The sequence below is a fragment of the Actinomadura sp. 9N407 genome (assembly GCF_044326315.1).
Lineage (GTDB): Bacteria > Actinomycetota > Actinomycetes > Streptosporangiales > Streptosporangiaceae > Spirillospora.
The window spans coordinates 287,128-342,569 of sequence record NZ_JBIRAW010000007.1 but is presented as its reverse complement, the minus strand read 5'-3'; the positions used below and the strand labels follow the sequence as shown (position 1 = coordinate 342,569).

Sequence of the window (55,442 nt, the reverse complement as noted above, 5' to 3'; positions counted from 1 at the left end):
CCGCCGGCCCCCCCCCCCCACGAGTCAACGTGCGGGGGGATCGCCCATGATGGTCTTCAGGGCTTCTACTCCCGCGGGGAGGCTGCCGCCCAGGGCCGCCTCGACGAGGTAGGTCTCCAGGGTCTCCTGGAAGGCGCGGGCGGCGTGGGTGAGGTCGACGTCCTTGCGGTGGGCCAGCGCGATCGTCCGCTGCAGGCCGGGGCCCGGCTGGCCGCGCCGTACCGGCTTCGGAGGGCCGCCCGGCCGGGTCGGACGGGCCGTGCGGACGCCGGTCGCGGGATCGTGCTCCTCGGCCAGGACCAGCGGCGTTCCGCGCAGGCCGGGCCGTCCCGCGAGCACCATGCTCGGCACGACCGCGATCCCCAGGCCCGCCTCGACGAACCGCAGCACCGCGTCCATCTCGCCGCCCTCGACCGCGAACCTCGGCTCGAACCCGGCCGCGCGGCACGCCCCGATCGTCGCCTCGCGCAGGTCGTACCCGGACCGGAACATCACCAGCGGGCGGTTGCGCAGGTCCTCGATCCGCAGGTACGGGCGGCGCGAGATCTGCGCGTGCTCGACGGGCGAGGCGACGACGAGGTTCTCGCGCAGGATCGAGGTCGTCTCCAGCGGCGGGTCGCCCGCCAGCGGCAGGATCACCAGCGCCAGGTCCAGCAGGCCCCGGGTCAGATCGCGGACGAGATCCCGCGAGCCGCCCTCCTCCACGATCAGCCGGATGCCGGGATAGGTGTCGTGGAAGCGGCGCAGCACATCGGCCAGCAGGCCCGCGCACAGCGACGGCGTGGCCCCGAGCCGGACCCGGCCGCGGCGCAGCCCGGCCAGCTCCTGGACCTCGAGCCGGGCCGTGTCGACGTCGGCCAGTATGCGCTTGGCCAGCGGCAGCAGGGCCTCGCCGGCCGGGGTCAGCGTGATGTTGCCGCGCGCCCGGCTGAACAGCGACGCGCCCAGCTCCGCCTCCAGCGCGCGGATCTGCTTGGACAGCGAAGGCTGCGCCACACGCAGGATCTCGGCCGCCTGGGTGAAGTGCCGGACCTCCGCGACCGCGACGAAGTAGGCGAGCTGCTGCAACTGCATCCTGCACAGGGTACGACCCTCCAGGTCAGCGACCTGTGCCCGCCCCGTACCGGAAGGGGCGCGTGGGGCGGAAGGGGCTCGATGTACGGAACGCGGCGGAACGCGGTGGAACGGATCGGTCAGCGGGCGTGCCGGCGGAGGGCCTGGAGATCATGGACGATGACGCGGCGGCGGCCGGTCTCGATCCAGCCGTGCCGGCGCAGCGTCCCCAGAGCCTTGCTGACGGCCTCGCGGGACGCGCCGACCCAGCTCGCCAGCTCCTCCTGCGACAGGTGCAGGTTGATCTGCACGCTCGCACCGGTGGCCTCGCCGTCGATGCCCGCGCTCCGAGCGCGGCCGGGGAGGCCGGGCGCTCCCGGTGGTCTCGGGGGTCCTGGGGGTGCCTGAGCTCCTGGAACGCCGGGACGGGGCGACCGGCCCGGGCGGGCGAGCGGCTTGGCCCGGCCGGTCGGCTCGTACGGCTCGTACGGCTCGCCGAACCGTTCGGCCAGCTCGACCAGCCGCTGCGCGACCCGTCCGGTCGCGTCGAACATGCCGAACTCGGCCCGCTTGCGGTCGGCGTCCCGCCAGCGCTGGCAGAGCATCTTCATGATGATCACCGAGACCCGGCCATGCCGGCTGAGGAAGGCCATGAACGCCTCCTCGGTGAGCGTCAGCACCCGGGCCGGCTCCAGCGTGGCGACCGTGGCCGAACGCGGCCGCCCGTCGATCGCCGCCACCTCGCCGAGCAGCGCGCCGGGGCCGCGCACGTCCAGCAGCGCCTCACCGCCGTGCTCGCGGTTGGAGTACGCCTTGACCCGGCCGCTCAACAGGATCGCGACCGATGTGGTCAGCTCACCCTCGCGGAACAGCACGTCACCCTGCCCCAGCTCCCGGAAGCGGCCGTGCCGCTCCAGATCGGCGCGCTCCGGGGAAGTGAGCTCGGCGAAGAACGAGCCAGGCTCGAGGGCGGTCATGCCACCACGCTAAACGAGAGGCGCAGTCCAGGGGACTGGCAGCGAAATCACGAAACCATCACGCGTTGTGTGAACTTCTCCCTATTCGCCCCGGTTCAACTGGGTGAGAGTAAGTCCCGGCGTGTGCGGCCGCGGGTTCGCCCGTGGTCGCCCCCTGGGGTTACGGCGTTCATGGGGAACGGCGGTACGGCGGGCGGCGGCGACGGGGGCACGCCGCCCGCCGTTGCCTCGTCACCGCCCGCCGCCGCCTTGTCACGTCGAGGGAGTGTCCTGTCCCTTCTTGACGATGCCGAGCTTGCTGCCGAGCCAGACCACCGGGTCGTACCTGCGGCCCACGACCCGTTCCTTCATCGGGATCAGGGCATTGTCGGTGATCTTGATGTGCTCGGGGCACACCTCGGTGCAGCACTTGGTGATGTTGCACAGGCCGAGCCCGTGGTCGTCCTGCGCGATGTTGCGCCGGTCGGCCACGTCCGCCGGGTGCATCTCCAGCTCCGCGATCCGCATCAGGAAGCGCGGGCCGGCGAAGTCGGGCTTGTTCTCCTCGTGGTCACGGATGACGTGGCACACGTTGTTACACAGGAAGCACTCGATGCACTTGCGGAACTCCTGCGAGCGCTCGACGTCCACCTGCTGCATCCGGAACTCGCCCGGCTTGGTGTCCCCCGGGTCGAACGAGGGGATCTCCCGCGCCTTCTCGTAGTTGAACGACACGTCCGTGACCAGGTCGCGGATCACCGGGAACGTGCGGATCGGGGTGACCGTGATGGTCTCCTCCGGCGTGAACGTCGACATCCGCGTCATGCACAGCAGCCGCGGCATGCCGTTGATCTCGGCGGAGCACGACCCGCACTTGCCGGCCTTGCAGTTCCAGCGGACGGCCAGGTCGGGGACCTGGGTGGCCTGCAGCCGGTGGATGATGTCGAGGACGACCTCGCCCTCGTTCACCTCCACCGTGTAGTCGACCAGCTCGCCCTCGCCGTCGTCGCCGCGCCAGACCTTGAACTTGGCGTCGTAGCTCATCAGTCGGTCTCCTCGGTCTCGTCGGCGGCGTCCTTGGCGTCCCCGGCCTTGGCGGCCTTGCCCGTCTTGGCGGCCTTGCCGGTCTTGGCGTCGGCGGCGGTCGCGCCGGCCGGCTCGGCGGCGCCGGCCGCTTCGGCCGCGCCCGGGAGCTCGTCGCCGGTGAGGTACTTCTTCAGCTCGTCGGTCTCGAACAGCTCGAGCAGGTCGGTGCGCATCGGATCCACCGGCTGGCGCTTCAGCTCCACCCGCGGGGCGTCCGGGTCGCCGGCCAGCCGGCAGATCAGGTTGATCTTCCGCCACTCCGCCGACATCTGCGGATGGTCGTCGCGGGTGTGCCCGCCGCGGCTCTCCTGCCGTTCCAGCGCCGCCCGCGCGATCGCCTCCGAGACGATCAGCATGTTGCGCAGGTCCAGGGCCAGGTGCCAGCCGGGGTGGTAGCCGCGGCCGTCGTGCACCGCGACCGGCGCGACGCTGACGTTGTCCACCCGCTCGCGCAGCTTCTCCAGCGCCGCCAGCGCCTGCTTGAGCTCCTCTTCCTTGCGGATGATGCCGACCAGGTCGTTCATCGTCTGCTGGAGCTCGGCGTGCACCGCGTACGGGTTCTCGCCGTCCTCGCGCTCGAACGGGGCCAGCGCCTCGGTGACGGCCGACTCGATCTCCGCCTCCGGCAGCGCGGGCCGCGCCTCCAGCGCGTCGATGTAGTCGGACGCGCCCATCCCGGCGCGCCGGCCGAACACCAGCAGGTCGGTCAGCGAGTTGCCGCCCAGCCGGTTGGACCCGTGCATGCCGCCCGAGCACTCACCGGCCGCGAACAGCCCCGGCACCAGCGCCGCACCCGTGTCGGGGTCGACCTCGACGCCGCCCATCACGTAGTGGCAGGTGGGGCCGACCTCCATCGCCTCCTTGGTGATGTCGACGTCGGCCAGCTCCTTGAACTGGTGGTGCATCGCCGGCAGCCGCCGCTTGATCTCCTCGGCGCCGCCCGGCATCCGGTCGACGACCGTCAGGTAGACCCCGCCGGCCGGCGAGCCGCGGCCCGCCTTCACCTCGGAGTTGATCGCCCGCGCCACCTCGTCGCGCGGCAGCAGCTCGGGCGGGCGCCGGTTGTTCTCCGGGTCGTCGTACCAGCGGTCGCCCTCCTCCTCGGTGGTCGCGTACTGCGTCTTGAACACCTCGGGGACGTACTCGAACATGAACCGCTTGCCGTCGGAGTTCTTCAGGACCCCGCGGTCGCCGCGTACCGACTCGGTGACCAGGATGCCCTTCACCGACGGCGGCCAGACCATCCCGGTCGGGTGGAACTGCACGAACTCCATGTTGAGCAGCGTGCCGCCGGCCAGCATCGCCAGCGCGTGCCCGTCCCCGGTGTACTCCCAGGAGTTGGACGTGACCTTGAAGGCCTTGCCGATGCCGCCGGTCGCCAGCACCACGGCGGGCGCCTCGAACACGACGAACTTGCCGGTCTCCCGCACGTACGCGAACGCCCCGGCGATCTTGCCCGACTCGTCCAGCAGCAGCCGGGTCACGGTGGTCTCGGACCACACCTTGATCCGGGACTCGTAGTCGCCGGTCTCGGCGTGGTCCTCCTGCTGCAGCGCGACGATCTTCTGCTGAGTGGTACGGATCAGCTCCAGGCCGGTGCGGTCACCGACATGCGCCAGCCGCGGGTACTCGTGCCCGCCGAAGTTGCGCTGGCTGATCTTGCCGTCCTTGGTCCGGTCGAACAGCGCGCCCCAGTGCTCCAGCTCCCAGACGCGGTCGGGGGCCTCCTTGGCGTGCAGCTCGGCCATCCGCCAGCTGTTGAGGAACTTGCCCCCGCGCATGGTGTCGCGGAAGTGCACCTTCCAATTGTCCTTGGAGTTGACGTTGCCCATCGCCGCGGCGGCGCCGCCCTCGGCCATCACCGTGTGCGCCTTGCCGAACAGCGACTTGGAGATGATCGCCGTCCGCTTGCCCTGGAGCCGCGCCTCGATCGCGGCGCGCAGTCCGGCCCCGCCCGCGCCGATCACCACGACGTCGTACGAGTGCCTCTCGATCTCAGTCATGATCTACAGGCCCCCTCAGTTGAAGAAACGCAGGTCGGAGATCGTCTCGCTGGCCACGAGCATCACGTAGAAGTCGGCCACCACCAGGGAGACGAGCGTGATCAGCGCGTACTGCCCGTGCCGCGCGTTGAGCTTGGAGATCTGGCCCCACATCCAGTACCTGACCGGGTGCTTGGAGAAGTTCTTCAGCCGCCCGCCCACGACGTGCCGGCAGGAGTGGCACGACAGCGTGTAGAGCCACAGCAGGATCACGTTGGCGGTCAGGATCAGGCTGCCCAGCCCGATGCCGAACCCGCCGTCCTTGCCGTGGAACGCCAGGATCGCGTCATAGGTGTTGACGATCGAGATGAGCGCCGCGGCCAGCCAGAAGTAGCGGTGCAGGTTCTGCCCGATCAGCGGGAAGCGCCGCTCGCCGCTGTACTTCTTGTGCGGCTCGGCCACCGCGCACGCGGGCGGCGACAGCCAGAACGAGCGGTAGTAGGCCTTGCGGTAGTAGTAGCAGGTCAACCGGAACAGCAGGAGGAACGGCAGCGAGATCGCCGCGAACGGGATCCATCCCCTGGTCCCGGCCGGCAGGAACGTACCGAACTCCGCCGCCGGACCGCACAGCTCGTTGAAGCACGGCGAGTAGAACGGGGTCAGGTAGTGGTACTCCTCGACGAAGAAGGCCGATCCCCAGAACGCGCGCACCGTCGCGTACACCACCCACGCCGTGAAGAACACGAATGTGAGGATGGGATAGAGCCGCCAGTCGTCCTTGCGGAGCGTACGTTCCTTGATCTGGGCGCGCGCCTTGGCCGGCGCCTCCACAGTGCTCATCGATCGCTCTCCTGAGCTCGGGTCATTGGGGTCCCCGTACCACGGTTGAACGCACATATGCCGCCGTCGCGCCGCGGCCGCACGCGGTCGCACGCGGGCGCGTGACGCCGCGTGTGCGTCTCCAGCGAGGCGACCCTACGCCCTTTGAGCAGGGCTGTGACATACATAACAGGCAGGCCCCCATGTGAGCCTGACCACAGGCTATGTCGCCCCGGAGCGGCTACCGCACCGTCCGTACCCCATAACCAGTCGCTATGGCTGGAAGGAATCGACACAAGTAGCGGAATGCATGATCGCGTCAGCTGCCGAGGGTGCGGGACAGGTGGGCCTCGGCCTCGCTCGTGCGGCCGTTGCCGTACACGCGCAGAACCTCGGCGAGCTCGGGGTAGCCGACGTCGATCAGGGTGGCCGCCTGCTCGATCTCGTTCGCGGACGCGACCGTCCGCAGCAGCGACTGCAGCGCGCGCACCGGGGACTGGGCCGGAACGCGCTCGGTCGTCACCCGTATCCCCGAGGTCGTGGTCGCGGTCTCGCCCCGGATCCGGTGCAGGCGCTCCTTGAGATCGGCGGGCGAGAGCTCGTCGAAGCCGGGCTCGGCGGCCAGTTCCTCGGCCGCCGCCAGCCGGTGCAGCACCGCAGGATTGCTGATCTTGGCGCGCTGGCCGGACATGAGCTGGGAGAGCATCGGCGGCGACAGCCCCAGCACGCCCGCCAGGCCCGACTGGGAGAGCCCCAGCCGGTCCAGCAGCCTGCGGAAACGGTCACCGAGCGGCTCGCCGTACCACTCGGTCTGCAGCGCCCGGTTGCGGACGACGGTTTCGCTCACGTCGGAGACCCCTTGACGATTCGCATCTGCAAATACTATCTTCTCGGGTGCACAGGCACTTCACCATCGTGCCATGTCTTCGATGATTTGCATATGTGACCGACAGGAACGGACCGAGATGAAGATCCTGCATCGCACGGCGGTGATCGTGGCGCTGACCGGGCTGCTGGCCGGCTGCTCGGGGCTCCCGGGCGGTGGAGACGGGGCCGAGAGCGACGGGAGCGGATCCGGGAGCGGATCCGCCGTCAAGGCCGGCGAGCCCGGCGTCGACTCCGCCGGCAAGCCCGTGGTCGGCGGCACCTTCGACACCTCGGTCGCCGAGGGCGCGAAGATCGAGATCGCCGTGATGGGGCTGAAGGCCAGGGGCAGGCTCGCCACGCTCACCATGCGGCTGACGCCGCGGCTGCCCGCCGCCGCCCCCGACCAGACGCCCAACCCGTACGAGCTCAACGGCCGCCACGGCCTCGGCACCTCGCTGATCGACCCGGTCAACCTCAAGCGCTACGTGGTCGTCAAGGACTCCTCCGGCAAGGAGCTGGAGAGCGACGACATCTTCGTCCACACCCGCAACAACCAGCCGAGCAACTACACCTACACCTTCGCCGCACCGCCGGAGAACGTGAAGGCGGTCGACGTGCAGTACGGCTCGTGGCCGATGTTCCGCAACATCCCGGTCGAGCGGTGACCATGCGACGCCCCGCCGTCATCGCGGCCGTCCTCGCCCTCGCCCTGGCCGTGCCGGCCATCGCGGCGGCCGAGCCCGTCGTCCACGACGACGCGCTCGCCGAGTCCATCCAGACGATCGACCCCGGCCGCCACGTCCACGACATCGACCTGTCCACGTACGTGCTGCCCCTGGAGTCGGAGGAGACCGCCGACGGCCAGGTGACCGTGCGCCTGTCCGCCGACGTACTGTTCGACTTCAACAAGGCCACCCTCACCGACGCCGCCCGCCGCCGCATCGAGCGGCTCGCCTCGCGGCTGCGGCAGGCGACGGGCACGATCCAGGTCTCCGGCCACTCCGACGGCATCGGCGACCCCGCCTACAACCAGACCCTTTCCACCCAGCGCGCCGAGGCGGTCAAAGCAGAGCTGAGCCGCGTCCTGAACGGCACGACGGCCCGGATCGAGGCCAGGGGCCACGGCGAGACCAAACCCGTCGCCCCCAACGAGAGCGGCGGCAAGGACGACCCCGCCGGCCGCGCCAAGAACCGCCGCGTCGACATCACCTTCCAGAAGAGCTGACACGATGAAGACCCTGATCACCATCGCGAGCGTCATCACACTCGCCACCGCCTGCACGGGCGGCTCCCCCGAAACCCCCGGCCGGTCCACCGCCGCCCGGCCGGCCACCTCGGCCCCGGCCCCGGCCACCACCGGCCCCGAGCCCACCAGCTGCCCCAACGGCGGGCAGCTCATCAAGGCCGTCGAGGTCCCCGCCGTCCACGCCGATCCGGTGCACGTCCCCGAGGCGACCATCGGCGGCCAGAAGGTGCCGGCCGTCACCATCCCGGGCGTCGACATCACCGCCCGGCACATCCCCGCCCAATGCGTCAGCATCAAGCCCGCGCCCGGCGGCTGCCTGAGCGCCATCGACATCCCGGGCAACCAGATCCCCGCCGTGACCATCCCGGCGGTGACGGTCCCCGGCGTCAACGCGGGTGGCGCCAAGGCCGAGCCGGTCACAGCCGACGCGGCCACCGCCGACGGCGCCGTGGTCGACGGCGTCCATGTCGACGAGGTCTGCCAGCTCAAGCCGTCCAAGGAGGGCGAGTACGTCTCCTCGGCGTACCGGCGCTCCGCCTACCGCGCCTCGGTCTACCGCCGCTCGGCCCATCGTCGCTCCGTCTACCGGCCGCGCACCTGCAACGCCGCCAACGAATGCGTTCCGGCCGTCACCGTTCCCTCCGTCACCGCCCCGTCGGTGAGCATCCCCTCCGTGAGCGTCCGCTCCGCATCCATCAAGTCCTACACGGCGGGCCGGAGCCAGGTCTTCAAGGGCGACGACTCGATCGCCTACAACATCGAGGCCGACGTCCTCTTCGACTTCGGCCGCGCCGACATCAAGCCCGCGGCCGCCGCCGGCCTGAAGAAGATCGCCGACTCCATCAAGAAGGAGACGCCCGCCGGCGCCACCATCCAGGTCGACGGCCACACCGACGCCAAGGGCGACCCCGCCACCAACCAGCGCCTGTCCGAGCAGCGCGCCAAGGCCATCCTCGTGTGGCTGTCCCGCAACGGTGGTATCTCCCCTTCCCGCCTCAAGGCCACCGGCTACGGCGAGACCAAACCCGTCGCCGCCAACACCACCGCCACCGGCGCAGACGACCCCGGCGGCCGAGCCAAGAACCGCCGCGTCGTCATCTCCGCCAAGCAGAACTGACCCGTCAGCGCCCGGCCCGATGGCCTCGATGCCTGCACATCGGTGCCTGCACATGCGTGCTTGAACGGGCTCCCCGTCCGGACTCGGGCAGCCACGGAACACTCCGGCCCCACGGCCGGAGTGTTCCGTTAGTGGCGGGAGGTGTCGAGGGCCGGGGGCGGGCCGAGGTGGTCGAAGATCTGCAGCAACTCGCCGTCCCGGGTACGGGCCGGCAGATCCAGTGCGAGCCCGCAGCCGGCCAGCATCCGCCGGGCGGCCTCGGCCGAGGCCGGACGCTCCTCGGGGTCCGGGGCGCACAACCGTCCGACGACGTCCCACAGGGATCCAGGGACACCGGAAGGAGGCGAGCCGAGCCGCTGCCGTGACTCGGGGTCCCCCGCGCCCGTCAGAATCCGCCAGCAGACCATCCCGGCGGCGTACAGGTCCTGGGCCGGGCCGGGGCGGTTCCAGTCGAGGACCTCCGGTGCCAGGTAGCCCGGCGTTCCCACGGTGAATCCGGTCGTCGTGAAGCGCAGGCCGTCCTCGCCCAGCGCGATCCCGAAGTCGGCCACCCGGATGTGCGGGGCCCCGACCGGGCTGGGTTCCAGCAGCAGGTTCGCCGGCTTCAGGTCCCGATGGACGATGCCCGCGGCATGGATGTGGCTGAGCGCGGCCAGTAGCTGGTCCAGTAGTTCGGCGGCGTACGCGGGCGGCAGGCCACCGTAGTCACCGAGCAGCGTCTCCAGCGTCCCGCCCCCGACCAGGTTCATCGCCAGCAGCACGTCCTCGTCCGCCGGATACCAGGCGTAGGGCGTCACCACATGCGGGTGGGCCAGCCGGAGTGCGCGTTCGCGCACCACACGCAGCCGTACGGTAGGCCCGCTCTGACGGACGAGCTTCGCGGCACAGTAGTCGTCCCGGTGGCTGTCGTAGGCACGCCACACACGCCCGGCTCCACCCGCGCCGATCCGGTCGAGCATGGTGAACCGCCCGCCGATCACCCACCCCGTACTCACGGGACCGATCGTACGGAAACCGGCGGCTTCCAGGCATCGGTAGCCGCCATCAGGACGTACGGCGCCGCCACCCTCGACGGCCGGCGTCCGTTGGAACCATCGCGCACATCACACGTTCGATGGCAACGGTTCGGCACGATCGGGCATCCAACAAGTGAAGGTCAGGAAACCGACATCACAACCGCCCCCGATTAAACTGACGAACCACGCAAAGCACGCGCCCTGGACAGGGCTTGCCCGAGACGGGACCGGATGAGCGAGAACGAGCCCCGCCGCGACGGCGTGGAGGACGACGCCGGCACTCCTGCCGATGGCAGGGTGGCCCCCGCCCCGGCCACCGAACGCGCGACGGGCGAGTCCGCCCCCGAGGACGGCTCCGCGGCACCCGCTGAAGACGGCGCGGGGGCCGGACGGAGCAAGCGCAAGGTCCGTACCAGGAAGCAGAAGATCCTCCGCCGTACGGCCCTCGGCGCCGCGGTGCTCCTGCTGGCCACCGGGGCCGGGGCGGCCGGGCTCTACTACGACATCATGGGCGGCATCGACCAGAAGGACGCCAAGGCCCAGCTGGGCACGGACCGTCCGAAGAAACTGAACAAGTCGCTCAACATCCTGCTGCTCGGCTCCGACTCCCGCGCGGGCGACAACGCCCGCTACGCCGTCCCCGGAATGAGCGGAGCCCGTTCGGACACCGCGATCCTGCTGCACCTGTCCCCCAACCGCGACCAGGCGGTCGGTGTCAGCTTCCCCCGCGACTCGATGGTGCAGATCCCCAGCTGCAGGAAGGAGAAGGGCGGGACCGTCCCGGCGCAGTTCGGAATGCTGAACGCCGCCTTCGCGTACGCGGGCCCCACCTGTACGTGGAAGACCCTGGAGTCGCTCACCGGCATCCACATCGACCACTTCGTCCAGATCGACTTCGCCGGATTCAAGCGCATGGTCGACGCCCTGGACGGCGTCGAGGTCTGCGTCGAGAAGCCGGTGAACGATCCCCGCGCCGAGCTCTACCTGAAGGCCGGCAAGCAGACCGTCAAGGGCGATGACGCCCTCGGCTACGTGCGCGCCCGGTACTCCCTCGGCAACGGTTCGGACCTGGAACGGATCGAACGGCAGCAGAAGTTCATGGCCTCGGTCGTCGACAAGGCCACCAGCAGCGAGATCCTCACCGACCCCGGCAAGACGTACAAGTTCCTCAAGGCCGCCACCAAATCGATGACGACCGACGACGAACTCGATCTGGCCGCCATGCGGCGGCTGGCCGAGGGCCTGCGGGGCATGAGCGCAGGTCAGGTGCGGTTCGTCACCGTACCGGTCGAGCGGTACGCCCCCGACCCCAACCGCGTCCAATGGAACAAGGCCGCCGCCCGGCCGCTCTTCGAGGCCATCAAGCACGACAACGACCTCCCCGCGCCGGCCCGGCCCACCAAGCCGCAACCGGCCCTCCCCTCCCCCGCCAAGGTGAGGGTCACCGTCGTCGACGCGGGCGCCGACGACAAGCTCGTCAAGCGCATCACCGACCAGCTCAAGCGCCGCGGCTTCAAGGTGGCCAAGAAGGCCGAGAAGGCGCCTGCCGGCACCGAAAGCCGCATCACCTACGCCCCGGCCACCGAGGCCCAAGCGTCCGCACTGGCCAGGATCGTCCCGAACGCGCAGCTCACCGCCGACGCCAACGCCCCGAAGGACGGCGTCCGGCTCATCATCGGCAAGCCCGGCGTCCGGCTCGCCCCGGCGACCATCAAGAACATCAACGGCGGCGTCAAACCGGGCCAGAATCTCTGCAAGTAGGCTCCGCCGATCGCCTCAGGCGTACGCCACCACACCCACGAGAGCCCCCAGGAGCATGAACGGCCCGAACGGGATCGTCTCCTTACGCCCTGCCCGGCGCAGCACGAGCAACCCGATCGAATACAGCCCGCCGAGCAAGAACATGGAGAACACGCCCAGCACCCAAGCATCGGTCCCGAACCAGCCGAGGTAGAGGCCCAGCACCCCGGACAATTTCACGTCCCCAAACCCGAGCGCGTTGGGAAAGCAGAACCACTGGACGGCGAAAAGGGCCCACAACGCCGCCAGCCCCACCAGGGCCGCCACGAACCGTCCGCCGCCATCCTCCACGAACGGCGCCGCCGCTCCCAGCAGTGCGACACCGATGGGGTACGACGACAGCGTCAACGGGTCAGGCAACCGCTTCAAAGCCACGTCGACGAACCCCAGCGCCGTACCGACGACGCCCAGGTAGAGGAACGCGACCAGCTCGGGCCGCAGCCCGACCCGCCACGCGATCAGACCTCCGACCACCACGGCGACGATCCCCACCGCGACCCGCCGCGCCCTGAGCGGCTCCGTCCAGTCCGCCCGAAACGACCACGCCGATGGCTCGACAACCGATTCCGCACTCACCGAAAGATCGCCTCCGTAGGATCCTCAAGCCCCATAAGACCACCCGGCACACGGCCAAGGTAAAGCAGATCCATCACCAGAACCGCCCGCCCAACGCCCCCGAGAACGTTCCTGGACGACACCAGCACGGCACTGTGCTGTGCTGTGCTGTGCCGGCTTACCTGAGGCTCCAGCGATACAGTTCCTGCCGGCCACCCATCAACCACGTTCCGTCACCCAACGGGTACGAGTCATACAGCTGGGAGTCCCGTAGAGGTATCGGATACTTGATGTGATGGCAGCCCGCACCACGTGTCACCGACCAGTGACTCATTCCCCGCCAGTCGTCCCCTCCCTCCTCATAGGGATCCTCGTCCTCCAGCATTACGAGCAGCGACTCGTCGTCCATCAGTCCGCCACCGTCCCAGGAGATGTACGGATCGACATGGGAGGGCCCATCATCGGGCTCGGAGCTCAAGATTTCGGCCAAGGACAGCTCCGAAACGGTCGTACCGTTCCGCGCATCATGCCAGCGCACATCGGTCCTCCGGCCGGAATCGTCCAGGCCGACAGTGACCAGCAGGGACCGCGCAGCGCTGTACGAGAGGAGCTTGCGCTCGGACAGCAGCGACACGGTGCGGCCGTCGTGGCCGAGCGTGAACGTCACGGGCCGCACGGACCCGCAATTCGAGATCGCCACAACTTTCCCATCCGACCCCAGAATGGGCAGAACACCCTGGTTCTCGCCCACGAGGGGGACCACCATCCGCTCGATCTCCGCGCCCCTGGTGTCGAGGAGCGCAAGGCTGACGGCGCGCGACGGATCGACCTGGCCGTCCCTCTCGGGATCGACGGCGACGACCAGCCACACCTGCGGCTCTCCCCGCGGTGAGCGGCACCAGGTAGCCGACATCACCGGCCGCGAATCGACTCGCGGCATCGGCAGCTCCCACAGCCGGACTCCCTCTCGGGTGACCATCTGGTAGCGGCCTTCATCGGTGAGCACGGCATGCGAAAGGTCGTACGCAACCGGACGGTACCCGACCACCGGCCCGGTCGTGGGCCCGGGAAAGACCGCCACCGGGTCGGCGACGTCTCCGCCCCCGCCGGGCAACTCATGGACGACAAGGGCCTCGCCGGTACGCACCAGCAGCCGCGGAACGGGCCCCGAGGGATCGACGATCACCTGTCCGCTGCCGAAGTAAGGGACGTCGCGCGTACGGTACTCGGCCACGAGCCGCGGAATGACCAGCACAGTGCGTTCCACTCATCCCGTCGGGCACTGACGCGGGTCGTCACAGATCTTCAACGCCGCCGACCGCCTGAACAACTCGCGGATCTGCCGCGGATCCTGGATCTGGTACGCGGCGCCCCCGGTCACCGTGGCGATCCGCTGCAGCGCCGGCAGATCGACGTCCGGTCCGAACGCCAGGCCGATGACCTGCACAGGCTTCGCCGGGTCGTACTCCTTCTTCAACTCGGCCATCAACTTCTGCTCGGAGATGCCACCCGCGTGGTCATGGCGCCCATCGGTGAGAACCAGGACGAAGTTCAGCATGTCCGGCCGGTAACCGGCCTTCACCGAACGGAACGCCGCCAGCACCGAATCGTGCAGCCCGGTGTCGCCATCGGGCTTGGCGCGCACCTGTCCCAGCGTCCGTTGAAGGTCCGCCCGATGGGTGCCGCCATCCTCCAGGGCATCCAGCCTGCCCATCGGGCTCAACTCCCGGTACGGGAGCGCGCCGTTCATTCGGGTGGCGAATGTCCAGACACCCACCTCGGCGGTGTCCGGCAGCAGCGCCATTCCGCCGTTGACCTCGCCGGCCGTGACCGCCATCCGGGTCCGGCCGGTCCCCGGCACGACCTCGTTCATCGAGCCGGACACGTCGATCAGCGCCAGCATCCGCGTGCCGAGCCGCATCCGCCGCCACATCTCCAGGACTTCGAGCACCGACCGCTGCGCGCCCGGCCCGGCATCGACGGCCGCTCCCGCGAGCCCCGTGACGTCGGAGATGGCCTTCACCGGCGCTCCCCCAGGAGCCCGCAGGCCGACCTTCGCCAACTCCGCCCGCCCTGCCGCCGAGCGCATGGCGGCCGCGAACCCGCGTGCCGCCTGTGCCTTCTCCTTCGAGGCCGCCACCATCGGGAAGTCCAGGCTCAGCGTACGGTCCGTCGGCATCAGGGTCTCCAAATGAGAGGCCCTGGCCGCCCAGACCGCCTGCTCGGGAACGGCCACCACCGGGGTCCGCCCGCCGCCGCCCGCGCCGAGCCCCTGCAATGCGGCGAGGGCATGCGGCGCCACGCTCCCCTGCCCGCCTTGCAGGATCCTGGTGAATCCGGCCAGCGCTTTCTCCCCGTCGCCGGCCGCTTGCCGCGCCATCAGCAACGCGACCATGCCGCTGGCGTTGTGCTGGGGCTCAGCGATGCGCAACATGTGCCCACCCGTCCCCTGCGCCAGCCCCTGCCACGACAGCGGGCCCCGCATCGCTCCCTTCGGCCGTACGAAGACCACGGGTGACTCAGCGACCTGCGCCACCTTCACTGGTGCCGCGGCTCCGGTCCGTCGGGCGGCCTGCCCGACGACGGTGAGCCACATCGACGAATCGAGCACGTACGCGTCGGCTTTCACGCCACCTTGGTCACCACCTAGCGACGTCACCATCCCAGGCGACGGAACGCTGCCGGCGACGACCTGGAGACAACCGCCGTCGACCTCGTGCTTCTCAGCGTTGAACCGCCGCGCCACCGCGTTCACCGCAGGTGCCACCGCCGGATCCACCGCCACGTTCAGCCGGACCGTACCGCCGCATCCCGCGGTCACCTGCGCGACCACCGCCACGGCCGTCGCCGCCACCAGCACTCCCGCCACCACGATCAGGGCCCAGACCGGCGGCCGCTTCCTCTGCCTGTGCGCGGTCGGCGGCAGCGACGGCCCGGGCGGCGCCAGCGCGATCATTCCCTGCAGCACCGGTGCCGCGGATACCGGCTGGGGAACGGCGACCGTCATCGGAACGGGCGGGGCCGCCGGCGGAATCGGCTGCTCGACCGGTGGGGGCGGCGTAGCGAACGCATCAGGGACAGCGGGCGCGGCGGGGCCGGCGAGCGCGGCAGGGCCAGTGCTCGCGGCAGGGTCAGTGGGCGCGGCAGGGATGTAGGGCCCCGGCTGTGCGGCGGGAGGGATCTGCGGGAGCTGTATCGGGAGCGGGCTCGCATACGTCCAGGAAGGCACTTCCGAAAAGGCCGTGTCTTGCGCCGGCGCCTCCGCCTGCTGCGGCTCCGGCGGCACGGGGTGGCCCGGCTGGAACGTACCGGTGGTTTCGTCGGCCGGCTCGCGGGGCGCGAAGGGGACCGACGGCTCGTGGCGCCGCACCGGGGGTGGTGCGGCCCGTTCCTGCTCGAAGACGGCGTACGGGACGGCGGGCAGCACGACGTCCGGCATCTCAGGTGGCGCCGAACCCGAACCCGGAGCCGATTGCGATGCTCGCGTGCCGTCCGGTTCTAACCCAGCGGCGTGCTCAGGCGTGACGGAGGGTGACGGGTCATCGGGGTCTTCATCGGGGAGCCGCATGATGGGCCCAATTGAAGCCGCCGGACGCCACCCCTCGCATGGGCCCGTGGGCCCAACGCCCACCAGGATCGCGATCCGGGAGCGCCGCGGACGGCGGGCTCCGAACGCCGGCGCACCGGTCCCTCAGTCGGGCGTCGCCTGGATGTCCAGGGTCAGCGCGTGCACCAGCATGTTGATCCCGACAAGGAGGGGGCCGACCGCGAGCAGCACCGTACCGGCGCTCGCCGTCGCCGTCCCCAGGCTGTGCAGCGTCACCCAGACACCGATGACCGCCCCGATGAGGCACAGGAACAGACCGGTGAACAGCATCAGCGCGACGGGTGAGAAGGACGGCACGACGTACTTGCGGACGATGCGCCGCCAGAACCCGAAGACTAGGAGCCTGCCGATCTGCGGAATCACCCGGTGCAGGCGCATTCCCGAGACCTCCTGACCGTAGACCGCCGGTACCGGGACGTCCTTGGCCCGCACGCCCGTGATGTTCAGCCAGATGAGCAGGTCGTTCTCGAACGCGTACCCGGAGGCCAGGCGTCCGAGGTCGAGACGCGCCAGCGACTCGCGGGTGATCGCGGTGTAGCCGTTCTGCGGATCGAAGAGGTTCCAGTAACCGCTCGCGAGCTTGGTCGCGAAGGACAGCACCGTGCTGCCCAGCAACCGCGACAGTGGCATCCCGACCAGGCCCGAGCGGGCGAAGAAGCGGTTGGCCTTGGTGAACCCGTAGCCGGAATCGGCGATGGGATCGAGCAGGGCCGGCAGGTAGTCGGGGTCCATCTGAGCGTCGCCGGCCATGACCACGTTCACGTCGGCCCCCAGGCCCACGGCGGCGCGGTGGCCGTCGACGATCGCGCCGCCGACACCGGTGTTGCGCTCGTGCCGGACCAGGACGACCCGGGGATCGTTCTCGCCGGCCACCCGCTCGGCGGTCTCGTCGGTCGATGCGTCGTCCACGACGACGATGTGGTCGACGAACTCCGGCATGCTCGAGATCGTCTTGCCGATCAGCTCCGCCTCGTTGTGGGCCGGGACCACCGCCGCGACGACCAATCCCTTATACATTCGCCCCCTCCAACCCGGCCGCGTCCTGAACGCGCAGGACAGGTTCGAGCGCCGGCGGGTCGAGACCATCGCGCGGCAGGTCCGTCCCGATCGCGGCATGCCACCCGCCGGGCGCTCGGGTATCTCCGAGATATACCTAAGCATCCGGTGGACATCTCACGGGAGGGCAGCGCGCCCTTTCAGGCCCCTGATGGGCCTCGAAATGGGTCTGGGGACCCATTCGAGACCTGGTCGCCACAAGGCCGTGGACCCAAGCGCATCGAGATCCCTTTCCGACCATTCAACGGTCCCCGGGCAACCGGTAGATCGGCCATCGAAGATCGGGCCCCATGGCGCCCGGTACACCGAGCGTTCAGCCGCCCAGCGCAACGGAGGTGGAGCGTGACGCTTCCGGCTGCTGTCGCGGCGCGCGGTCGACGCGCTGCTCCGGATGCCCGAGCGCAACCGCTTCTCCAAGGGGCTCTTCTCCTGGATGGGCTTCGAGTGCGCGGTCGTCGAATACCGCGGCACAGGCCGCTCGACAGGCCAGAGCAAATGGACGTTCGGGCAATTGGTGAAATACGCCATCGACGGTGCTCCCTCCTTTAACAGCAAGCCTTTGCGGCTGGCCATATATTCGGGTATGGGCGTCCCGTTCCTGCCCGACTACTACCTCTACTTCGCCAGCCCGCCGGCGCCCCTGGTCGCACTGTTCCCGCCGGACCGGATCGACGCGGCGATGTTCGCCATCACCGCCGCCAAATGGCGGCGGTCGTCGCCCGGCTGCGGGCGGAGGGTGCCGTACGGGTGACGGTGGCGGGCCATCGGCTGAAGGCCGAACTCCCGGCCGGGACCCGCGGAGTGGCCGTGATCTCGATTCCGCTGGTGGACGGCTGGACGTGCGCGGCCGGGAACGGCCCCGCGCGGCGTCCCCGCAGCCACGGGGGGCTCATGGCGGTGCCGATCGACGGACCCGCCGGCGGCCCGGCGCCACGGATCGCGTGCGCTTACTCCCCGCCGGGTCTGCGTCCGGGTCTGGCCCTGGGTGCGCTCGGGTTCCTGGCGATCGCCGCGCTGGCCTACCCGGAGGTCCGGCGCCGCGCGAACCGCCGCCGACGACGCGCGCCGGATACACCGGTCTCCGGCGCGGCGGCGGCCGATCGGCCGAACACCCACGTCCGGTAGGCGACGTAGTTCACCACCACGAGGCCGGCGGTCGCGATCACCTTGGCGGCGAGGTACTGGACGCCGAGGGCCGCCAGGCCGGGGACCACCAGCGCCGTCACCGCGATGTTGACCGCGACCAGGAACAGGTAGCGGGCCAACTGCCGGCCCACGGCCGTGGCCGCGGCGCCACCGAACGCCCAGAGCCGGTTCAGCCCGAAGTTGACCGCGAGGGCCATGAGGTAGGCCGTCACCGTCGCGGCCGGAAGCCACACTCGCAGCACGCCGTGGACGGCGTACAGCGTGCCGAAGTCAACAACGAAGCTGAGGCCGCCGATGACCAGATAGCGCAGCAGGCTGTGCTCGAGCATCCGGTGGACGAGCGGCCGCCCCTCGCCCGGAGACGTCGCCGGGGCCGCGTCCACGACGATCCTGCCCTCCCTCTCGCGCGCCACAGGAGTCATCCGCGACCACGATCGCGCCTCGCGCCCTCGGCGGCGCGCACATCGGGATCGTCTCCGGCCTTCTTACCGGCCGACGCTAGCCGGGGGCACGGGCTGGAGCCAGAGTCCGAGGCCCCCGCGTGCGGCCCTGCCTGGGGCCAGCTTTGGGCCCGCGGGCCCAGATAGGCGGGCGATCACCACGGTTGGATGGGCACATGCCATCCGAACCGTCCACCGGCCGCGTCCCGGCCGCCGCCGTGGCCTGGCTCGTCTACCTGGCGACGGTGCCGGCCGCTTTCGCGGCGCCGGCGCTGCTGGACCTGGACCCCTTCGAGCCGCGCGCCCCCGGGCTGCTCCTCAACGTGTGCGTGGTCGCGGCGGCGGCCCTGGCCGTCGTGGCGCTGCGCCGGCGGGGGCCCGCGTTCATCGCCGTGGTGGCGGGGCTGCTCTCCTCGTACCTGGTACTGGTCATGCGTACCGCGCTGCACGGCACACCGTTCGGTTACGGCGGCGTCCACGGTGACACCGGGCGCATCACGGCCATGGCCGTGCACTACGAGCATTCCTGGGCGACCCACGACGGGATCGTCGGGACGGCCTCGGAATACCCCCCGCTGTTCCCGTTCCTGGTCGGCAAGGCCGCGATGCTCGCCGACGTTCCGGCCTGGCGGCTGCTCGGGCATGCCGAGATCCTGCTCGTCTCCGCCTCGATCGTGGCCGGCTTCGCGCTGTGGTCGCGGCTGGTCTCCCCTGTCGTGGCACTGGCGGCCAGTGTGGCCGTCCCGTTCGTGTTCGGCGTGCCGTCCAAGCCGCACGAGGTGCTGGCGCTGGCGGTCTTCCTTCCGCTGGTCCTGCTGACGGTCGCCCGGCCGCCCGGGGAACGGCTGCACTGGCTTCCCGCCGGCGTCATCGCCGGTGCCCTGTGCCTGACCTACCACGCGTGGGTGGTCTTCTCGGCTCTCGGTCTGCTCGCGCTGGCGTGGTGGACCTGGCGCCGCGAACCCGACCGCCGGGCCTACCTGCTGTATGTGGGACGGATAGTGGCGGTCATGGCGGCCGTCACCGCCTGGTACACCGTCCCTTACGTGTCGGCGATGCTCACCGGAGGCCAGCAGGTCGGCGACACGTTCCACAGCGCGCGGATCTCGGAGAACCCCTTCCCCTTCCTGAAACTCGGGCTCACCGGCCTCCTCTGCCTGGCAGGGCTGGTAGGACTGCTCCGCTACGCCCGTACCGCCTGGTGGGCGCCGCCTCTTCTGGCCGTCCTGGCGGGCAGTTACGCCTACCGTGCGATAGGCATGGTCCGCTGGGAGACCACCGGTCGCAGCGGGCTCTACTACTACACGGCACCACTGATCGAACTGTGCCTGATCGTGGGGCTGGTGCTGAGCGTCGCCACGATCGCGCCGCGGCTGTCGGAACGGATGAGCCCCGCCGTCGCGGCCCGTTCCGGAGTCCTCGGGATGACCGCCGTCGTGTTCTTCGTCGCGGCCGGCTCCACGGTGTCCTGGATGCCGGTCACCCGTGTCGGAACGAACGCGAACGGCGCGCTCGCCGCGCTGGCCCACCACCAGCGGCTCCCTGGCGGAGGCCTGCCCGCCGGCCGTCCGGGTCCGGGCACGGGCGATCCGAGCACGGGCGATCCGGAGGCGTTGGCGGCATCGGTCGGCATCGTCGACTGGGACTTCCTGCCGGTAGCAGCGATGGAGCGCCAGGTGAGAACGGTCCGCCCGGCCGACCGGTACCCGCACGTGCTTTCCCACGACGAGCAGATCCATGCCTTCCTGCCCTGGCGCGGGTTCATCGGCGTGGACCGTACCGGCGCCCAGGGCCCCACCCGCTATGACGACCGCCACCGGGAACTGGTCCGGCTGTCGCGCCTCAGTGACCCGGTGGCGTTCGCGAACGCCACCCGGCGCACCCGGTTCGGTCCGATCGACGTGTTCGTGCTGCGTCGCGGCACGGACGGGACCCTGGTCTGGAAGGGGCTGCGGGTACCCGAGGCGGTGCGGTTCCAGCGCGGGCAGTTCGCTCCGGCGGCATTCCACGTCGTGAACCTGGAACCGGACGTCTTCCTCGCCGTGCGGCGGCCCTGACGCCGTCAGCACGGTACTGGCGCCGTCAGCGCCGTACCAGCACCGTCGCCTGCCGGTCCCGGTGAACGGGCCGCCAGCCGGGATCGCGCGCGAGGATCTCCGCGAGGACGGTACCGGTCTTCCACACGACGACCTCGACCCGGTAGCGGTCGAAGACCCGTTTCCAGCGGGCGTCGCCGTCCCGTATCGCCATGTAGTCAGTGGTGAACGGCACCGGGTACATGTCGAAGCGATCGTCGACGAACACGTGCTGGCGGGGCCAGTACGCGTGGATCACGTAGGCGCTCCACGTTTCGTGGGTGAACAGCCGGCGTCCCAGCAGGCCCTCCCGCTCGACGACGCGCATCGCCGACACCGGGTAGTCGCTCAGGTCCAGCGGGGGCCTCGCGAGCGTCTGCCTGGTGAGCAGCGGGACCAGCAGCAGGACCGCCGACACGGCGGCGAGGTTTCGGCGGGTATGGCGCCGGACCGCCGGACCAGGCCGTCGCGCCGGTAGCAGCCGTACCGCGATCGGCAGGCCGACCAGGGGCGCGATGGCGATGTTCCGGAGCGCCCACAGCGACAGCAGCAGGAACGCGACGCCCACCAGCAGGTCGCGTCGCGGCGGCCGCTCGCGCGCCAGCGCCGCGAGCGCTGCGAAGACCGCGATCCATACGGCGAAGGCCATGCCGGCCTGCGTCCGGAAGTCGGGTGACATCCATTCCTGCACGTGCTCGAGCGCGTCGCCCTTCGCCAGCAGGTCGGCCGGGAACAGGACGAGCTCGGCACCGAAGGGGTTGGCGAGGCAGGCGACCAGTCCCAGGGCGGCCGCCCGGACGAGCGTGGCCTCCCGTCCCCGCCAGGGCGCGTGCCCGTCCAGCCACCGGCCCGCCAGGTGCAGGCCGAGATAGGCGAACCCCAGCGCGAACGTGCCGTGCGCGTTGATCCACAGGCACATCAGCACCGGCACCCAGACGAGCGGCCGCCGTCCCGGCCACGACTCCGGTACCTCGACGATCCAGATCAGTACCAGGAAGGCCAGGATCCCGAAATGCAGCGGACGCTCCACCCAGAACAGCGACGAGGCGAACACCGCGGGCAGGACCACCGGGAACGTGCGGGCGCCGCCGCTCACCCGGTCGGCCAGGAGGAAGGCCAGGCAGGCGATCGCCGCCCCGGTGGCCGCGTGCAGGATCTGGATCCCCACCGGGCCGGTCGTCCGGTCGAGCGCGGCGTAGAGCACCTCGACCAGCCAGGACTGGGTGATCCACGGCGCGTCGGGCACGGTGTAGGTGTAGAGGTCGTGGCGCGGGATGCCGTGGTCGAGGATTCGGTTCCCGGTCCGCAGATGGGTCAGGAACGAGTTGTCCTGGAGCCGGGCCAGCCCCGCGATCCAGCCGAACGCGGCCCAGAACAGAGCCGAACGGAGCCGCGGAGACAGCGGCGGAAGCGGGCTCCCGCGCCCTCCGGGCGAATCTCCGGGGTCCTCGGGCCGTTCGGACGACCGCGTGGACGCGCCGGAGGAGACCGCCGATGGGGAGGCATCCCTGTCGGATACTGGCACGGCCGGACCTTAGCCGCGGCCCGGTCGCGGCGGCCAGGGTCCGCAGACCCAAACCGAGCCCTCTTCTAGGGCGTGCGGCGCCTTCTGCGAATGAGAACGAGAAACCCCCATCCGGCGGCTGCCCCGGCAAGGGCACCGACCGTCCCCATGGCGGTGGCGCCCGCCTGCCCCTGAGCGATACCGACCAGGAGCTGGGCGACGACCGCCAGGCACGGGATCGAGAAGATCGCGATCGCGTTGCGGGTACGGCGGTCGCGTTCGGACGCGGGATGGGCGGCGGCGGCCAGCACGACCATGAGGAAGAACGCGGCCAGCATGGGCAGCGCGTTCCAGAGCAGGGCCCCGTCGCCGCTGAAGTCGTCGTCCTCGGCACCCGCGCGTACAGCCGTACCGGCGGTCGCCGTGGCGACCACCAGGTAGACGGCGATCGCGGCGAGCCATGATCTGGCGAGGTCCATGCGCTCCCTTCAGGTCCGCACCGCGACGGTGCCGGCGATGCGGTCGGCCAGGTCGGTCGGCAGGTCGCTCTGCAGGCCGGCGATGCGGATGATCGCCGCGCTCTTGCCGTACACCACGGCGATGTCGGTGCCCCGGGCCGCGTCCTGGCCGGCCTTGCCGGTCTTGTAGGTGTAGTCGACGCGGATCGCCTTCGTGGCGCCCGGGATCCGCATCGGCCGGTTGGGGCCGCGGTCGTAGCCGGTGGCGTTCAGCCGCAGGGCGGTGGAGGCACCCGCGATGACGACCTTCGGCTCGGGGACCTGGGGCACCTCCTTGATCACGCCCACGCGCGCCGCCGCGCTGCCGGCCGCGGGCGCCTCGGCCAGGTAGGCCCAGCCGTCCGGCGGTGCCCCGGCCTTCCAGCCGGACGGGTAGGCGAAGGTCAGTTCACCGGCACTCGCCTGGGTGAATCCGGCGGGTACCGGCGGTGTGGAGGAAGCGGCGCCCTTCGGGTCCGCGCCGCCGCCGCATCCCGCCAGCAGCGCCCCTGCCAGGAGAGCCGCAGCGGCCGCGCGGGCCGGGCCCGCGCTGCCACGGGGCCGGGGTGCCGTGGTCACTGCTCGCATTCGTCCATGCTCCTGTACTGCCGCCTGCCGTCCTGTCCGGGAGCGCCGAGATACTCCGCTTCCCGGAGTTCGCGCCCGGTGTTGCTGATCTCGTAGGCGGCCCCGAGTTTCAGGCCGAACTTGACGTTGGCGCCGTAGAACTCGTCGTTCTGTACGTTGGAGTAGGTGATCTTGGAAACCTTGCCCTGGTCGTAGAGCAGTTGCGCGAGCGGGTCGGCGTCCTGCCCCGGATCGGTGGTCGGTGCCATGTCGTCCCAGGTGAGCGAGAGGGCCTGGCCCGCAGGCCCGCCGTTCATGGGGTCGAAGAGGTGCTCCAGGGCGATCTGCCGGTCGTGGTCGTTGGTCAACGGCAGCTCGGTCGTCGTGTAGACGGCCTCGCCGTTGGAGATACGGGTCTGGGTGAACGTGATCTTGGTGAGCTCGCCGTCCTCGTTCGTGGTGACCGCCAGGGCCCCGCGGGCGGTCTGCTGGCCCTGGTTCCCGTCGACGACGTGCTGCTCGCCGTAGTCGACCGCGCCCGTCAGCGCCAGGGTGACCGTGGTGTCGCCGGTCTTCTTGTTCTCCTCGTAGATGGCCCACTCGTTGCCCTGGGCGCCGACCCAGGCCATCAGGTTGGGGCTGACCTGGTCGCTGCCGCGGGTGTCGCGGGGCGGATCATCCGGGCTCCGGTCGCGGTCCTTCGGCCCGAAGCCGATGCCCGCCGTGAGCGCGCCGTAGACGTCGAGCTCGACCTCGTAGCGCTCGATGTCGGGGTCCGGGATATCCGGTCCGGCCACCGCCTCATAGATGTTGCCGCCGATCCAGCCGAGCGGTCCGCCGTTGTCCTTCACCGCGTCGATGGAGAACTGCTCGCGGATATCGCTCATGAACTGGTCGGCGTCGTCCTCGGCGTCCGGCCCCTTGAACTGCCAGCCGTCGCCGCTGCCGATCCGGAGATTGGCCTCGATGGAGGCGTCCGCGCCGATGTTGACGGCGTTCCCCCAGTTGAGGCCGGCCCCGATACCGGTCCCCACCCCGGCGATGTCCCCCTTGACCGCGGTGATGGTCACGACCTTCTCCCCGGTCCGGGGGTCCAGCGAGGTGGACCGGATGAACCAGTAGTCCTCGCCCGCCTGGAAGATCGCCACGTCCACCGATCCGGTGTAGCGGTCCGAGGTGAGCCGGGTCATGCAGGTGGGCATGAGGGCCTCATGCTCGCCCTCCTCCGGCTGCTCGCAGACTCCGAGCCCGCCGGCGGCCAGCACCTGGCAGAGAGCGGCCTTGATGGAAGTGATGACCTGCCCACCGACTCCGGAGACGACCAGGACGGTCGCCAAGGACGCGATCAGCAGCAGAACGGTGAGGTAGCTGAGCGCACCCTCACCCCGGTCACGATCTTGCCTATTGAAATTCACCATGGATTCACCTGGTGACCATCAAAGAGGCAACCTCCCCTCCAATGCGTGAGCCTCCAGACCCAAGCTGGTCCCAATTCACCGTGCTGGAGGCCCAGGCGGGCGGCCGGGAGAGGTGACCTCGCGAGGCGCCCTCGCGGGGAACGGGGGGGCGTCAGCCCTGCAGGTGGTCCCGCCAGAGGAGGTAGGTGAACGCCACGCCCATCGCGAACATCAGCACGGAGCCGATGGCGTCCACGGCGATGGGGCCGTCGATGCGCGCGTCCTCGGGGCATCGCGGGTCGTACAGGACACGGACCGGGTGCCCCACGGGCCGGCGCCGGGTCGTCTCGCCGGTGAAGAGGTGTTCACCGCCGTCGAGCGCGGTGAAGCGAATCGTCAGCTCGTACCCGGGCTCGCTGAGACTCGCTTCCTCGCACTTCTCCACGATCCCCTCCGTACCGGTGGCCCGGCCGCGGAAACGGACCGAGGCGACCAGTGCGAACGGGGCGACGATGATCAGCACCGGGCCGCCGGCCACCAGCACCGCCGGCTTGAGCCAGTCACCGGGCGCGATGGACAGGGTGCGGAGGGCGAGGGTGGCCACCAGCGCGAGCGCGGCCAGGCAAAGGACGACCTTGACGGCGTGCCGCATGCTCAGGCGTCCCGAACACGGCGAGCGCCGGTCCCGGCCTGCCGGCGGATCCTCCAGGCACCCAGCGCCGTACCGGCGAGCACGGAGCATGCCGACAGCGCCGACACCAGGGGTTGCCCGCTGGCGGCCACTCCCACCTGGATCGGCAGTCCGACCAGTAGCGGGCCGAAGCAGGCGATCAGCGGTGCCGCCTCGCTCGGTGCATCCAGATCGCGCAGCGGACGGCCCCCGAAGCGTGTCCCGGCGAAGCCGAGCATCCCGTACAGGAGTACGGCGGCCACGCCCGAGGCCCGCAGGAACCCCGGTGACCGGGACATCTCCGGATCGGCCACCGTGGCGGCGACGACGACCAGCGCGGCGAGCAGCGTCCCGCCCAGCGTGGCCGACATCCCACGGACGATCATCGCCAGACCGGTACCCACGGTCACCGAAGCACTCCGTTCCACGTCAATCGATCAGCCGGAAGGAATTGAATATCTCCGGTAGCCGCGCATGCGCGGTACCCCGCCGAGGCGAACGCAGCATGAATTCCAGGAGAATGCCGTCGTCGGTGAGCACGTACATGCCGAGCAATGTGAAGGGAACCCTGGAACCGTTTCCGTCGACCAGTTCGTAGTCGGCCTCGAACCGGTGGGCGCGCGCGGCCCCCTCCATTTCGATCGCACGGTCCGCCTTGATCGTGTACGTGTGCATCAGCGCCAGCCCGCGGAACTGGCCCAACTGCACGTTCAGGTTCTGCCCGTAATGGTCCAGCCGGCCGACATGGACCTGGCCGTCGACGCCCCCCGGAGTGGCCGGGCCCCGGAACGTGAGGATGGGGCGTCCGCGCTGGTCCTCGCCGTTCTCCCGCTGCCATCCGGTGGGATGGGCGAAGGCGTACACGTCGGTCCGGAACTCGGTGAAACCCTTCGGGACCGGCGGGTCACCGCCCGAGCAACCGGCCACCGCGACGGCCACGACGGCCACGACGGCGATGGCCCGGAAGTGGGCGAGCGCCGCTGCCGCCCCTCTCACCGGCATTCCTTCCACTCGACCCAGCCCGCCCCGGGCGTGTAGTACTGGGCGGTCGTCAGCGTGTGCTCCTCGCTCTCCCGGCTGATCTCGATCATCCCGAGCCGGCGCTTGGCCTTCGGCTGCGATCCCTGGGCCTCCAGCTTGGTGGTCTCGCCCGTGTTGTCGTAGGTCATCCGGCTCATGGTGCCCGCGCCCCGCTCCCATGCGTCCTCCACGGCGCCGGTGTCGCCGTCCCGCAGGTACTGGTCGATGATCGCGCGCCCCTCCTGGGAGGTGTAGTCGAGGTCCTTCTGGGTCACGACGCGCTGCGCGAAGAGGATCCACTGCCCGCCGGCCGTCACCTCGCCCTTGTTGTCCGGACCCGTGCCGCCCGCCTTGCCGTCGGCACGGACGTAGAGGACGTCCTGCCCGTCCTGGGTCTGGGTGAGCCGCAGCAGGTTCCCCTCTGCGTCGGTCGTGACGGCCCACTGGGTGCTGCCGCGGTGCTTGTAGTTGAAGCCGATGCTCGGATTGAGCTTGATCTGCGTCTTCATCTGCGTCCGATGCTGGGGGCTCAGCATGAAGTCATTGCCGTACTTGCCCTTCAACTGCCCCTCGATGGCGTTCAGCGCGGCGTCGAGCCCCTCTTCCAACCCCTTCTGCGCCCCCTCGCGCAGCCGCTTGGGCAGCCGCTTGATCACATCGCCGACATCGATCTGGACCGCCGCCTCGACCTCGCCGCGCTGGGTGTAGTAGCTGGTGACCTCGCCGTTCTGATGGTTGACCCGGCTCCCCGCCAGCAGCCAGCCCCGCCCCTTGAAGGGGAACTTGAGCTGGGCGACCTTGAGATCGAACTCGGCACTGCCCCGGAACCCGCCGGTCAGCCCGCCTTCCATGTACGACTCCGTCGGTTCCCGGTCGGGCTCGCTGCCCCCCATGTACTGGTCGATGTCGTCACCCACCCACGGCAGTCGGCTGCCGAGCCAGACCAGCCCGCCGGTGACCGGGTTCGTGCGCAGCCCGAACTTGATCTCGCTGCCGATCCGGTGGTCCCGCAACTGGTCGTAGAACCGCCGTGCCTCCTCCTCGCTGGAGAAGCCGCCGTAGACGTTGCCGTTGGTGAGCGTCAGGCCGCCCCAAATCCCGCCCTTGAGCGGCCCGGCCGGAACCTCCGGCGTACCGACACCGCCCTCCCCCCAGGTGAAGTCCACGACCTCCCAGGTGGACTTGCCGTCAGGTCCGATCCGCTCGATCAGCTGGAGCGTGCCACGGCTGTTGGTCCGGACGTCCACGTACCTGACCGGGACGCTGACCGTCTCCTCCAGGTACTCGCGCTTCATGTACGGGACGCAGCCACTGGAGGGGATATCCGGGTTCGCCTGCGGCCGGCCGTCGTCCGGTCCCCCGCCGGGATCGCACCCGTCCACGAGGCCGCCGGCCTGCGCGACCTTGCACACGCCCGCCCCGATGCTGCGAACGACCTGGCCTCCCACACCGGAGAGCACCAGGGCCGCCACGATCAGCGCGCACAGCAGCACCACGAGCAGATAGCTGATCGGTCCTTCGCCGCGATCCCGGTCCCGCCGGACGATCGCTCTTTCCACCCATTCCCGCACACCGGAAAGGCTGCCAGTGAAGCCACTTTTCCCCTTGAGTCCGAAGACCTATTCAAAGGCCCAATATTCCTTTTCGGCTTTTATTGTTTGGCCATTCTTTCGCAGGTATTACCGAGAATGTCACCGGTCATTCATCGGAGTCCGCGCCATCCTGCCGAAGCGCCGTACATCCCACGCCGGCGGCGGGCCCCGGCATCCGCCTCGTGGCTCTTTCAGTGCTCACCTCGCACGCCGATCGGCCCGTTCGGAACATGATTGGGTCTCTGGGCCCTGTTGATCAGCTCACCGATTGCTTAAGATCCCTGACGGTGCCTTTGTGATCTCGACTCTTCGGTGGTGGCAGGGTGAGAAGTGGGCGGTGGCGGGCGGTAAGCCGGGACGAGGGGTCGACCCAGATCGTCCTGCTGGCCGCAATGGTCTGCGCGTTCGCGCTGACGTTGATGGCCGTCCAGGTCGCGCGCGCCAACGACCTGCGCACGCGGGCGCAGTCGGCCGTCGACGCCACGGCCATCGCGGCCGTCACACCGCTGCGCGACCGGGCGGTGGAGTTGGCGCAGATGGGCCAGCCTGTCGGCGGTATCGGGCTCTGGGAGGTGGCCCCCAACCTCGGCGACGCCGACCCGTCCTACAACAGGGCCGCCCGCGACTACGCCACCCGGAACAACGCCGACCTGGTCGGCAAGGTCGAGCCGTCCGGCGCCGCCGGGCACACGATGAAGGCCAACGTCCGCACCAAGGACTGCGTCATCAAGAAGGATGACGAGCTCACCGAGAAGGACCGTGAGGATCTGCGCAACGGGCGCAACCTCTGCACCGACAGCGCTGGAAAGACGGGCATCCCCAAGGGACGCGGTACCGCCACCGCCATCGCCGAGCTCAAGCTGCCGGACTGCCAGGCCCACTCCATCCAGTTGCCGAACGGGACGTGGATCCAAAAGGACCTGGTCTGCGACGGCGTGACCACCTGGCATTACCTCAGGCAGGCCACCCCGCGCTCACAGATCCTCCGGCTCTTCAAGATCCGGCTGGTGGCGAAGGAGGACTCGGTCAAGTACACCGGGATCCCCGACTACGGAGTGGACCTGGCCTACACCGGGCCGACGCCCGATCTCAGTGACATCGACGCGTGCAAACTCGTCAAGGACATCCTGGCCAGCGCGTACAAGAAGATCGGCTACCCGTACGTGTGGGGCGGCGAGTCCTACGCCGAGGGCGGCTTCGACTGCTCGGGGCTCATCTACGCCTCCTACCTGGAGAACGGGGCGCCCATTCCGCGCACCACCTTCGGCCAGTGGCCTTATGGAGAGCATGTCGCCGCCGGGACGGAGAAGCCCGGCGACCTGGTCTTCTTCAACTCCGGCCCGGGCACCAGCAGCGGCAGCCCCGGCCATGTGGGACTGGTCCTCGACCCGAAGCAGAAGCTGATGATCGAGGCGCGCTGCACGGCGTGCGGTCCGATCCGTGTCTCCTCCTACCAGCGGCCGAACGTCGTCGGTTACACCCGCCCGCTGGCCAGGATGAACGCGGAATGCTGAGGGGCCGGGGTCACAGCAGCCCCCGCCGGTCGTCCACCCGGATGCTCTTCAGGACCCGCGGCAGGAGCGCCTGGCCCTCCCCTTCCTCGGGTGCTTCCGCGCTGACCTCGACCAGGGTGCGTTCCTCGGACAGGATCAGCATCCGGACGCCGCGCAGCCGGACCGACGCGCCGGTCGCGGTCTTCGTCCGGGTGACGATCTCGAACCGGTACGCGGACCGCGCCCCCCGTACCGTCACCGCGGCGGCGTCGAGGACCTGGTAGCCACCCCTGGACGCCGCAGCCTGGAACTGGGTCACCTTGTCCTCCAGGCGGTATCCCCAGCCGGCGGCGGTCACGACGCGGACCTGCGCCGAGTAGGCGCCCTTCTCGTTCGCGGGCCCGTTGAACTCCACCCTCGGGCGTCCCGAAGGGTCCGTGCCCTCCTTGACCTGCCAGTCCACCGGGTACGCCAGCCGGTAGTGGTCGGCACGGTAGGCGCGGAAACCGGGTGCCACATCGACGGAATCGGTGAAGTCCCTCCAGGGGACCCACCACAGGAGCGCCGCGGCCAGGGCCACCGGCAGGACGAAACGCAGCAGGTTACGCACGACCTCAGGTATATCGGCCGAGTGACCGTATGTTATGAGCCCGGAGACCCATTCCCGGCCCCAAGATCGCCCGGTCAGGCCGCTTCCCGGCCGCGCCCGCCGCCGGGCGTCACCGCCGCGTGTAGATCACCGCACCCGCGTTCGTGTACACGGGGCGCCACGCCGGATCGGAGCCGACGAGCTGCGTCAGCGGAAGGTCCTTCGGCCACAGCACGACCTCGATCCGCCGCCGGTCCAGGATCGCGTCCCAGCCGGCGCCGCCCTCGATGAGCGTCAGGTGCTCGCGCGCGATCGCGTCCGGATACATGTCGTACCGGTCGTCGATGAACACGCGCTGGCGGGGCCAGTAGGCGTGGATGACGTACCCGCCCCAGCCGTCCGTGGTGAGCAGGCGCCGGCCGAGCAGGCCGCGCTGCTCCAGCGCCCGCATCGCCTTCACGGGATAGTGGCGTTCCAGCTGGTAGCCGGGCTCCTGCAGGCGCCCGACCGTCAGCTGTGCCACCCCGAGCAGCAGCACACCCAGCAGCGGGACGTTCAGCAGCCGGCCACGGTCGCGCAGTTCCGGTACGGCGATGACGCGCGCGACGACCGGCAGCGCGACCAGGGGCGCGACGGCGATGTTGCGCTGGGCCCAGAACGCGAGCAGCAGGAAGGGCAGGCTCACCACCACGTCGCGCCGCTCGAGCCGGCGCCGGGCGAGCATCAGCGCTGCGAGGAAGACCACGATCCATACCCCGAACAGCATGCCGGGAGCCGACCGGAAGTTCGGCGACATCCATTCCACGACGTGGCTGAGCATGCCGCCGCGCAGCAGCAGCCGGAACGGGAACACGACGAGTTCGGCGCCGTAGGGATTGACGAAGCAGAGCCCGAACCCGATCACGCCGCCCAGCAGCAGGGACCGCTCCCGCCCCCGGGTCGGCCTGTGCCCGTCCAGGAGGCGGCCGAGCAGATGGAGCCCGAGGTAGCCGAATCCCAGCATGTAACCGCCGTGCAGGTTGGCCCACAGCCACATCAGCACCGGGACGGTGAGCGCCGGCCGCGCGCCCAGGCGCGAGTCGGGTACTTCGACGATCCAGACCAGCACGAGCATCGCGAGGATGCCCAGGAAGAGCGGCCGGCCCGACCAGAACGGCAGCGACGCCGCCACGGCCGCGACCGTCAGGAACGCCGCCCAGGCGCTGTGCCGCGTGAACCGCAGCGCCAGCCGGTAGGCCAGCATCGCGACCAGTGCCCCGACGGCCGCGTTGAGCACCTTGATCCCCGCGGCGCCCGCGAGGTCGTCGAGCAGCGCGTACAGGACCTCGGCCAGCCATGACTGGGCGATCCAGGGCGCGTCCGGAGCCGTGAAGGAGAACAGGTCCCGGCGCGGTACCCCATGCTCGAGGATCCAGTGCCCCGTTTGCAGATGCCAAAGGAAGGAGTTGTCACCGAGGGGCCGCAGCCCGATGATCCATCCGAAGCATCCGACGGCGAGGGTGAAGACGGCCGCGGTGGTGGGGACCCATCGCCGGCCTGGCGGACGCTCCGGGGCGGACGGCCCTTCGGCCTCGAGGGCCGGCGGGTCGTCTACTGCGGACATGGGGATCCGGAGCACCGCCCGGTGCCGGGCTCACTCGACCGCGACATTCTCGGCCTTCGCGAACCCGGGGAACTCCAGGGCGACGGCGGTGACGTCGGCCGGGACCTTGAACACCGCGTACATGCTCTGCTGCCCGCCCGGCGGCACCCTGTCGACCTCGGATCCCGCCTTCTCGTAGCGCATCACCAGCGCTCTGCGCTCGCTGTCACGCATGACGCGGAAGCGCTTGTCCGCCGCGGTGAGAACGACACCGCTGGGGCCGCTGTCGGTGTAACCGTCCACGGGAGGGGCCGTGAACATGGAATCGGCCGGGACGGGCGCGGATCCGCCGTTCTTCAGCGTCCAGGTCAAGACGGTGACCCCGTCGGCCCCCCGGCGCAGCCCCTCGACCTGGATCGACGCTCCCTTGGGCCCGTCCGTGGGCTGGAGCGTCCGCCCCTTCGCCGGCTGCGCTCCGGAGGCTCCGGGGGACGCCGTCGTGGCCGGCGCCGGCTTCGCGAACGTGATGGCGACCCGCCGGTTCTTCTTCCGCCCTTCCGGTGTGTCATTGGGAACGAGCGGTCGGGACGAGCCGTACCCCTTGGGCTGGTAGACGAGTCCGGGCTTGTTCACCAGCGGCTTCAGGGCCGCCTCGACGCTCTTGGCCCTGCGCTCGGACAGCGGCTGGTTGATGGCGGCGTTGCCCGTACTGTCCGCGTGGCCCTCGATCGTGACCGTCTTGCCCGGGGACCGCTGGATCTTGTCCGCCACCTCACGCAGCGTGGCCTGGGCCGCCGGGGTGAGGTCGGCCTTGTTGATCTTGAACAGGACGTCGGTCGAGATGCGGACGCTGAGGTCGTCCCCGTCATCGGCCTCGGATCCGGTTCCGGTCTCCGTCACGGCGGTCACCGGCAGCACCCGCTGCGGGCCGAGCTTGGCGGTGGTCGGGTCGACGCCCTTCATGCCGGCATCGAGATCGATCTTCCCTCCGGGCCGGCTCCCCACCGGCACCCCGACGAAGGGCGCGGTGGCGGGAACGACCAGGTCGAGGGTTTTCACGTCGGCGGGCGGAGCGGGAAAGGCGGCATCGAAGGTGAGCGTCCCGCCCGCCGCGACCTCCGGCGCGAAGGACCTGGTGCACAGGCACCTGCGGTCCGGACCCACCAGGGGGTAGTGGAGACGGGCGTTGCCGCCGTCGAGGAGCGCGATCCCGCCGACCGAGTTCGGGTCGTGGCTCAACTGGCCCTTGGGGTCGCGGGAGTAGGGGGCCAGGATAAAGGAGAAGGAGAACTTCTGGGCGGTGGGATTGTTCGCCCGAATTCGCGCGGTGACCACCTTGTCCGAAACCCGGTCCAGCGAAAGAAGGTCCAGCCGAATCTCCGGCTTGAACAGAACGGTCCGCGACTGCAGCACCTTCTCCTGGCCAGGGGAGGCGGGGGCGGAAGACGACGGAGCGGTCGTGCCCGGCGGGTCGTCGGAACTGCACGCGCCGACGAGCGCCACCGCGGCGAACACCGCCACCATGCGATAAATGTGAGGGCTGTGCGAAACCTTACCCACTCGGCCTCCTCGAGCTCGGCGCGACCACACCGACACATTGATACCGGAAAAGCCTGTGTGGAGGACCGGCAATGCCGGTCCTCCACACAGGCGGACTCCCTTTTCGCAGGAAGCGTGGCGTCAGGCGGCGGCGCTGCTGCCGGCGCCGCCCCCGTCGGTCCAGACCTTGCTGACGGCGCTGGAGATGAAGCCCACGATCGTGGTACCGATGCCGGAGCCGGCGACCGCGAGCGCGATCACGGCGATGAGCAGGACCACGGCGATGTAGGAGACCGGGCCTTCGCCGCGGTCCCGGTCGGACCCGCCGGAGTGGGTCACGATGAACGCGGACAGCCGGGCGGAGAGGTACTGGAGTGAGTTCATGTTCTTTCTCCTGCGTATTCGGTGCCGTCTTCAATTGTTGAAGGTACGGAACCGGCGACGCCGAACCCAGGGCCTGAAGGCCCAACCTAGGCCCATCCCGAAGACCCAATCCCAGGCCTTTCCTCACGGCTCCACTCATCGTGGCTCCACGGCCGTACCGAGCCACCGCGCGATCGCGGCGGCGCGATTCTCCACCGCGATCTTGGCGAAGATGCGATTGACATGGTTCTTCACGGTCTTCTCGGTGAGGAACAGCCGCTCGGCGATCTCGCGATTGGTCCGCCCCTGGGCGATCAGGTCCATGACCTCGGCCTCGCGGGCCGACAGGCCGAACCTCGCGCGCTCCTGCGTGCGGTCTCCCGAGGCCGGCGCCGGGTCGTCCGGGCGGCGCACCGCGGCCATCAGTGCGGTCACCGCCACGGGCGACAGCGGGTTGCCGGCCCCCGAGACGGTGTCCCGCACCGCGGCGGCCAGCTCCGCGGCCGTGAAGGAGCCGTGCACGAGGTAACCGCTGGCTCCGCCACGGATCGCCGTGCGGATGACCTCGTCGTCGTCGGTGTAGGTGAGCATCAGGACCCGGGTGATTTTGCTCAGGGTGCGCAACGCGGTTATCCCGTCGACGAACGGCATCCGAACGTCCAGCAGCACCAGGTCGGGACGCAGCCGCTCGGTCAACTCGATCGCCTGCGCGCCGTCCGCCGCCCGCCCCTCGACCCGTACCTCGCCCGTCGACTCCAGCAGGGCCACCAGCCCCGACAGGACGACGGGATTGTCATCGGCCACCACGACCTTGATCTCGGTCATCTCCCCGCTCCCAGTCCTGGTTCCGTTCGCTCTGAAATTCGGATCAGGCCACCTCGAGATCGGTGCGCTCGGCGGCCGGCCCGAGCGCCTCGGGCACCCCGATGGTGACGGTCGTACCGCCGCCCGGCCGCGAATCCACCGACAGCGAGGCGCCGACGCTGTGCGCGCGCTCCCCCATCCCGACCAGCCCGTAATGCCCCTTACGCGCAAAGCGTCCGAACCCGTCGGCGGCCTCGAACCCCCGCCCGTCGTCCTGGACGCTCAGCACGAGGCCATCGTCGTCGTTCCGCAGGAAGACCTGGACGGCGGTGGCCTCCGCGTGCCGCCTGACGTTCTCCAGGGCCTCCCGGAGGATCGCGACCACCTCGTACCGCGCCCGCACCGGCAGGTCCGCCGCCGCGTCGATGGTGATCGACAGGGCCGTTCCGGTCTCGTCCGCCCAGTCGCGCGCGATACTCTCCAGCCCCTGCGCGAGCGGCTGCTGAAAGACCTCGTCCCGCAGGTCCTCGATGAGCTGCCGGGCCTCCCTGGAGGCGATCTCGGCGGCCTCGGCGATCCGGCGGGCCTCGTCCTGGGCACGGGCCGGCGAACGGGTCACCCACGCGGGCAGCGCCTCGGCCGACATCGCGATGCCACGGAGGGTCTTGGCGAGCGAATCGTGCATCTCGCGGGCGAGCCGGGCGCGCTCCTCCGCCGCCGCGGCCGACACCTCGGCCCGGTGCCGGGCGCCGTCCGCCACCGCCTGCTGGTCGTACAACCGCCGCAGGCCGATGCCGACGAAACCGGCGATCAGATAGAAGCCCGGCATTGCCACCGTCGTCTGGAAGTTGATCAGCTCCGCACCGTTGGCCCCCACAGCGGCCGTGTAGTACAGCAAGATCTGCAGCGAGCAGAACAGCAGCATGCCGTTCCTGCCGTGCAGGAGCCCCGCCACCGCCGACGTCACCACGGTGAACAGGAAGAAGGGACCGGTCACGCCGCCGATCTGCAGCACCGTGTAGGCGGCGAAGACATCGAACCCGAGCAGTACCGGATACTTCAGCAGCGGTGGCACGAGCTGCTGCCAAGAGAACAGCGCCAGCGCGGACAGCAGTCCGACCCCGATCAGGATCAGCACACCGCTGACCGTCTGCCGGTTCCCGGGGATCAGGACGAGCGACACGATCGCGACCAGGATCCGTACCTGCATCAGCAGGCGGAACGTCGCCCCGAGCCGTGGCACGGCGAGCGGGTCAGCCGAAGACATCGCCGAACGACCCGTCGGTTCCGTACCACATCATGGCGACGATCAGCAGCATCATGGCGGGGAGCATCAGGAAGGTCACGATGAGCGTGATCTGCGGGTCGGCGCGCTGCGCCCGCCGCCGGGCGTACTGGAAGGCGTCCCGGCGCATGTCGACACTGATCTCGGTGAGCGCCCGGGCCAGCGGCGCGCCCAGTTCCTCGGCCTGCAGGATGGCGGTGACGAAGCTGGCCAGCGATTCGCTCTCGTTGCGCTGGCGCAGCTCCTCGAAAGCGCTGCGGAGCGGGGTCCCCAGCTCCATCTGCCGCAGTGCCAGCTGCATCTCGTCCGCCAGGTGGCCGGGCATGCTCTCGGCGACCCGCGCCAGGGCGTGCCGGAAACCGAGCCCGGCCGCCACGGTCACGGTCAGCACGTCCAGGAAGTCCGGCAGCTGGCGCTGGATCTCCTGCTGGCGCTCGCGGCTGAGATTCCACAGCACGATGTCGGTCTGGAGCAGCCCGATGACGAGAAGCACGGCGCCGACCAGGCCCTGGCCGGCCATCATCCCGAGCGCGCCCACCGAGCCGTAGACCAGGACGCAGCCCGCCTTGTTCGCGGCGTAGCCCTGCAGGGTCAGCCCGGCCGGCCGGCCGGCCCGGTCGATCCGCCGCCGCAGCCGGCTCTTGCCCGGTCCGGTGATCAGGCCGAGCACCGGCGAGGCGAACGGCCGGCCGATCGGGTTGATGATCGAACCGAAGGGTCCGAACTCGGGGGCCCGTTTCTTCTTGAGTTGCACCTCGACGTCGGCCGGGGCCGGCCGGCCGGAGGCTTTGAGGTGGTAGCCCCAGACGAAGAGCGGGACGAACAGGCCGGCGGCGAGGGACATGAACAGCGGCATCACACGTCGATCCTTGTCATCCGGCGGATCAGCAACAGGGCCGTGCTGAACAGCGCCAGCACGGCGACCAGGACGAATTGCCCACCCAGCGAGGAGGTCATCCGGTCGAGCGTCGCCGGCTGGAACGCCGCGATCCCGAGGAGCAGCATCAGGCCCAGCCCGCCGATCGCCCAGCCGGCCACGACCGACTGGCCGAGGATCGTCCGGACCTCGCGCCGGGTCTCCTTGCGTTCCTCCAGCGTGGTCGAGATGTTGCGGAGCGCGGTGATCAGCGAGCCGCCGGACCTGGCCGAGACGACCAGGGTGCTCACCAGCACGGCCAGCTCCCGCGAAGGCAACCGGTGCCGCAACTCGACCATCGCCTCGTCGAACCCCTGGCCCAGGCGCAGCCCTTCGGAGGTACGGGTGAGCTCGGTCCGGGCGGGTTCGTCCAGTTCGTCGGCCGCCATCTCGATCGCCGTCCGGATGGACAGGCCCGCCGCGGCCGCGTTGCCCAGCACCCGCGCCAGCTCGGGCAGCTGGCTGACGAACTCCTCGCGCCGCCGGTCCTCCTGGTGGCGCAGGTAGAGGAAGATCGCCCCGCCGAGCCCGGCGGCGAGGACGACCCCCAGGAACGGGGACAGGAACCGGCCCAGCACCACCATGATCACCAGCGCGGCCCCGCCGAACCCGAAGACGAAGGTCGACAGGCGGATGCGCACTCCCGCGGCCAGCAGCCGGCGGGACACCTGGCGCCCCAGCGTCGTCCGGCGCAGCCGTGCGTCCCAGCGGTCGAGAGCGGTCGCCATCCGGCGGTCCTCGTAACCGCGCGCGCCCCGGACGGCCTGTTCCTTGCGCTGGTCGAGGCCGCGCCCGAACTCCCAGGCGGCCCACACCACCAGCGCGAGCACCACCAGAAGGGCCAGCAGGATGAGGGGAAGGTTCATCTCAGCTCCCGTTCCCGGCCGGAGGGCCAGAGGGCGGTGGGGATCCGGCGTGCGGCGGACCTCCGGGAGGCACGGCCCCGGGCGGAGGCACGGACCCGGAAGGAGGCGAGGGGCTCCACTCGGGCGGGTGGCCGTTCTCGCCGGCCGCGCCGAACACCGGCGGGATCGCCTCGCCGGCGAACATGAGCTGGGTCACCAGGCCCTCGGGCAGCGGGTAGTGGGCGAAGCGGCCCCGCACCACCCGGTCCAGGCCGACCGGCTCCTGCTCGAAGCGCATGACGCTGGTGAAGCGCAACTCCTCCCGGCGGCCCGACACCATGGCCCCGATCTCCTTGACCCGGCGGGACCCGTCCGGCCCGCGCTCCAGGAACACGATCGCGTCGACGGCGCTGGCGATCTGGTCGCGAACCGCCTCGTACGGGATCTTCACCTCGCTCATCGAAGCCAGCGTCTCCAGCCGGTAGATCGCGTCCTCGGCCGAGTTGGCGTGCACGGTCACCAGTGAGCCGTCGTGACCGGTGTTCATCGCCTGCAGCATGTCGAGCGTCTCGGCACCGCGAACCTCACCGACGATGATCCGGTCGGGCCGCATCCGCAGCGAGTTGCGCACCAGGTCGCGGATGGTGACCGCGCCCTCGCCCTCGATGTTGGGCGGGCGGGACTCCAGCCTGATCACGTGTTCCTGCTGCAGTTGCAGCTCGGCGGAGTCCTCGATGGTGACGATCCGCTCACTCGGGGGAACGAATCCCGACAGCGCGTTCAGGAACGTCGTCTTGCCGGTACCGGTACCCCCGGTCACGACGATGTTGAGCCGCGCCCTGACCAGGGCGGCCAGCAGCATCGCGCTCATCTGGTCCAGCGTCCCCATGCCCACCAGCTCGTGCATCTGGTACGCGCGGGGGAACCGCCGAATCGTGATCACCGGACCGACCAGCGACAGCGGCGGAACGATGACGTTCACCCGCTCACCGGTCGGCAACCGCGCGTCCACCATCGGGCTGGACTCGTCCACCCGCCGGTTCACCTGCGCCACGATGCGGTCGATCGTCTGGTAGAGCTGCGCCTCGCTGGCGAAACCCAGATCGATCCGGCTGAGCCGGCCGGCCCGCTCCACGTACACGTCGTCGGGACCGTTCACCATGATCTCGGTGACCGTCGGATCGGCGAGCAGCGGCTCGAGCACCCCCAGCCCGAGGGCCTCGTCCACGATCCGGCGAATGAGCATCGTGCGCTCACGCGACGAGAGGACCGGGCCCTCACGGGTGAGGATGTGCCCGACCACCTTCTCCAGGCGCGCCCGCCGCTGCGCCAGATCGAGCATCGCCAGATCGTCGAGGTTGACCTCTTCCAGCAACCGCTTGCGCCAGTGCGAGATGTTCGCGCCGACGGCCTGGCGGGTATCGTCGCCGTCCCCGTTCTCCATCCGGTTACGCAGACCCATGACTCACCCTCCCACCGGCATCTCGACCTTGCGCGTGACGGACATGTCGATCGGAACGCCCTTGGCGAGCACGGGCACCTTCGCCCAGATGACGCACTCCACGTTGTCGCCGTCCTGCCGTACGGTCACCCGGTTGCTGTTGAGCCAGCCGGGCATCACCTGCCGGGCGGCCGCCTCGCCGGCGGACGCGCCGCGCATGCTGCCGACCCGGGCGCCGGTACGCGCCGCCTCCTCCACCTTCTCGATCACGCTGAACGCGACGTAGGCCTCGAAGCAGGCCACCACCACGAACAGGAAGAGCCCGATGGTGGCCATGTACTCGGTGGCGGCGGTTCCGCGGTCCCTCTTCATCGCACCCCCTCGTACACGACTTTGGCCCGAGCGCTCACCCGCGTCGGAAGCACGACGCCGGGGATCAGCAGCGGTGTCTTGATGCTGACCCGGACATAGCCGCAATCCTTGTGGAGGGGCACCGGGCTGCAGCGCTCGCCGCCGGGATAGACGACCTCGATGTTCTCCTCGTCGGCCCAGGCCCCGTAGATCCGTTTCACCGCGGCCCGCTCGACCTCGTCATATCCGCCGCCCACGGCGGCCACCCGCGCACCCTCGTTGGCGGCGTGACCGGCGTACGTGGCCGACATCCCGAGCAGGAACCCCTCCCAGACGATCAGGACGGTCACCAGGATGAGCGGGAGCAGACCGGTGAACTCCACGACCCCCGCGTCGGGAGGTACCTGCCTCGCGCGGCGGCGCCGGATCATGTCGCCTCCGCCTTCGCGCGTTTGGGGGCACCGCGGGGCTGGATGGCGGTGGCCGGGAGGATGCCGAGCTCCGCACCGAGTTGGCTCATCGCGCGTCGGAATCCGTCATGGTCCACACGGAGCGGTGCCCCGTTGTTGATCGCCTTCTCCAGCGCCCGGAACGCGGGCGGCACGGTGGTCTTCAGCGGCGTCATGCCGAGGATCCGGGCCGCGAAGTCCGGCTGGATCTCGTCCTTGCGGGACTGGCGGGTCAGCACGACGGCGATGTCCTCCTGCTTGCGGACCCGCAACCGTTTCCAGAGCTGTCCCAGCCGCTTGGCCGCGCGCAGGCACGGCAGGTCCGGGGTGACCGTGATGATCGCGCGGTCGGCCGCCTCGATCGCGGTCACCGACCCCTCGGTCATGAAGGCGCCGCAGTCGACGATGACGATGTCGTACCGCGACCGCAGCACGCCCATGATCTGCCGGGCCGCGGACGAGGTCACGTCCTCCGCCTTCTCGCCCTCCTGCGGGGCCAGCAGCACGTGCGGCCCGGCCTCGTGCACGAACAGGACGTCGGCGAGCATCGCCCCAGTGATCTCGTTGGAGACGCTGACGAGATCGGCGATGCTGCGACGGTGCACCAGATCGAGATAGGTGCCCACGTCCCCGGTCTGCAGGTCCATGTCCACTAGGCAGACCGAGGAGCCGGCCCGTACCCCGGCCAGGGCGAGTTGCACCGCGATGGTGGTGGTGCCAGTGCCGCCCTTCGCACCCGCCACCGCCAGAATTCGCCCACGGCGCCCGCCGACCTCAGGTCCACCCACATCGCTGGTGCCGAGCCAGCGCCGTACACCGCGCGACCACTCGGCCACCGCCAGCAACCGTGAACTGAGCTCATCGAGGCTGGGCGTGCGCCCGAGCACCCCGCGCGCGCCCGCCTCCAGCGCGCGGGCGAGCACCTCCTCGTCCAGCTGGTCGTTCAGCAGGACCGCGGCGACATGCGGTCGCCGCATCGCGATCTCCCGGACGAGATGCAGGCCGGAGTTCGGGCCGAGGTCGTCGTCCAGCAGGACGATGTCGAGTTCGTCATGCGAGCCGACCATGCCGAGCACGGAGTCGGAGTCCGCCTCGACGCCCACCACGTGAATGTCGGCCAGCTCGGCGATCTGGGTGCGCAGTTGCGCGGCCAGCGCCGGATCGCCCGTTCCGATGAGGACCTGGACGCTCATCGGTTCGCCTGCGTGCCGGTGGCCTGCGGGGTCTCGCACAGCCGGTTGAACGGCGGCTTGGCATCCTGTGCCCCGCCGACCAGGGCGAGCCGCACCTTGTTGGCGAAGCTCTCGGCGTAGGTCAGCTTCAGTGTCTGGTCGGAGTCCAGCGCGAACGTCACCGGCAACACCGACCCCGACGCGGCGGCCTGGCGGGGCTCGTTGTCCTGCCCGCCGCCGCCTCCGCTGCCCTCGCGGGTTCCCGCCTGGACCCTCCCGACGTTGATGACCTGGACCCGGTTCAAGACGCGCACCGCGCAGGCGGCGGTGACCTCGCGGCCGTTCTGGGTCGAGTCGAACGTCGCGTACACGTCCACGATCGAGCCGTTCATGACCTTGCCCGCCACACCGGTCTCCGCATCGATCATGATCGCGATCTCCCGCTGGCCGGGGCTCAGCTGCGGCGCGTCCAGGAGCATGCCCTGCTGCAGGTAGGCGCCCTTGGGGATACTGCCGGCGGCCACCTTGCCCTGCAGGTCGGCGATGTTGGTGATGAAGGCGGCCGTCGCCCATTTCTTGGGCACCTGCGTCTGCTTCATCTGGGCGGCACTGATCGGCTGGAACGCCTCGATCGGCGACTGCACCTGCAGGACCGCCGTCATATCACCGACCGCGGCATCGGCATCGGCCTGTACTTTGCCGACGTATCCGAGCACTGTGACGAATACGAAAACGGCTCCCAGGGCAGCCAGGATCATCAACAGCACACCACGTCGCTGGCGGGGGTTCATGTCACTCCGTTCCTACAGAGTCCTGCGGTTCTAGCGGTTCCGGAGCGGGCGGAACTCGATCGTGCCCGTACGGGTGGTCTCATCGGGGTCCGTCGGCGGCTGTTCCTCCGGCTCCGGAGGAGGGGCCGCTCGCCGGGACCCGTTCAGGGCCCCTTCCCGGCGGCCTTCGGGATCGTCCGGAGCGGGCGGGGCGTCCACCACACGTCCGCCCCGCGGCAGGGCGAAGTCCGTGGCCGGGGGCCCCGCCCGGGAAGGTCCGGCGGCGTCCCCGTCATCCGGGGTCTGGCGCCGGTCCGGCGGGGGAACCGGCTGCGGCGCGGTGGGGGGCGCCTCCGGCCCACCGAACGAGTGCGGCGGACCGGGAGCGGGCGGCGGCGTTCCCGGAGCCGGGGGCCGCGGGGGCGGGAGCGGGGGCGGGGAGGGAGCCACTGTTCGCTGCGGAGCCGTCACCGCGGGTGGGGCCGGTTGGGGCGGTTGGGGATGCGGGGCCGGTGGCCGCGGTGGTTCGGGCGTCGGAGCCGCCAAGGGCAGCGGTACCCGCTCCGGAGCCGGTACCGCCGGCGAAGGCGGCGTAGGTTGAGGACGGGTGGCCCCGGCCCGCACGGGTTCCGGCCCGGGAGCGGCGGAAGCGCCGACCGGCCCGGGAACGGGCCGGTCCTGCACTCGCGAGCAGAACGGGCAGATGGCCAGCGCGGTCGGTTCCTCGCACCATGGGCAGGGTGTGCAGTCGGCCGACTGCATCGCGAGATGGAGATCCCGCGGATGACCGCTGAAGGCGACGAACTCGGCGTACTTCTTGGCACCCCAGTACCGGGTGCTGAGCGGCTGGGCCGAGACGTAGGTGAGCGTGACCACACGAAGCTCCGGCTTGAGCCTGTCCTGCAGCCAGTTCACATCCCCGTGCTCGTGGGCGGCCAGCATCAGCACCGGGTCGAGCGGGCGATGGCCGATCTCGGGAACGGGCTTGGCCGCCGTCACCCGGTGCACCACCGGCTTGGGCACCGCCGCCACCATGAAGCCGCTGCCGGGCATCAGGGAGGCCATGTGCTGCCCGAGACCGGTCTGGACGTGCTCCAGCTTCGCGACGCTGCTGACCCACGCTCCCGTGTACAGGCGATCCGCCAGGACCTGGACGAGGCTGGCCAGAAGTCCAGGCCGTACGTGGGGGGCCATGAAGGCGAGTTGGTCGGCGATGAGGGAGAGGGCCAGCGGCGGGAGATCCAGCGGGATGGCGGCGATCCGGTCCGTCGACAGGAACGCGCGCGCCTGCCGTACCAGCCGCACGGCCGCCTGCGGGCGCCAGGCCGGATAGATGACCAGGACCGCGCCGTGCTGCTGCAACGCCCCTGCCGTCTGCTGGACGAAGGCGAGCGTCGCCTCGGGAGCCGCGGAGTCGGCGACGCGCCATGCCACCGGCTCCGGAATGATGCCCGTGCTGGGGAGCTCGCCCACGAGCACGACCGCGGTCATGCGATCTTCCGTGCCCTCTGGGGCATCACGAGCCGTTCCATGTTTCGTGACTCTCCGTTAAGTGTACGAACATGTGAGCGAGATGAATTTACATAAATCCAAAAAGACCCTAGCCGTGCGACCAACCATGATTCAAGAGGTTTGGGTGCCGTACGGGCGGCCTGGTAGCACCATGAGCGACATTTCCCCCTCCCCTGGCCATGCATCATAGTTGATCTCCGTGGCTCCGGACGGTGACGCTTGCCTCGATTGCCACCGTGACCTCCGTAATGATCACTCGCGCCAGGACACGGCCCGCGGAGACTCGGCCACGATCCGCCTCCCGGCGGAACGGTGGCGAGGTCGGATGAATTCTGGTCGACGAAAGCGTTACACAGTGCCGTCCGGCCGCCGTCCCGGTGCCCGCCCGCGGGGCACGAGTGGGTTCGTGCGGACACCCTCGCCCGCATCGCGGGCGAGGCCACTTTGCGACGCTCTCGCGCACCTTCACGCCCACCGCAATGCGCATTACCGATGGTCGGTATAGCGGCGGTCGGGCAATAGTCGATGAAGGCTCAACAATGGGGCCCCGTGGCCCTTGCCGTCGTGCCCGTTTCACACCGGCCACCCCTCAGGTGAAATCACCCCTTGAGACGCCGCCGCCGCCCGGATGGGACGACACTCACTCTCGATTGACCACATCAGGCCATGTGGGGCGGAGGCATGCCGCCAGCAGGCCTTCCACTCGAGCCTCGTTAGAGTGTCTGACCAGGCGAAACCCGCTGGTTGAGCAGCAACGGCCATCCTGGGGCGTGGCAGCCGCCGGACTTCCGGGGCCGAGTTGGTCGGCCTGCACTTGAAAAGTGTGCTAATGAGAATCGCCGGCCGGGCCGGACGTTCAGGCGATCTCGACTTCCGGGGCGCCGTGTCGCCTGAACCAGGCGGCCGCCTCGGGCCCGTCAAGGAGCCGGGGTTCCCGTTCGCCGACGTCGACGGGGCCGCAGACACGGCCGTGGGCGCCGTCCAGCCTCGCCGACCAGAGCCTGGCCTCGTCCAAGGACGTGACACCGCCTTCCTCGCCGAACGAGCAGGCACGCAGATCCGCCCCCCGGAGATCGGCCCGTGCCAGGAAGGCGCGATCCAGGCACGCGCCGCGCAGATCGGCCTCCCGCAACTCGGCGCGCGGGAACATCACCTTGGTGAGATCGGCGTCGGCGAAACGGGCCCGCTCGGCCAGGCACTGGGTCCCGTCGGCCTTCAGCAACCAGGCGCCGGACAGATCGGCGTCCGACAGATCCGCAGCATTGAGCAGGGCACGATTGAGATCGGCCCCGACCAGGCGCACTCCCCGCAGGCACCCACCGAACAGGTTCGCCGACCCCAGCACCAGCAACGTCAGATCGGCACCGGTGAAATCCAGATAAGCGCCATCGAGCGCCTCCGGAATCACCCGCGCACCCTCCGGGACGGCGTCCAGGTAGGCCTCCAGCGCCCGGCGAGCATCCGCGTCCACCGGCCACGCACGCACACCGTCCCTCGACACGACACGGTCCCGCGTCAGAAGAAGATCACCTTCCCCTGCCACTCCGGCTTCGAGGCCACCAGATCCCTGAGGTCCTGCAGGGCCTGGGGCGAGAGGTTCTTCGGATCGAGGATCACCTTCTCCACCGGGTTCTGGGCGAGCTCGTGGTTGATCGCCGAGATCGCCTCCTGGCGATCGTACCTGCCTCGCGCATTCGGAGGCATCGGCTGTCCCTTCTTCGGCCCGCCCTGGTAGATATCGGTAAACCCCTTGATATCCCAGTGCTGGCCGTTCGCGTCCACGAATTCCCCGGTGTCCTTGCCATTGATCTTAGGCGCCCGCTTGATGGGTCCGGGCAGGTCTCCCCGGCGTTCCAGCTCCAGGCCCACCTCGGCTTCCCGGATCTGCTGGGGGGTGACCTTGCCGACGTGCGACGGGTCCTGGCTGAGCTCGTCGATGCGCTGCTGGTACTCCGGCGTGCCCGGCTCGGGCGTTCCCGGCCCGGAACCGACGCCGCATGCTTCGCCGGGGATGGGAGTGGGGTCGTTGTGGACCAGCAGGTCCACGCCACCGGCGGTGGTGTAGTAGGTATGCGGACCGTCGACGGTGAGATTGTGGACCCGTCCGGTCCGGGTGTACTCGAGGGTGTCGACCACCAGCACCGAGCGTCCGTCAGGCGTGGCCGGCACGTCGCCGGGCATCAGGTCCCCGGCATCGGTCCAGCCTCCCGAGGGCAGCCAGAACGGGTGGTTGGTGGTGGCGGTGATCCGCGCGATCGGGCCACCGATCCACCCGTCGAGGTCGATGGTGAGCTCGACCAGGTGCTTCACGCCCTGCCCAGCGATCAGCGCGGTCACCGGGAACGGCCCGGCACGGCCTGTGCGGGGATCGGAGGCCCACACCAGATCACCGACCCCGACGGCTTCGATGGGTCTTCGTGATCCGTCGGCCATCAGCACCGGGGTGCCGGGTACGAAGCTGTTGCCGCCCTTGCGGTTCTTGCAGGCCTCGAGTGCGTCGTCGAGGCGGTCCTTGGCGTCCTTGCGGGCCTTGCGGGCCTTGTCCAGGCGGCGTTTGAGGTCCAGGAACCGGTCGATCAGTTTGATGACCTTGGGGATCGACTTGAGCAGCTTGCCGATCTTGCCCCAGGGGACCAGGCCGACCAGCGCCCACAGGCAGTCGACCAGGTTCGGTTCCTCGACACAGGCGATGATGTCGCCGGCCAGGAAGTCCAGTCCGATCTTGCCGATCTCGGCCAGCAGATCGAACTCGTCCCACTCGCCCTCGACGTCCTGCGCCTCCTGCTCAGCCGCCGCCAGCGCCTCCCTGGCCTCCCGCAACTCCCGCTCCTCAGGAGACTCCGACGCCGAAGCACTGGGCGAAGGACTCGAAGAGACCGGGGACGAGCCTGGGGAGGATGACGAGGCCGAGGGCGAAGAGCCAGGTGAACTTCCATCGCCCTCATCAGGGCCGCAGTCGTTCCCGCCGGCCGCCTGGCACACCGCGGCGCGGATGTTGGCCACCACCGTGTCGGGAAGTGCCACCACGGTGATCGCCGCGGCGATCGTCGCCACGAGCAGGATGCTGGCGACATAGGAGAGCGAACCCTCTCCGCGGTCCCCCATCCGCCTGAGCACTGGGCCACCCCCGGGTCAGTGAACGGCCGGAGCGGTCAGCCAACCAAAAGCGGGTTCACCGCACACGGGCCCCTGGGCCTAACCGGAGGCCCAAACAGAAATCACGTTCGCAGTCAGGCCGGTTCGAAAGACGCCGCGATCTGCTCGGCCTGGGCCGGAAGCGCCCCCTGCTTGGCCTCGATGTCAACGAAACAGAAACGGTCAGTGGCGATCGGCACCCGTACCGTCAGGCCGCTGACGTGCCCGGACCGCTTCTGTGACATGTAAGTGGCCTTGAATCCAGGTTTGCCCCCGACCGTCAGGTCGGTGATCCGTGAACCGGGCTTCAGTGCCTGCTGCTTGCGCTTGAGCTGATCCAGCGAGGCACCGACCGCGCCGCCCCGATCGCACCCCGCTTGGAGATGGGGAGCGAGGCCCGAGGAGACCGAGGTATCAATGGCGAAGAGGGTCCCCTGCTGGACCTGCCGTTCCATGAGACTCCTGATCAGCGGGCCGGTCTCGCCGTCAAGGCCGAACGATGTCCGGACGACGGGGGCGGAGTCCTTGAGTGGATCCACCTGCTTCCAGCCCGCCGGCAGCCGCAGCCTTACCCCGTTATCGGCGCCGCCGATGGCGCCCCCCTGACCTGATGGCGTTCCCTGCGGCGCAGGAGACGACGCGGCAGGCGGCTCGGGAGGGGCGGGCGAGGCTGTCGCCTTTTCCCGCCCGTCGCCTTCCGAGCGGCCGCAGCCGACGAGCAGCAGGAAAAAGGGAATGGTCATGCCAAGGACGCGTACGGTCGCCGTCGATGAACGCTTCATGGTCCCAGCCGGATCGGGTCGGCACATGCCGACGATGCGCCCGCACAGCATGCCATTATGCACCGACCTTGTGAATCTGGTTCGCGGGCGGGGCCTCGATGAGGACGGGTTCGCCCCATCGCGCATAGGTGATCGTCTGCGATCCCCGCAGTTCATCCGGAGTCACATGGTCGACCTGGAACTTGCGAGGGAGCCCTTTATCGTCTACCCACAACACCCATCCAACCTCTTTGAGGCCGGTTTTGGAAAGAGCCGCGAACGCTGGGTCCTTCCCGGCGAGTTTATTGGCCGGAGTCGCGCCCGAATAACGTTGCACCTGAACGCCGTCGAGCGTCTCCTTCGCCGGTTCCCCCTTGAAGGTGCCGTTCCGCACCAGCGCCAGGCCGGTGTCGGTGGACATCTGCGAAAGGGCGTTCTCGACCTGGTCGATGAGACCGGTCAGCAGCTTGGCGAACGGAGCGAGCTCGGGATTCTTCGCGTCCTGCCGGGTCAGTTGGACCCAGGGCTTTCCGGGGGCCTGCTCCTCGCCGTCCACCCGGGTGTAGATCACGCCGTTGAGCAGCACGGCCTCCGTGGTGCTCGGATCGGCCGGATCCCGATCCACGATCGTCAACTGGGCGCTCGGGGGCGTCAGTCCGGTCCGCAGCTGAGCGGTGATCTTCTCCTCGATCCGCTTGTTCCCCTCGGCGCTCGTCGTCGCGTGCTCGGCCCGTACACTGCCGGACGCCCGGACCTGGCGCGTGATCACCTCGACCAGAGCGGCCGGCTCTCCGGGAAGGGTGACGGCGGCGAGCCGCGCGGCGGGGACCGGCTGCGGCGTCGTCCGGACCGCCTTGGGCGGCTTCTCCGGGCCGGTCTCCCCGGTGCACGCCGCCGTCACGGCAAGGCTCAACGCGATCGCGACGGCCACCGAAAGACACCTCATGCCGCCGAAGCCTAAAGGGACAAGCGCGGACGAAGCGGTGCGCCCGCCGTTTTTGGGCCTCGATTGGGCCCTGGGACCCGTGCACGTCCGAGGATTCCCATTGTTAGCTCTCTAACCGGGGCATGAACGGGGAACAGGAGCGTGGGCGGCGTGCTCAGGCGACTCGGGGAGCGGGGAGAGGGAGCTTCCTCGTACCTTGCGGTGATCCTGCTGATCACGGCGGTCGCCGCGGCTGTGACGGTGGTCGCGGTCCCCGAGCAGGTCGTGGCCAAGATCCGCGCGGGTGTCTGCATGGTCGGCGGGGGCGAGGACTGCGGAGACGGCGGCCCAGGTGGGCCCGGCGCGAGCCCTTCCCCTTCCCCTTCCCCTTCCATGTCCACCTCGCCGTCCAGGAGTCCTTCGCCCAGTGCTTCGGCGTCGGAGTCTCCTGAGGAGCGGGAGTTGCGGGAGGCCAGGGAGGCGCTGGCGGCGGCCGAGCAGGAGGCGCAGGACGTCGAGGGCGAGTGGGACGAGTTCGATCTGCTGGCCGAGATCGGCAAGATCGGACTGGACTTCCTGGCCGGCGACATCATCGCCTGTGTCGAGGAACCGAACCTGGTCGACTGCCTGTGGGCGCTGGTCGGCCTGGTCCCCTGGGGCAAGATCGGCAAGCTGCTCAAGTCGATCCCCAAGGTCATCAAACTGATCGACCGGTTCCTGGACCTCAAACGCCGCCTGGACAAGGCCCGCAAGGCCCGCAAGGACGCCAAGGACCGCCTCGACGACGCACTCGAGGCGTGCGAGAAGAAGCGCAACAGCTTCGTGCCCGGCACCCGGGTGCTGATGGCCGACGGATCACGAAGACCCATCGAGGACGTCCAGGTGGGCGACTCGGTCTGGGCGACCGATCCGCGCACCGGGCGGGACGGCCCGCAACCGGTCACCGCCCTGATCACAGGTACCGGTCTCACCCGGCTGGTCGATCTCACCATCGACCTGGACGGCCAGGTCGGCGGACCCACGACGGTGGTCACCGCCACCGCGGAGCACCCGTTCTGGGTGAGTGGCACCGGCGACTGGATCAGGTCCGGCGCCCTGGTGTTCGGCGACCGGCTCGCCACCCCCGGCGGCCGCGAGGCGATGGTCGTCGCCACGCACGAGCGGGTCCGGCGTCAGCGCGTACACAACCTCACCGTCGCCGGCCCGCACACGTACCACGTCGTCGCCGCCGATCGGGGCGTGCTCGTCCACAACGACCCGGTGGACCCGCCGGGTGAGAGCTGCGACGCCGATGGCCCGGAACCGTCCGCCAGCCCGTCGGCCTCCCCCACCGCCCCGGGCAAGGGCCAGCCGGACCCGGCGAGCCAGGCCGGCGACGTGGACCTGATCGCGGACAAGCTCGCCCTGCACGCCAATCACCGCAGCATCCCGGGGGTACCGGACGAGGAACTGGCCGAATATCTGGAAGGCATCATGCGCGGCACACCGGGCATCAAGATGCGGCCGTCGCCATCGGGCACGCCTCGCTGGGCGTGGTGGGACTCGAACACCGGGACAATGGTCATCCGTGAGGGGAACGACGGGACCTTCATGCAGCCCGACCGTGGTTACCAGTACTTCCTGGACCAGATCAACGAGTGATGGGGGCGCACCGGCATGGCGGGCACACCGGCGACGGACTCCACCTGGGAACGGCTCACCGCGGCACAACTCGCCACGGTGGCCACCGTGGACGAGGAGCGGCTGGCGCTGGAACGCTCGCGGCTGCCCGCCGCGACGGCGCAACGACTCGATGGGCCGATCTACTCCGTCCGGTCCAGGTTCCTGTTCTGGGAACGCCTCGTGACGCTGATGGAGAACGACTGGGCGCCCGACGGCCGCTACGTCGTGGACGAATACATCAATGATCTCGAGTCGAGGGACCGGATCGACGACGTCCTGGAATCCCGTCCCGTGCTGGCCACAGGCCTCCTCACGGAACTCCTCGCCCATCTCGACCGGCGATTCCTGGTACGGACTGTGCCCGACGACGGCGCGGCGCTACGCCCTTACACGAAGGCCCTGCGAGAGGGTGCGCAGCTAAGCGAGCGCTGGTATCGCCGTCCCGACACGATCCCGTGGCTCTGATGGCGGGACGCCGCCGCGCGTGCGGAGCGTACGGGAAGACGGCACGCTCTAGAGTCGGGACAGCAGCCTCGTTCTAGTCGGGAGTCGGCGATGACGAACCCTTCGGACCAGCCCCATCGACAGGCGCCCGGGCCCTACGGCCCGCCTCCGCAGAACACCGGGCCGGTGCCCGGGCCGCGGTACCAAGGGCCGGGAACGGGACCGCAGCAGCAGGTGGGAACGCCGCCGCAGGGTCAGCCTCAACAGCGGGAGTGGGTGCCGCCGGAGCGGACGGACAAGGGGTTGCTGGGGGCGTTGTTCGACGCCAACTTCAACTACCTGGTCACACCGAAGCTGATCAAGCTGTTCTACATCCTGTCGCTGATGCTCATCAGCCTGTCCGCGCTGATGGTGGTGGCGATCGGCATCTGGGTCGCGCAGTTGCGCGACGGGTGGCTACTCGGCCTGCTCATCATCTTCGCGGCCCCGTTCATCTGGGTGTTCGAGCTGCTCATGGTGCGGATCTTCATGGAGGCCGTGGTGGTGCGGTTCAAGGCGGCGGAGCATCTGCGGGTGATCAAGGACAAGATCTGAGGGGGCGCGTTAGGCTCGCGTGGAGGCGCGCGTGACATAGACGGGGCAACGTAAGTGGGCGACTTCGAGGAGCCGGGAGACGGGGCTCGGCCGCGTGCGACACGGCGGGATCCAGGGGTGACCCATCGCGATCCTGCCGTTCCGGGGCCGCGGCCTGGGGAGACTCGGCGGGACGGTGGGACGGCCGGGGGGCCGTTGCTGCGGCTGCCCGAGGAGCTGGCGCGGAGGTTCGAGGTCGTGGCGGAGCTCCCGGTGCAGGGGGCCGAGTCGGATCTGCTGCTCGTACGGGACGCGCGCGGCGAGTTCGTGGTGAAGCTGTTCCGGCGGGGTTACCACGCCGACCGGGAGGTCTGGGCGAAGCTGCCGGTGCTGGATACGCCGCATGTGGTGCGGATCCTGGAGACCGGGCAGGCCGAGGGCCGCGATTATGAGGTCTCGGAGTACGCGCCGGACGGGAATCTGCGGGCGCTGATGGGCGGCCCGCTGCCGGAGGCGGCGATCCGGAAGGTCGTGGAGCAGCTGGCGGGCGGGGTGCGCGCCCTGCACGGGGTGGGGATCGTGCATCGCGATCTGAAGCCGGAGAACGTGCTGGTGCTCGGGGCCGATCCGCTGCGGCTGGCGATCGCGGACTTCGGGTTGAGCAAGGTCCTCGATCAGAGCATGGTGTTCGCGTCGTCGTCGCGGACGCTGGCGTACGCGGCGCCGGAGTCGCTGTCGGGGCAGGTGTCGCCGGCGCGCGACTGGTGGTCGCTCGGGATGATCGTCCGGGAGCTGGTGACCGGGCGGGCGCCGTTCCTGGGGCTGAGCGAGACGGCGGTCGTCGATCACCTGGCCACGCGGGCGGTGCCCGCCGATGATGTGGACGATCCGCGGCTGCGGTTGCTGTGCCGGGGGCTGCTCGTACGGGATCCGCGCAAGCGGTGGGGCGGGGAGCAGGTCGCCCTGTGGTTGCGGGGCGAGGTGCCGGAGGTCGTCGATGAGACGCCTCAGGGTGTGGGTGTTCCTTTCGATGGGCGGCGTTACGACGAGCGGGGCGAGCTGGCGCGCGCGCTGGTGGGCAAGTGGGATTTCGCCGCCTCTTACTTCTTTGGCAGGGGCGAGGCAGGGGAGGCGTGGCGCTCGCTGCGGGAGTGGCTCAACGGGCTGCCCGACGACAGCCGGATCGGGTTGATCGACGGGTATCTCACGACGGATCTGCCGCCCGACGTGAAGCTGCTGCATCTGGTGCGGTGGCTCGATCCGGGACTGCCGCCGCACTATCTGGGGTGGCGGCTGGCGGCGGAGGATCTGCCGCGGCTCGCCCAGGCGGCCGGTGATCCCCTGCATTCCGATCACCGGATGGCGTGCCTGGTGGGCCAGGAGCTTTGGGACCGGCATCTGCTGAGGGTTCTGGCGGGCTTCGAGGGCGGGCGTGAGCTGGCGTCGATCGATGACCGCTGGCGGGCCCATGTGGGGGCGTGGAACGAGCTGGCCGGGTGGCTGCGGAGCCAGACGCCGTCGACGCGGCTGAACGACGATTCCGCCGTGCTGCTGACGCTGCTGGCCCTCGCGGCCCGGCCGGGCGAGATGCAGGAGCGGATCGCGGCGGCGGCCGGGCGGGCGCGGGCGTCCGTACCGGAGCCGGTCGCCTGGTTCGACTGGATGGCGGACGGGGCGGGCGACGATCCGCTGCGGCTGCTCGCCGTGGCGAGGGCGGCTCCGGAGGCGGCGCTGGAGGTCGAGGCCCGGGTACGGGAGCGGCGTGCGGCCGAGCAGCGTTCCGGCGAGCTGAAGGGCCGGTGGGCGGAACGGGAGCGGCTGCGGCTGGCCGGGCAGAAGGCCGCGATGGGCCGGGCGGTGGCGTGGTCGCTTCCGCTGGTCCTGCCCTGGTTGCTGGGGAGCTGGGTCCTCGGGGTCGTGCTGGGGGGCGAGGACGAGGACGGGATCGTCTCGCAAGGGGGCTTCCAGGGGTCGTCCGGTGTGCCGTTCGGGGCCCTGGTGGTGTTCTCCTTGCTGGCTTGGGCGGTTCAGTGCGGCAGCGAGGTGATGCTGGCGCGCGCGCAGGGGCGGGACTATCTGCAGTACGGGCCGTGGTCGTCGCTGTCACGCTTCTTGGGCGCGGGTGGCCGCGGGCTGGCCAAGGCATCGCAGACGATGTCCGGGGCGGCCCAGCGGACCGGCCGGCGTGGCTGCGGCCTGCTGTTGCTGGCCGGTACGGTGCCGCTGTTGCTCATCCTGCTGCTGATGGGGGCGATCAGCCCGTTCGCGACCCCGCTGTGGGTGCTGGTGATGGTGGCCGGCGCGGCCGCGCACGCGGTGGCCGCGGGCATGCGGCTGCATCGCTGGCGGCAGACGCACGGGGACGCGGAGCGGAAGGCTCTCAGTTGACAGGGGTGGCACGGGCTTGAGCAGGGGTGGCATGGGCTTGACAGGGGTGGCATGAGCAGCGGAGTCGAGGCCGATATCGCGCTGGACGCGGCGGTCGTCCTCAGCCTGGGGATGAACCGCGTGCTCGGGCGGACGGCGGGGCTGGCCGGACGGGGCGCCGAGGCGCTGGCCGCGCTGGCGGCGGGCCGGGCCGAGGCTCGGGCGGCGGCACTGGCCGAGGCCGAGTCGTACGACCAGGCGCTGCGCCAGGTCCTGGAGCGCAATGCCCGCATCGAGGCGCTGGCCGAGACCCGCGAGAAGCTGGATGCCGAGGTCGCGCTGCCGGAGCCGCTGCGGCCCGAGGAGCAGCCGATCGAGGAGCTGACGGCCTGGTGCGCGGCGACCGACCAGGCTCTGGACGGCGCCGAACGGCGGCTGTCGGAGCGGCTGGCGGCCCAGGTCGCGGCCGAGATCTTCGCCGTTCCGGGAGGGGCGGAGGGGCTGCGCGCCGATCTGGGGGCGCCGGCACCCGAGCCCACAGAGAACGAGACGTACGCGAACGAGACGTACCGGACGCTCGAACGGGTGCTGGCGCGCCTGCTGCCGGACGCCACCGCCGATGACCGGACGGCGGTCGCGGAGGCCGCGCGGCTGCTGGCGGGCATCGGATCGCCCGAGGAGGCGGAGGGCGTCATCACCGAGGTACGGCTGCGTGTCGGTGAGGCGAACCGCCGTACCGAGGAGCTGCGCGCGCGGGAACGGCGGCGGGCCGCCGAGCGCGACGCCGCCGAGCAGGCCGAGGCCGAGCGGCAGTACGTGCTGGGCTCCATCACCTCCGCGTTCGAGGAGATGGGGTACGAGGTACAGGACGGCTTCGAGACCCTGACCGCGGGCGAGGAAGGCGCGGTCGTGCTGTCGCGCGGATCGTGGCCCGACCACAGCGTCCGGCTGCGGGTCGATGACGCAGCGCAGGTCAGGGCCGCGATGGTACGGACGGCGCCCGCGCGCAGCGAGGACGACCGGCGGCTGGACGTCGAGCGCGAGCGGGAGTGGTGCGAGGCGTTCGAGGCCGCCAGGGAGCGGCTGGGCGAGGCCGGAGTCCGTTCCGAGGTCACCTGGCGGCTCGCCCCGGGGGTCCGCGAACTGCCGGTCTCGGACGGGGCACGGCAGACTGGGACGCGATCCGCCCAACGCGAGCGCAGCCGGGAGCGTGAGAAGTGAGTATCGAGTCGCCGACTCTTGGGGGGCGCCTGCCCGGATGGCCCCCCTTCATCCGGGAGCTGGACGCGACGCTCTCGGTGCATTCGCAGTACGTGCTGTCGGGCAACCTGTACGACAGCTTCCTGGCGCCGCCTCTGGACGGGGCCGGGCCGGCGCGGCTGCTCACGCTGCGCGATCTGCTGTGGGAGTCGCTGCGTTCCAGCGGGTCCTCCTGCATGGTGGTGTACGACCCGGTGGACGGGTTGCAGGTCCATCCCGACACCGGGGACGAGATCTCCGAGGAGGCCGGGCGGGCGGCCGACCGGCTGCTGGGCAAGCGCAAGGACGGCAAGCCGTCGCTGGAGGCGCTGACCGGCCATCTGGCCTCGGTCGCGCGGCCGTCGGACAACCTGCGCGCCGCGTTCGTGATCGACTCGGCGTCCAGGATCGCCCGTACGCCGACGGACCTGGAGCCGGCCGAGCGGGACTTCTTCCGCTTCTGCGCCAAGCTGTCGCGGTCCGCGCGTCCCGTACGCGTGGTCGGGGCTCGGCCCAAGCCGCTCTACAACCCGATCATCTGGCTGGTCGAGCGGCCCGGCGACCTGCCGCCCTGGCTGACCGCCGACAACGAGACGATCCGGGAGATCACCATCCCGCGGCCGCATCTGGGCGACCGGCAGGAGACGGCCCGGCTGCTGGCCCGCGCGTTCGGGGTGAGCGACGTGGGCGGCGACGAGATCGCGGCGGCGGCGTGCGACGCGTTCGCCGAGCAGGCCGACGGGCTCACCCTGCAGTCGATGATCGAGGTGACCCGGCTGGCCAAGGAGCGCAACGTCGATCTGGCCGATCTGCCGGACGCGGTGCGCACGTACAAGCTGGGCGTGCTCGACAACCCGTGGAGCCGCGGCCATCTGCGGCGGCGGGTGCTGGAGGGCGAGCGCAAGGTCCCCGAACGGGTGATCGGGCAGCCGCAGGCGGTGACCAAGACCCTCGACATCCTCAAGCGGGCGGTGCTGGGGCTGTCGGGCGCGCAGGCGACCCGGTCCGGCAGCCGGCCGCGCGGCGTGCTGTTCTTCGCCGGGCCGACCGGCACCGGCAAGACCGAGCTGGCCAAGGCGATCACCGAGCTGGTGTTCGGCGACGAGTCGGCCTACCTGCGGTTCGACATGAGCGAGTTCTCCGGCGAGGGGTCCGGC

The 55,442-nt window shown here is 70.1% G+C and carries 51 protein-coding genes (1 of these 51 running past the window's edge); 13 read left to right on the top strand and 38 right to left on the bottom strand.

What is annotated here, in order from left to right; all coding sequences use genetic code 11:
• Positions 1–24: 24 nt before the first annotated feature.
• The 6 genes from ACH34Q_RS14290 to ACH34Q_RS14265 form a co-directional block, all read right to left on the bottom strand.
• Positions 25–1,074, bottom strand: a complete 1,050-nt coding sequence (locus tag ACH34Q_RS14290) for a LysR family transcriptional regulator (protein WP_395983359.1) — start codon at positions 1,072–1,074, stop codon at positions 25–27.
• Positions 1,075–1,193: 119 nt separating this feature from the next.
• Positions 1,194–2,030, bottom strand: coding sequence for a Crp/Fnr family transcriptional regulator (locus ACH34Q_RS14285; RefSeq protein ID WP_395983357.1), 837 nt, complete (start codon positions 2,028–2,030; stop codon positions 1,194–1,196).
• Between the two features lie 252 nt (positions 2,031–2,282).
• Positions 2,283–3,053: a succinate dehydrogenase/fumarate reductase iron-sulfur subunit gene (locus ACH34Q_RS14280; RefSeq protein ID WP_395983356.1), complete on the bottom strand. Its 771-nt coding sequence runs from the start codon at positions 3,051–3,053 to the stop codon at positions 2,283–2,285.
• Positions 3,053–5,098, bottom strand: a complete 2,046-nt coding sequence (locus ACH34Q_RS14275) for a fumarate reductase/succinate dehydrogenase flavoprotein subunit (protein WP_395983355.1) — start codon at positions 5,096–5,098, stop codon at positions 3,053–3,055. The genes ACH34Q_RS14280 and ACH34Q_RS14275 overlap by 1 nt, the downstream gene beginning before the upstream one ends.
• A gap of 15 nt (positions 5,099–5,113) precedes the next feature.
• The gene (locus tag ACH34Q_RS14270) at positions 5,114–5,917 is read right to left on the bottom strand and encodes a hypothetical protein (RefSeq protein WP_395983354.1); all 804 of its coding nucleotides are present in this window, start codon (positions 5,915–5,917) and stop codon (positions 5,114–5,116) included.
• 298 nt (positions 5,918–6,215) lie between these two features.
• On the bottom strand, positions 6,216–6,743 hold the full coding sequence (locus ACH34Q_RS14265) for a helix-turn-helix domain-containing protein (protein WP_395983353.1): 528 nt from the start codon (positions 6,741–6,743) through the stop codon (positions 6,216–6,218).
• A 118-nt stretch (positions 6,744–6,861) separates the two neighbouring features.
• On the opposite strand from ACH34Q_RS14265, the gene ACH34Q_RS14260 reads away from it, so the two are divergent.
• From ACH34Q_RS14260 to ACH34Q_RS14250, 3 genes are read left to right on the top strand one after another with little or no spacing between them, the layout of a single operon-like run.
• Positions 6,862–7,428: a hypothetical protein gene (locus tag ACH34Q_RS14260; protein ID WP_395983352.1), complete on the top strand. Its 567-nt coding sequence runs from the start codon at positions 6,862–6,864 to the stop codon at positions 7,426–7,428.
• Positions 7,429–7,430: 2 nt separating this feature from the next.
• Positions 7,431–7,988 (top strand): OmpA family protein, encoded by a 558-nt coding sequence (locus ACH34Q_RS14255; protein WP_395983374.1) that lies wholly within the window; start codon positions 7,431–7,433, stop codon positions 7,986–7,988.
• Positions 7,989–7,992: 4 nt separating this feature from the next.
• Positions 7,993–9,126 carry an OmpA family protein gene (locus ACH34Q_RS14250; RefSeq protein WP_395983351.1) on the top strand — a complete coding sequence of 378 codons (1,134 nt, stop codon included), beginning with the start codon at positions 7,993–7,995 and terminating at the stop codon, positions 9,124–9,126.
• A gap of 128 nt (positions 9,127–9,254) precedes the next feature.
• On the opposite strand, the gene ACH34Q_RS14245 is transcribed toward ACH34Q_RS14250, so the two are convergent.
• On the bottom strand, positions 9,255–10,121 hold the full coding sequence (locus ACH34Q_RS14245) for a serine/threonine-protein kinase (RefSeq protein ID WP_395983350.1): 867 nt from the start codon (positions 10,119–10,121) through the stop codon (positions 9,255–9,257).
• 252 nt (positions 10,122–10,373) lie between these two features.
• On the opposite strand from ACH34Q_RS14245, the gene ACH34Q_RS14240 reads away from it, so the two are divergent.
• Positions 10,374–11,903: an LCP family protein gene (locus ACH34Q_RS14240; protein WP_395983349.1), complete on the top strand. Its 1,530-nt coding sequence runs from the start codon at positions 10,374–10,376 to the stop codon at positions 11,901–11,903.
• Between the two features lie 15 nt (positions 11,904–11,918).
• Here ACH34Q_RS14240 and ACH34Q_RS14235 read toward each other — a convergent pair whose 3' ends face one another.
• From ACH34Q_RS14235 to ACH34Q_RS14220, 4 genes are all read right to left on the bottom strand, one after another.
• Positions 11,919–12,419, bottom strand: a complete 501-nt coding sequence (locus tag ACH34Q_RS14235) for a prepilin peptidase (RefSeq protein WP_395983348.1) — start codon at positions 12,417–12,419, stop codon at positions 11,919–11,921.
• 256 nt (positions 12,420–12,675) lie between these two features.
• Positions 12,676–13,752 carry a hypothetical protein gene (locus ACH34Q_RS14230; protein WP_395983347.1) on the bottom strand — a complete coding sequence of 359 codons (1,077 nt, stop codon included), beginning with the start codon at positions 13,750–13,752 and terminating at the stop codon, positions 12,676–12,678.
• Positions 13,753–13,764: 12 nt separating this feature from the next.
• A complete protein-coding gene (locus tag ACH34Q_RS14225) occupies positions 13,765–15,504 on the bottom strand; it encodes a substrate-binding domain-containing protein (RefSeq protein ID WP_395983346.1) in 1,740 nt (579 codons plus the stop codon).
• A 684-nt stretch (positions 15,505–16,188) separates the two neighbouring features.
• A complete protein-coding gene (locus ACH34Q_RS14220; protein ID WP_395983345.1) occupies positions 16,189–17,121 on the bottom strand; it encodes a glycosyltransferase family 2 protein in 933 nt (310 codons plus the stop codon).
• A 430-nt stretch (positions 17,122–17,551) separates the two neighbouring features.
• Here ACH34Q_RS14220 and ACH34Q_RS14215 point away from each other — a divergent pair, with 430 nt between their 5' ends.
• Positions 17,552–17,911 carry a hypothetical protein gene (locus ACH34Q_RS14215; RefSeq protein ID WP_395983344.1) on the top strand — a complete coding sequence of 120 codons (360 nt, stop codon included), beginning with the start codon at positions 17,552–17,554 and terminating at the stop codon, positions 17,909–17,911.
• Between the two features lie 268 nt (positions 17,912–18,179).
• On the opposite strand, the gene ACH34Q_RS14210 is transcribed toward ACH34Q_RS14215, so the two are convergent.
• Entirely contained in the window at positions 18,180–18,728 is a 549-nt protein-coding gene (locus ACH34Q_RS14210; RefSeq protein ID WP_395983343.1) for a GtrA family protein, read from the bottom strand.
• 194 nt (positions 18,729–18,922) lie between these two features.
• On the opposite strand from ACH34Q_RS14210, the gene ACH34Q_RS14205 reads away from it, so the two are divergent.
• Positions 18,923–20,803, top strand: coding sequence for an arabinofuranosyltransferase (locus ACH34Q_RS14205; RefSeq protein WP_395983342.1), 1,881 nt, complete (start codon positions 18,923–18,925; stop codon positions 20,801–20,803).
• A 25-nt stretch (positions 20,804–20,828) separates the two neighbouring features.
• On the opposite strand, the gene ACH34Q_RS14200 is transcribed toward ACH34Q_RS14205, so the two are convergent.
• From ACH34Q_RS14200 to ACH34Q_RS14165, 8 genes are all read right to left on the bottom strand, one after another.
• Complete coding sequence (locus ACH34Q_RS14200) at positions 20,829–22,346, bottom strand: hypothetical protein (RefSeq protein ID WP_395983341.1); 1,518 nt, start codon at positions 22,344–22,346, stop codon at positions 20,829–20,831.
• A gap of 65 nt (positions 22,347–22,411) precedes the next feature.
• Positions 22,412–22,804 (bottom strand): hypothetical protein, encoded by a 393-nt coding sequence (locus ACH34Q_RS14195; RefSeq protein ID WP_395983340.1) that lies wholly within the window; start codon positions 22,802–22,804, stop codon positions 22,412–22,414.
• Between the two features lie 9 nt (positions 22,805–22,813).
• Positions 22,814–23,410, bottom strand: a complete 597-nt coding sequence (locus tag ACH34Q_RS14190; protein ID WP_395983339.1) for a hypothetical protein — start codon at positions 23,408–23,410, stop codon at positions 22,814–22,816.
• Positions 23,398–24,807: a hypothetical protein gene (locus ACH34Q_RS14185; RefSeq protein ID WP_395983338.1), complete on the bottom strand. Its 1,410-nt coding sequence runs from the start codon at positions 24,805–24,807 to the stop codon at positions 23,398–23,400. Before ACH34Q_RS14185 ends, ACH34Q_RS14190 begins: the two co-directional genes overlap by 13 nt.
• Before the next feature lie 151 nt (positions 24,808–24,958).
• Positions 24,959–25,438 carry a DUF3592 domain-containing protein gene (locus ACH34Q_RS14180; protein ID WP_395983337.1) on the bottom strand — a complete coding sequence of 160 codons (480 nt, stop codon included), beginning with the start codon at positions 25,436–25,438 and terminating at the stop codon, positions 24,959–24,961.
• 2 nt (positions 25,439–25,440) lie between these two features.
• Positions 25,441–25,866: a hypothetical protein gene (locus ACH34Q_RS14175; protein ID WP_395983336.1), complete on the bottom strand. Its 426-nt coding sequence runs from the start codon at positions 25,864–25,866 to the stop codon at positions 25,441–25,443.
• Positions 25,867–25,885: 19 nt separating this feature from the next.
• On the bottom strand, positions 25,886–26,452 hold the full coding sequence (locus tag ACH34Q_RS14170) for a hypothetical protein (RefSeq protein ID WP_395983335.1): 567 nt from the start codon (positions 26,450–26,452) through the stop codon (positions 25,886–25,888).
• A complete protein-coding gene (locus tag ACH34Q_RS14165) occupies positions 26,449–28,047 on the bottom strand; it encodes a hypothetical protein (RefSeq protein ID WP_395983334.1) in 1,599 nt (532 codons plus the stop codon). Before ACH34Q_RS14165 ends, ACH34Q_RS14170 begins: the two co-directional genes overlap by 4 nt.
• Before the next feature lie 344 nt (positions 28,048–28,391).
• Between ACH34Q_RS14165 and ACH34Q_RS14160 the strand changes: the two genes are divergently transcribed.
• Positions 28,392–29,582: an NlpC/P60 family protein gene (locus tag ACH34Q_RS14160; protein ID WP_395983333.1), complete on the top strand. Its 1,191-nt coding sequence runs from the start codon at positions 28,392–28,394 to the stop codon at positions 29,580–29,582.
• 10 nt (positions 29,583–29,592) lie between these two features.
• Here ACH34Q_RS14160 and ACH34Q_RS14155 read toward each other — a convergent pair whose 3' ends face one another.
• From ACH34Q_RS14155 to ACH34Q_RS14070, 18 genes are all read right to left on the bottom strand, one after another.
• Positions 29,593–30,171, bottom strand: coding sequence for a hypothetical protein (locus ACH34Q_RS14155; protein WP_395983332.1), 579 nt, complete (start codon positions 30,169–30,171; stop codon positions 29,593–29,595).
• 109 nt (positions 30,172–30,280) lie between these two features.
• Positions 30,281–31,753, bottom strand: a complete 1,473-nt coding sequence (locus ACH34Q_RS14150; RefSeq protein ID WP_395983331.1) for a hypothetical protein — start codon at positions 31,751–31,753, stop codon at positions 30,281–30,283.
• 30 nt (positions 31,754–31,783) lie between these two features.
• Positions 31,784–33,256, bottom strand: a complete 1,473-nt coding sequence (locus ACH34Q_RS14145; protein ID WP_395983330.1) for an OmpA family protein — start codon at positions 33,254–33,256, stop codon at positions 31,784–31,786.
• Between the two features lie 156 nt (positions 33,257–33,412).
• Complete coding sequence (locus ACH34Q_RS14140) at positions 33,413–33,655, bottom strand: hypothetical protein (RefSeq protein ID WP_395983329.1); 243 nt, start codon at positions 33,653–33,655, stop codon at positions 33,413–33,415.
• A 135-nt stretch (positions 33,656–33,790) separates the two neighbouring features.
• Positions 33,791–34,459 (bottom strand): response regulator, encoded by a 669-nt coding sequence (locus ACH34Q_RS14135; RefSeq protein WP_395983328.1) that lies wholly within the window; start codon positions 34,457–34,459, stop codon positions 33,791–33,793.
• 43 nt (positions 34,460–34,502) lie between these two features.
• Positions 34,503–35,705: a sensor histidine kinase gene (locus tag ACH34Q_RS14130; protein ID WP_395983327.1), complete on the bottom strand. Its 1,203-nt coding sequence runs from the start codon at positions 35,703–35,705 to the stop codon at positions 34,503–34,505.
• A complete protein-coding gene (locus tag ACH34Q_RS14125) occupies positions 35,692–36,579 on the bottom strand; it encodes a type II secretion system F family protein (RefSeq protein WP_395983326.1) in 888 nt (295 codons plus the stop codon). Before ACH34Q_RS14125 ends, ACH34Q_RS14130 begins: the two co-directional genes overlap by 14 nt.
• Positions 36,579–37,505 carry a type II secretion system F family protein gene (locus ACH34Q_RS14120; RefSeq protein WP_395983325.1) on the bottom strand — a complete coding sequence of 309 codons (927 nt, stop codon included), beginning with the start codon at positions 37,503–37,505 and terminating at the stop codon, positions 36,579–36,581. Before ACH34Q_RS14120 ends, ACH34Q_RS14125 begins: the two co-directional genes overlap by 1 nt.
• Position 37,506: 1 nt before the next feature.
• Positions 37,507–38,946, bottom strand: coding sequence for a CpaF family protein (locus ACH34Q_RS14115; protein ID WP_395983324.1), 1,440 nt, complete (start codon positions 38,944–38,946; stop codon positions 37,507–37,509).
• Positions 38,947–38,949: 3 nt separating this feature from the next.
• Positions 38,950–39,297, bottom strand: coding sequence for a TadE/TadG family type IV pilus assembly protein (locus tag ACH34Q_RS14110; RefSeq protein WP_395983323.1), 348 nt, complete (start codon positions 39,295–39,297; stop codon positions 38,950–38,952).
• Positions 39,294–39,707 (bottom strand): TadE/TadG family type IV pilus assembly protein, encoded by a 414-nt coding sequence (locus tag ACH34Q_RS14105; protein ID WP_395983322.1) that lies wholly within the window; start codon positions 39,705–39,707, stop codon positions 39,294–39,296. Before ACH34Q_RS14105 ends, ACH34Q_RS14110 begins: the two co-directional genes overlap by 4 nt.
• Positions 39,704–40,918, bottom strand: a complete 1,215-nt coding sequence (locus ACH34Q_RS14100; RefSeq protein WP_395983321.1) for a CpaE family protein — start codon at positions 40,916–40,918, stop codon at positions 39,704–39,706. The genes ACH34Q_RS14105 and ACH34Q_RS14100 overlap by 4 nt, the downstream gene beginning before the upstream one ends.
• Entirely contained in the window at positions 40,915–41,655 is a 741-nt protein-coding gene (gene cpaB, locus ACH34Q_RS14095; RefSeq protein ID WP_395983320.1) for a Flp pilus assembly protein CpaB, read from the bottom strand. Before cpaB ends, ACH34Q_RS14100 begins: the two co-directional genes overlap by 4 nt.
• A gap of 63 nt (positions 41,656–41,718) precedes the next feature.
• The gene (locus ACH34Q_RS14090; protein ID WP_395983319.1) at positions 41,719–43,158 is read right to left on the bottom strand and encodes a hypothetical protein; all 1,440 of its coding nucleotides are present in this window, start codon (positions 43,156–43,158) and stop codon (positions 41,719–41,721) included.
• 877 nt (positions 43,159–44,035) lie between these two features.
• Positions 44,036–44,587, bottom strand: a complete 552-nt coding sequence (locus ACH34Q_RS14085; RefSeq protein WP_395983318.1) for a pentapeptide repeat-containing protein — start codon at positions 44,585–44,587, stop codon at positions 44,036–44,038.
• A 107-nt stretch (positions 44,588–44,694) separates the two neighbouring features.
• Positions 44,695–45,999, bottom strand: a complete 1,305-nt coding sequence (locus ACH34Q_RS14080; protein WP_395983317.1) for a Hint domain-containing protein — start codon at positions 45,997–45,999, stop codon at positions 44,695–44,697.
• Positions 46,000–46,409: 410 nt separating this feature from the next.
• Positions 46,410–47,096: a hypothetical protein gene (locus ACH34Q_RS14075; RefSeq protein WP_395983316.1), complete on the bottom strand. Its 687-nt coding sequence runs from the start codon at positions 47,094–47,096 to the stop codon at positions 46,410–46,412.
• A 55-nt stretch (positions 47,097–47,151) separates the two neighbouring features.
• A complete protein-coding gene (locus tag ACH34Q_RS14070) occupies positions 47,152–48,006 on the bottom strand; it encodes a hypothetical protein (RefSeq protein WP_395983315.1) in 855 nt (284 codons plus the stop codon).
• A 216-nt stretch (positions 48,007–48,222) separates the two neighbouring features.
• On the opposite strand from ACH34Q_RS14070, the gene ACH34Q_RS14065 reads away from it, so the two are divergent.
• The 6 genes from ACH34Q_RS14065 to ACH34Q_RS14040 all read left to right on the top strand — a co-directional run.
• A complete protein-coding gene (locus ACH34Q_RS14065) occupies positions 48,223–49,641 on the top strand; it encodes a polymorphic toxin-type HINT domain-containing protein (protein ID WP_395983314.1) in 1,419 nt (472 codons plus the stop codon).
• 15 nt (positions 49,642–49,656) lie between these two features.
• Complete coding sequence (locus tag ACH34Q_RS14060) at positions 49,657–50,127, top strand: hypothetical protein (protein ID WP_395983313.1); 471 nt, start codon at positions 49,657–49,659, stop codon at positions 50,125–50,127.
• A gap of 90 nt (positions 50,128–50,217) precedes the next feature.
• Positions 50,218–50,700, top strand: coding sequence for a DUF4282 domain-containing protein (locus ACH34Q_RS14055; RefSeq protein WP_395983312.1), 483 nt, complete (start codon positions 50,218–50,220; stop codon positions 50,698–50,700).
• Between the two features lie 195 nt (positions 50,701–50,895).
• On the top strand, positions 50,896–53,067 hold the full coding sequence (locus ACH34Q_RS14050) for a serine/threonine-protein kinase (protein ID WP_395983311.1): 2,172 nt from the start codon (positions 50,896–50,898) through the stop codon (positions 53,065–53,067).
• A 51-nt stretch (positions 53,068–53,118) separates the two neighbouring features.
• Complete coding sequence (locus ACH34Q_RS14045; RefSeq protein WP_395983310.1) at positions 53,119–54,267, top strand: response regulator receiver protein; 1,149 nt, start codon at positions 53,119–53,121, stop codon at positions 54,265–54,267.
• Positions 54,264–55,442: the 5' portion of an AAA family ATPase gene (locus tag ACH34Q_RS14040; protein WP_395983309.1), read on the top strand. 735 nt of this gene lie beyond the right edge of the window; only the first 1,179 of its 1,914 coding nucleotides appear in the window; it begins with the start codon at positions 54,264–54,266; its stop codon lies beyond the right edge, outside the window. Before ACH34Q_RS14045 ends, ACH34Q_RS14040 begins: the two co-directional genes overlap by 4 nt.

What these genes read in the sequence shown, in the direction of transcription:
- ACH34Q_RS14290 (WP_395983359.1), bottom strand. Translation starts at nt 1,074, where the DNA reads ATGCAGTTGCAGCAGCTCGCCTACTTCGTCGCGGTCGCGGAGGTCCGG.
- ACH34Q_RS14285 (WP_395983357.1), bottom strand. Translation starts at nt 2,030, where the DNA reads ATGACCGCCCTCGAGCCTGGCTCGTTCTTCGCCGAGCTCACTTCCCCG.
- ACH34Q_RS14280 (WP_395983356.1), bottom strand. Translation starts at nt 3,053, where the DNA reads ATGAGCTACGACGCCAAGTTCAAGGTCTGGCGCGGCGACGACGGCGAG.
- ACH34Q_RS14275 (WP_395983355.1), bottom strand. Translation starts at nt 5,098, where the DNA reads ATGACTGAGATCGAGAGGCACTCGTACGACGTCGTGGTGATCGGCGCG.
- ACH34Q_RS14270 (WP_395983354.1), bottom strand. Translation starts at nt 5,917, where the DNA reads ATGAGCACTGTGGAGGCGCCGGCCAAGGCGCGCGCCCAGATCAAGGAA.
- ACH34Q_RS14260 (WP_395983352.1), top strand. Translation starts at nt 6,862, where the DNA reads ATGAAGATCCTGCATCGCACGGCGGTGATCGTGGCGCTGACCGGGCTG.
- ACH34Q_RS14255 (WP_395983374.1), top strand. Translation starts at nt 7,431, where the DNA reads ATGCGACGCCCCGCCGTCATCGCGGCCGTCCTCGCCCTCGCCCTGGCC.
- ACH34Q_RS14250 (WP_395983351.1), top strand. Translation starts at nt 7,993, where the DNA reads ATGAAGACCCTGATCACCATCGCGAGCGTCATCACACTCGCCACCGCC.
- ACH34Q_RS14240 (WP_395983349.1), top strand. Translation starts at nt 10,374, where the DNA reads ATGAGCGAGAACGAGCCCCGCCGCGACGGCGTGGAGGACGACGCCGGC.
- ACH34Q_RS14225 (WP_395983346.1), bottom strand. Translation starts at nt 15,504, where the DNA reads ATGACGGTCGCCGTTCCCCAGCCGGTATCCGCGGCACCGGTGCTGCAG.
- ACH34Q_RS14220 (WP_395983345.1), bottom strand. Translation starts at nt 17,121, where the DNA reads ATGTATAAGGGATTGGTCGTCGCGGCGGTGGTCCCGGCCCACAACGAG.
- ACH34Q_RS14215 (WP_395983344.1), top strand. Translation starts at nt 17,552, where the DNA reads ATGCCCGAGCGCAACCGCTTCTCCAAGGGGCTCTTCTCCTGGATGGGC.
- ACH34Q_RS14210 (WP_395983343.1), bottom strand. Translation starts at nt 18,728, where the DNA reads ATGACTCCTGTGGCGCGCGAGAGGGAGGGCAGGATCGTCGTGGACGCG.
- ACH34Q_RS14205 (WP_395983342.1), top strand. Translation starts at nt 18,923, where the DNA reads ATGCCATCCGAACCGTCCACCGGCCGCGTCCCGGCCGCCGCCGTGGCC.
- ACH34Q_RS14195 (WP_395983340.1), bottom strand. Translation starts at nt 22,804, where the DNA reads ATGGACCTCGCCAGATCATGGCTCGCCGCGATCGCCGTCTACCTGGTG.
- ACH34Q_RS14190 (WP_395983339.1), bottom strand. Translation starts at nt 23,410, where the DNA reads ATGCGAGCAGTGACCACGGCACCCCGGCCCCGTGGCAGCGCGGGCCCG.
- ACH34Q_RS14185 (WP_395983338.1), bottom strand. Translation starts at nt 24,807, where the DNA reads ATGGTGAATTTCAATAGGCAAGATCGTGACCGGGGTGAGGGTGCGCTC.
- ACH34Q_RS14180 (WP_395983337.1), bottom strand. Translation starts at nt 25,438, where the DNA reads ATGCGGCACGCCGTCAAGGTCGTCCTTTGCCTGGCCGCGCTCGCGCTG.
- ACH34Q_RS14150 (WP_395983331.1), bottom strand. Translation starts at nt 31,753, where the DNA reads ATGTCCGCAGTAGACGACCCGCCGGCCCTCGAGGCCGAAGGGCCGTCC.
- ACH34Q_RS14145 (WP_395983330.1), bottom strand. Translation starts at nt 33,256, where the DNA reads ATGGTGGCGGTGTTCGCCGCGGTGGCGCTCGTCGGCGCGTGCAGTTCC.
- ACH34Q_RS14140 (WP_395983329.1), bottom strand. Translation starts at nt 33,655, where the DNA reads ATGAACTCACTCCAGTACCTCTCCGCCCGGCTGTCCGCGTTCATCGTG.
- ACH34Q_RS14135 (WP_395983328.1), bottom strand. Translation starts at nt 34,459, where the DNA reads ATGACCGAGATCAAGGTCGTGGTGGCCGATGACAATCCCGTCGTCCTG.
- ACH34Q_RS14130 (WP_395983327.1), bottom strand. Translation starts at nt 35,705, where the DNA reads ATGTCTTCGGCTGACCCGCTCGCCGTGCCACGGCTCGGGGCGACGTTC.
- ACH34Q_RS14125 (WP_395983326.1), bottom strand. Translation starts at nt 36,579, where the DNA reads ATGCCGCTGTTCATGTCCCTCGCCGCCGGCCTGTTCGTCCCGCTCTTC.
- ACH34Q_RS14120 (WP_395983325.1), bottom strand. Translation starts at nt 37,505, where the DNA reads ATGAACCTTCCCCTCATCCTGCTGGCCCTTCTGGTGGTGCTCGCGCTG.
- ACH34Q_RS14115 (WP_395983324.1), bottom strand. Translation starts at nt 38,946, where the DNA reads ATGGGTCTGCGTAACCGGATGGAGAACGGGGACGGCGACGATACCCGC.
- ACH34Q_RS14110 (WP_395983323.1), bottom strand. Translation starts at nt 39,297, where the DNA reads ATGAAGAGGGACCGCGGAACCGCCGCCACCGAGTACATGGCCACCATC.
- ACH34Q_RS14105 (WP_395983322.1), bottom strand. Translation starts at nt 39,707, where the DNA reads ATGATCCGGCGCCGCCGCGCGAGGCAGGTACCTCCCGACGCGGGGGTC.
- ACH34Q_RS14100 (WP_395983321.1), bottom strand. Translation starts at nt 40,918, where the DNA reads ATGAGCGTCCAGGTCCTCATCGGAACGGGCGATCCGGCGCTGGCCGCG.
- cpaB (WP_395983320.1), bottom strand. Translation starts at nt 41,655, where the DNA reads ATGATCCTGGCTGCCCTGGGAGCCGTTTTCGTATTCGTCACAGTGCTC.
- ACH34Q_RS14090 (WP_395983319.1), bottom strand. Translation starts at nt 43,158, where the DNA reads ATGACCGCGGTCGTGCTCGTGGGCGAGCTCCCCAGCACGGGCATCATT.
- ACH34Q_RS14075 (WP_395983316.1), bottom strand. Translation starts at nt 47,096, where the DNA reads ATGAAGCGTTCATCGACGGCGACCGTACGCGTCCTTGGCATGACCATT.
- ACH34Q_RS14060 (WP_395983313.1), top strand. Translation starts at nt 49,657, where the DNA reads ATGGCGGGCACACCGGCGACGGACTCCACCTGGGAACGGCTCACCGCG.
- ACH34Q_RS14055 (WP_395983312.1), top strand. Translation starts at nt 50,218, where the DNA reads ATGACGAACCCTTCGGACCAGCCCCATCGACAGGCGCCCGGGCCCTAC.
- ACH34Q_RS14045 (WP_395983310.1), top strand. Translation starts at nt 53,119, where the DNA reads ATGAGCAGCGGAGTCGAGGCCGATATCGCGCTGGACGCGGCGGTCGTC.